The following is a 50,981-nucleotide window of genomic DNA, read 5'->3' as shown; positions in this document are numbered from 1 at the left end:
TATCTGTCATCGGGCTTGGTCAGAAATAACAGAAAAGATAGACTGGGCGGTCTGCTATATAACAATAAACGCAAAAAAGTCACAACAAAGAAAATCTAGAAAAGACATAACGTTAGATGGAATTTTTGCAGGCCTTAATGCTTAAGGTCCAGTGTATGTATAACGACACATACTTATTTCACTCCTAAAGCGGCATTCTACAACTTCAACACCCAAATCTAGGGGAGCCCCAGATAATCCTTTTAAATTTCAAAATAGTAGACACGCATGGTGCTATCTGATCTAATTAATTTCGCCACTTATTTCTATAAGATGGCTACTAAATATAACGCCATGTGTGCTCCTGTTAAACTTAAGTATATACTACACGATTTGCTTAAAAACTATGCCCCATAGTTCATCAAAAACGTCTTAATTCTCTGATGGTTGGCATTGAATCACCCAAAAAATATTTCCACCCAAAATTTGACTATTAACGAGTTTTGAACACAAACTGCGTACGAAGGTAATACCCAACTATAAGGCCAACGACTCCACCAACTACCATTACAATACTTGCAATATCAGAGCCCACACCTAAACCCAAAATATTTCCTAAGCCTAAAAACCTAACAACAAAAACACCTAAAATGGCAGAAATAACAATTACTAATTTGTCATTCTCTATCCTTTGAATAACAAATTCCATTAGTAAACTGTAAAGTAATGTTTGAATTCCATAAAATAATACAGAAAAAAACATGAAGCCAATGGAAACAGGTATGAGCCCAATAATAGTAGAAAATGCCTCACTGATACGCATCCATGAAAAGTTAAAATTAGATGTTATTAATTTATGCCCCATTCCAATGAAAGCGCATATGAATCCTGCTAAAATTGGTGGAATAAAAGTACCTATTAAAATTCGCTCAACTCTCCCTGAACTCATCACCAATCCTTGTTAACTAGTTAACGCCTCAAGCAGAGGCGCCGTTTGCGGTGTCCTGCTGACTTGATTTGTGTACACCCAGCATGGGCATGAACTAATGAGGTGAAAGTCCTCTTTAGGAAGATCACCGTTTAAATAACATATTGTTATTAAACGTTAACTACTAGCGAATGGCAAGGGCTTATCCGCGAGATTGGGTCCGGAGGAAGCCGCTAGTCTTCTTGTGATAAAGAATGCGAGCTGATGAACAAGAACATCATATGAGGCGTAGGCTAGAGGTGAGTTAGCAGGGGCTGCCCCGCGAAGCAAGGGTACAAGACGACGAAACCACGTGATCTAATGGCCACCGTAAATGATGCAGCAGTGCAAAGAAAGTTCATGTTCCTTCTCTATCAATAAAGAGTGGGGAGATCTGCTTAACACGCGACTGGTCATTAACCAGTAAGGCTCTGGTTTATAAGTGCCTTGGCTTTTCAGTGTCATCGACTGAAAAGAGCGAACCAGATGGCAGATATATTGCTCCTGCAATATCTGCATTTCCGCCATCCATGGCGGTCAAGACCGATAGCGCATGACGGGGTAACTCGGCATGTGATTAAGCAGAAGTCAGCAGACGGCATACGACTGCATGGATGCAGGAGGTAGAGCAACGCAGGAGCAGTTGCCGAGTAACCCAATGCCCATCGTAATGGCTGGGATAGCATACCCCGCGTTAGCGTTGTGGGTACATGGTGAAGGCCTGAACATTTAGAAGAAGGAGGAGTCTTGTCAAACTTGTCGATACCCACTACGTCGCCAGACGATTACTATCGGCAGCGTATTGATATGCAACCGGCCTTCAACAGCGATTTATTTCAACAACTGCTCGAACCTGAAAATCTACACCGAGCTTGGCGTCAAGTGAAAGCCAATAAAGGCGCGACTGGCATTGATGGCATGACCATCGAAGCCTTCCCGCTTTGGATGCAACAAGGCGGCTGGCAACAATGTAAATCTCAATTAGAGCAAGGTGAATACCAACCCTCAGCGGTCAGGCGCGTAGAGATCGATAAACCCGATGGCGGTAAACGCAAATTGGGGATCCCTAACGTCATTGACCGTTCGGCTGGGCGGTTTTTCATCAATCATTCTGTAGGTTGAGTTGAGGCACGAAGCCCAATAGATTGTTTTAGATATGAAAAAGTTGGGCTGTATATCGTTAGACCAACCTATCTAGCGAATACAAAACAGCCCCCAAAGGTGGGGTGTCTTTTAAAAATCTATAAATAAATGCTGAGTTAAAATTATAGAATTATCAATATCTGTCCAATACGTATGTTGTTTAGTTGCTTAAGCTGATTCAATTTTGCAAGCGTCTTCACACTAACTCCAGTTCTTGCAGAAATAAGTGACAAATTATCACCAGAACGAACAGTATAAAATTGCTGTTTAGTCTTAGCAGGCTGTTTTACCACTATCTTTGTAACGACAACCTTCTTGGTTGGGGTACTTTTAACAACAACTATCTTGTTAGTACTCTTAACGTTCTTAGTAACAACTACTGTTTTCGTATTATTCTTACTAATGTTTTCATTTACCTTCTTGGTATAAGTAATTTCATTTTGTTGTTTATGGTTATTAGATAGGCTGTTGTTATCCGCTGATGCCACGCCTGCAACAGTTAAAGCCAAAACCGAAAGAGCTGTTACTAAAGTTAATTTTACGTTTTTCATATTATTTACCCTTGATTAAATTTATTGGTTTAAATTCGTTTGTTGCTTTTTTTCAAACGTTGAAAGTATTTTACACCAGATAAATGCAAACTTGTGTAGAGAGGAAGTAAAGAATAATTGACAATTATCGTGGATGGCCATGCTTTAGGGATGTTTTAATAACCAATATAGTTAGATGTTTATATTTTCATCTTGCTTGCAATTTGTGTGATTCAACTCTGAACTTGAGGCCGTTGAAGAAAATGACGTGAGCTGGCCATGGATGGTACAGCGCGCCCTTGTGCGTTAGCGGCATCATCGAAATAAGTTTCAACCGTGGATAATTTTTCATATGTAATCCACGTCTTTACCTATGCTCTGTTTTAAGGCTTACAGCTGACATTAATGTTTGACTTCAACGTAATAAATGATTAATTTATGCGCTTTATTACGTATCATGGACGATAAAAATGCAGCATCAAAACCATTCAACTTATCCGCAACCCACACGACCTAGTAACCCGTCAACACTCGAATTAGCTATCTTTAATTTTGAACTAAAAGCTAAATCTTACTACGATAGCAAACAGAAAAATGACAATTCAAAAGAATTACTCAAACAACTAGAGCGTGATTACCAGCATCTTCAAACCCAGAAAAAACAAATTGAATCGGTGGCAATAGCACAAGCGTACTTGGCCGAATATAGAGAATCAAATGAGATCGCCGGAATAGATGTATTACTTGCTGAAGCTCACCACCCAACGGACAAACTTGGTAAATATTTATTTGTGACGGGTGAGCCGCAACCGACCATAAACCACGAAGCTCATCACATAATTCCCGGTAAGGGTCGCTTTTTACAACCCCAGGTACTGGCTGCTCGCATGAATATGCATATTATGGGTATTGGGATAAATGATCCCTTTAATGGTACTTGGCTTATTAACTTTATGCGTAACAAAAAAATTGATTGGGCAACGAAAAATGCTCCTCCTCATCGTAAATTACATCGAAAAAACTATGAATCATGGATTGGAAATACTTTGGGAAGTCGATCTAATACGACATCAAAAAGCCATTTTTTGAATAAACTTCGATCAATTAAGCAGCATATTAAGACGGGTACCATTCCTGAATATATTTTTGATTCTTCAGACACACTCTGGAAGGGCTTATGATTATATATCGTTTAGAATTACCAAGAAACAGCACTACTGCGCTGGACTTTGACTCTATGGTTATGGCGAATCAAATGAAGCCATCCTCACAGCTTAGTCAAAATGAACTACTCGTTAAAATTCATCGTCTTCCTTATGATAATGTATCAGTAGATTCTCTGTGGAATGGTGGACAATTATTTTTCAAATTCAATAGTGAGTGCCTAGATGACTTCGATATTAATGTAGTTGGTACTTTTTTATTTTTGAAATTTGAGGCTTATGAAATATTAAAACCATTAATGATTGAATTTGGTGAATTTTTAAAGGTAAAAACAGATCGAGAAGACTTGATGATGTTTAACCTCATGACCTTTGCTGCTGAAAACACTAAACAAACGCTTTACAAATATTGTGATGGCTTTGAAGATGGCCTGAAAAGCTTAGTTTTTAATGAAGTTGATGTTAAAAAAAAGAGCCTGTTTAAATCAAAATTAGAAGGCGGAAATCTTATTTATTGTAATGAAGATTTTTACTATCTAGTTAAAAAAAATGGGTTTACCGGCATTACTTTCTATACAGACTTAGTAGGCGAACATCCATTAAAATAAATGGTACGGCTAAATTATTAAACCCGCTTCAAAAACCATCAGTAATTTAGAAAAATTGATTACAATAGTGAACATATGAAGATAGTTAAAGCTAGAGATAGAATTAACAAAGCAATATTAGGTGCAGCTTTAACCTTAGCTATCATGCCGATAATTGGTTTACTTACTGGCACGGCTTTTTCAATGGGTTTGTATGGTATAAATTATGAGAAAGTATCCTTACAGAACAATCCAGAACAATATTGGTTTGTAATAAAACTTGAAACCTCTGTTGTTTTATTCATTGTTTTTAGAGCAAAATTCACATTCCCTCTATTTGATTCTATTTATCAAGCTTTGTTAATATTCAGAGACAAAAATAAGTTCATAGCATACTTAATGCTTTATTTGGCAATCCCTATTCTAGTTGTCGCACTCTGCTTTTTTCTAATGTCATTTTTTAATCTTTAAAATCACGTGTAAGTAACATTAGTCATTGCAAAAAATCAAGTTAATTTGAAGACTTAGACATTACAGTTTAAATCGAAAACTAGCATCATATTTCATTATCTGCATGTTAAGTCTTTCAAATACATCCTTTAGTGCACGACATTCCATGCGCCACGTAGAACACCTTTTTTAACTGGTGATTAGTACTTCAAATTCATTTTATAATAATGAATAAAAAGGAGGCTTTCGCCTCCTCTATTTATCCAACTAGCTAACACTACTTACCGTCCATCGCTCGACGTTTTTTAAAGTCTGATTCTTCTAGCCATTTTGGCCAGTCGTTGTTGTTGGCCAGCTTTTCAATAATGTCACTGATTAAGGCGAGGTCTTGCTCGACTCCGCCTAAATTCCAGCTGGCATCATAATCGTCGGCAGCTTGATGGTATTTATGAGCAATGTAGTCTGGGTCAGTATCACCTAGGCTCATAAACATTAACCCTGGCACACCTTGTTGGGCTAAGGCAAAGTGGTCTGAACGGAACATTAAGCCGTTTTGTGGACGAGGATCTGCTTTTACAGTGCGCCCTTGCGCTTTGGCGGCATCATCTAAATAAGTCTCTAACTCTGACACGCCCTGGCCGTAACGCAGTATGTAATTAACACCTTTGCCAACGTTCATGCCGTCTATGTTTAAAAACGATACAAGTTGTTTAGTCGGGACCGGAGGATTGGCGGCAAAGTATTGCGCGCCAATGAGGCCTGTTTCTTCTGCGGTAAAGGCAGTAAACAAAATAGAGCGTTTAGGTGCTTTGTTTTGCGCTTTAAAATGTCGCGCTAACTGTAACACGCCTGCTACACCCGAGGCATTGTCGACAGCACCGTTATAAATGCGGGTTTTACCATCTTGCACAGTTTTACCTAAATGATCCCAATGCGCATGCATGACGACCCATTCGTCGGCTTGGCTAGTACCAGGGATAAGCCCTGCTACGTTATAAGATGTAGCCAATTCGATTTGATTTTTTAGCGATAAGTTGGCTGTAAGTTTAAGCGGTATAGACTGAAAACCTGGCTTAGCGGCGGTGAGTTTCAGTGTGTCGTAATCAAGGCCCGCTTCGCTAAAGATTTTTTGCGCGGTTTGATGTTGAATCCAGCCCATAACACCGATGTGTGATTGGTTTTTATGGTTATCCACTAAAGTATATTTAGTATTGGTATTGCTGTTTTCAACCACATTCCAACCATAAGCAGCTGGGGCAGTTTCATGGACAATAAACACCGCTTTGGCGCCCTGCCTTGCAGCTTCTTCGTACTTGTAAGTCCAGCGACCATAGTAGGTCATGGCATTACCTTTAAAAATGTCAGGGTCTTGAGTCGCAAAACCTGGATCATTGACCAACATAATTAGCGTTTTACCTTTCACATCAATGTTGGCGTAGTCATTCCACTGGTATTCTGGTGCATTAATACCATAGCCAACAAACACCACATCACTGCCATCTAAGCTGACTTGAGGTTGAACTTGTTCAGTACGGGCGGTGAAATCAGTACCGTTGTTAAACACTAAATCGCCGACACTGAGTTGCATCGTTTGGTCGGCTGTTATTTTAGCCATAGGCACTGCTTGGCGATAACTGTCACCAAAACCCGGTTCAAGCCCCATGGCTTTATAGGCTTTTTCTAAATATTCAACGGTCAGCTTTTCGCCATGAGATAACGGCCCACGGCCTTCAAATTCATCGCTTGCTAAGGTTTGCACATCTTGGCGGTAGGTTTTTTCATCAAATTGAAATGGCGTAGCGTTAACGCTTGGCAGTATAAACACACCACACACCGCTAATAAACGAAAGGTATTCACAGACAACATCCTTTGTTAAATATTAAGAAAAATAATTGTAACCATGGCTAGATATTAGGGCGGACTTCGTCCTGTTAGAGCGCTTCACGGCTATAAAGACTAGACTCACCAATATAGTCTGATGCGATAATCAGTGCTAGCGCTTTTTCATCGCTATTCAACGGGTTGTCAAAAGCGGTAAGCTCAGCCCGGTTTGTCCTGGTGCTGCCAGGTAGCGTTTGTCTATCCATAATCCTATAGCAGCAACTAACACATCATCGTAAAAAATTAATGGAATTTGCTGACGGCGCCAGGGTGGAATTTGACATTCCTGCCAGAGCTTTTTGAGCTCTCGAGGTTTGGTGCGTTGCGATGTGGCAAACTGTGGCTGGCATTTAATTGAACCTGCTGCGCCATATTTTATCGTTACGTGTACGTGAGTTGCAGGCAATGCAAGCAGTGGCATTGTTGATGCTGACACGTCTTGCTGTACACATTCTGCTTTATACGACTGTATTTGCACACTAAATGATTGCTCCCCTACTTTGCCGCTGACTTGATTTAGCTTGCCTGCCAATACCGCCAGAATATCACGTTGCAACGCAGTGGCATCGTGAGGTTCAAGCGCTTGATGGGTTAACACATATGCGATATTGGCAAAGCGTTTAACCTGATAATCGCCCCATTGAATGGCCACATTGGCATCATCTTTTGCATCAAGCAGTTGTGACAATATTTGCTGCAATTGCGATTGCGATGGCAAACTCACACCACAATGCTGTAAATAACCGCGAAATAATAATGCCTGCCAGGCGGCACTCAATAGGCCAAATCCAGTGAGCTTAAACCCGCTTGATTCGGTGATTAAAGCATTTGTATCGTTTGGTATGATTAACCACTGGGGTAAGCGATGACTCACTTCATCTTCAATCACTTGTTGTTGCTCTGCACACAATGCTGCGCTTCTTGCTGCGGTGGTGGCAATACTTGGCCAGCGTTGTTTTAAGCGAGGAATAATCTCTAAACGTAAAAAGTTACGGTCGTAACTGTCGTCTTGATTACTTTCATCTTCAATATGACGAACACCATATTGTAATGCAAATTGCTCTATTTGATCGCGGCTGATATCCAATAACGGTCTAAGTAACCACCCTTGTTTGTAAGCTTGTATCGCACCCATTGCGGCTAGCCCTTTTGGGCCTTGCCCACGTTTTAACGCGAGTAATAAGGTTTCAAGTTGATCATCTTGGTGATGGGCGGTCAGTAAAATGTCACCCGGATTAAGATAACGGTCAAAGGCCTGATAGCGCGCATCACGCGCTTTGGCTTCTAAACTTTCTCTTGGACCTTTGTTAACGTTCACTCGCTCTATTTGTACGGGCAGTTGGTAATGATTAGCACGAGCGATGCAATGGTCAACCCACGTATTGGCATTAGGACTTAATCCATGATGTACGTGAATAAGTAAACAAGCGATATGCGGGTATTTTTGCGCAAAGGCACTTAAACCAAACGCTAAGACTTCTGAGTCAACGCCGCCACTGTAAGCCAGCACTAACTTAGGAGCTTGCTCACTGTGTAGCAAACCTTGCTCATACTGTGGCAATATGGCCTGCTCTAATAACGTTAGCAGCTGTTTTGCTGTGAGTGAGTCAGGCATTAACGCTGTTTTTGTCATGATGTTAGCCTAATTAAAGGTGATTTTGACGTTATTAGACCCAAGCATGCTTTCAAGCGATAACATAAGCTCATCACTCGGGTTTACCCGCCATTCATCGCCTAAGGTAATTCTGCCGCTGGCTTCTGGTTTAACATAATTAATCACCACTGGTACTGCGCCATTACGCCATGGCGTTAAGGTTTGCTCAAACGTTTCCAGCCATTCGGGGGTAACATCATTGCCTTGAACATTAATTTCAACTGCGCGAGCAAAGTGACTACGAGCTTCGCCAATTTCGATAACATTACGGGCGTTCATGCGATTACCGCCAGAGAAGTCATCAAAACTGACATCGCCTTCACAAATGAGAATGCGATCTTTTTCAAGCAAATGACCAAATTTTTCAAACGGCTCGGTAAATAACATAATTTCTAAACGCGCGCTTTTATCGTCTAACGTGACTAAGCCCATTTTTGAACCACGTTTGGTGATCATCACTCGGGTCGCCACCACTAACCCCGCCGCTTTAACGGTTTTACCGCGCTCAGTTGGGTGAATGTCTTTTAACCGGCCATTAGTGTATTGCTTAAGCTCTTTTAGATACTGGTTAATGGGGTGCCCAGTTAAATACAAGCCTAAGGTTTCACGCTCGCCTTCCAGCCAAATTTTGTCTGGCCATGGGGTACATTGAATAAAGTTTTGCTTACTGTCTTCGGGCTCACTATTGAGTAAACCAAACATATCATTTTGACCAATCGCTTCGGCTTTAGCATGTTGCGCTGCGGCGCTAATGGCTTGGGGCAAGGTCGCCATCATGGAGGCACGATGCGGGCCTAGGGTGTCTAGTGCCCCAGCTAAAATGAGTTTTTCAATGACGCGTTTGTTGAGCTTTTTTAAATCGACACGGGCACAGAAATCGAACAAGTCGGTAAACGGTCCATTTTTACGGGCTTCTAAAATAGAATCGACAGGGCCTTCGCCCACGCCTTTAATCGCGCCGATACCGTAAACAATATTAAGATCGTCATCGACCGTAAACTTGAATAAGCCTTTGTTTACGTCGGGCGGAATTAACGGCAAGCCCATGCGCTCACACTCATCAACTAAGGTGACGATTTTGTCGGTGTTGTCCATGTCGGCAGACATTACCGCTGCCATGAATTGCGACGGGAAATGGGTTTTAAGCCATAATGTTTGGTACGACACCAGTGCATAAGCTGCTGAATGCGATTTGTTAAAACCGTAACCGGCAAACTTTTCAACCAAGTCGAAAATTTTCATCGACAATTCGCCGTCGACGCCGTTATTGATCGCGCCCTCTTTAAAGGTACCGCGCTGCTTGGCCATTTCTTCTGGCTTTTTCTTACCCATTGCACGACGGAGCATATCCGCGCCGCCTAGGGTGTAACCCGACAACACCTGAGCAATCTGCATGACCTGCTCTTGATACAAGATAATGCCGTAGGTCGGTGACAATAATTCTCTTAGCGATTCATGCTGATATTCAGCATCGGGGTATGACACTTCCTCACGGCCGTGCTTACGTTCGATAAAGTTATCAACCATGCCTGACTGCAAAGGACCTGGGCGGAAAAGAGCCACAAGTGCAATCATGTCTTCAAAGCAGTCAGGCTGTAGACGTTTAATCAGGTCTTTCATACCGCGAGATTCAAGCTGGAATACCGCGGTGGTTTCGTAGCGTTGCAGTAATCTAAAACAAGCAGGATCGGCAAGTGGAATGGATTCTATGCGAACTGGCTCTTTGCCTTCTTTGACTTGGCGCGGATTGATCATCTGCAATGCCCAGTCAATAATGGTTAAGGTACGTAAGCCCAAGAAGTCGAACTTAACCAAACCTGCAGTTTCTACGTCATTTTTATCGAACTGAGTAACGGGGTTTAAGCCTTCTGCATCGCAATATAAAGGCGCAAAATCGGTAATTCGAGTCGGTGCGATAACCACACCACCGGCATGCTTACCCGCGTTACGGGTTACGCCTTCTAGGCGACGACACATGTCGATAAGTTCTTTTACATCTTCATCACCGGCATAGGCTTCAGGCAACGCAGGTTCAACTTCAAAGGCTTTTGCCAATGTCATCCCTGGCTCTGCGGGGATCATCTTGGTTAAGCGCTCAACAAAGCCGTACGGATGACCTAATACACGGCCAACATCGCGCACAACCGCTTTTGCCGCCATAGTACCAAAGGTAATTATCTGGGATACCGCTTCGCGGCCATACAGGTCGGCAACGTGATCAATTACCTCGTCACGTCGGTCCATACAAAAGTCGACGTCAAAGTCGGGCATCGATACACGTTCTGGGTTCAAGAATCGCTCGAACAGTAAATCGTATTCTAGTGGGTCTAAATCGGTAATTTTAAGTGCGTATGCCACTAATGAGCCAGCACCAGAACCACGACCTGGACCGACGGGAATGCCTTGGTCTTTACCCCATTGAATAAACTCCATCACAATAAGGAAGTAACCAGGGAACCCCATTTGGTTAATCACTTTAAGTTCAATTTCGAGGCGTTCGTCATATTCGCCGCGTTTTTCGGCACGAACTTGTGGGTCTGGGAATAAAAATTCGAGACGCTCTTCTAAGCCTTTTTGTGACACATTAACCAAGAAGTCTTCAATGGATAAGTCTCCGGTCGGGAAATTCGGTAAAAAGTATTCATTTAAGCGAATGGTGACATTACAGCGTTTCGCTATTTCAACACTGTTTTGAATGGCTGACGGAATGTCGGCAAACAGTGCTATCATTTCATCTTCTGTGCGCAGGTATTGTTGGTCACTGTAGGTTTTAGGACGACGAGGATCAACCAAAGTAAAACCATCGTGAATGGCTACGCGGATTTCATGTGCTTCAAAATCATCTTGCTTTAAAAACACCACTTGATTGGTGGCAACAACAGGCAAATCTTTTTCTGATGCGAGCTCAACCGCCATGTGTAAATAGCGTTCTTCATGAGCTCGACCGGTTCGAATAAGCTCAAGATAATAGCGGTCTGCAAAATGCTGTTGATAAAATTCAATCAGTGAGTCGACCTGGTTTTGGTTACCCTTTAATAAGGCTTTACCCACATCGCCATCTTTAGCACCAGAGATAATAATTAAGCCACGATTATACTTCACCAGCCAGTCTTGATCGATCACTACCCGACCATTAACTTGGCCACGTAAGTAGGCTTCACTGATGAGCTGGGTCAGGTTTTGATAACCTTCGTTGTCCATGGCAATAATCGTTAACGCACAAAACTCTTTTTCAAAACCCGGTGTTTGCACCCAAAAATCGGCACCAATAATGGGTTTAATCCCTGCACCGTTACAAGCACCATAAAATTTAACTAGACCACAAAAGTTGTTTTGATCGGTTAACGCTATTGCAGCCATGCCCTGACTTTCAGCCGCCGCGATGATAGGTTTAACTTTAGCAACGCCATCAGACATTGAATAATCACTGTGGACGCGTAAATGAACAAAACGAGGATCGGACATAGATTAATTATTCTTCGAAAAAGATGAATGAAACAACACGAAAAAGCGGGATTTAGACTATCAAAATTCCCTAGTTTCGCCAATGAAAACTAGGGAATGATTATTAGTCTTGAAGCAACATACGTTCAGCAACGGGTTTAAAACTTTTACGATGTTCAGCTAAGACGCCATGTAAGGCTAAGGCTTCAAAATGCGCCTTGGTGGGATAGCCTTTATGCTTAGCAAAACCATACTGAGGATATTGATTATCTAAGGTTTCCATTTCAGCATCGCGGGTCACTTTAGCAATAATAGAAGCTGCGCTTATTGCAGCAACTAAACCATCACCTTTAATCACGGCATGGCTGGCAATACCAAAATCAGGCACACGGTTACCATCAACCAGCACACGTTGTGGTTTGATGCTCAACCCTGCGACAGCTCGCTGCATGGCTAACATCGTGGCATGCAAAATATTCAACTCATCGATTTCAGCAGGGCTGGCTCTGCCAACGCTAACACTGAGTGCGTTTGCCATAATCTCTTGATATAAGGCATTGCGACGCTTTTCGCTGAGTTTTTTAGAATCGTTTAATCCGCTAATGGGCTTGGTCGGATCTAAAATCACCGCCGCGGTTACCACATCGCCCACTAACGGTCCGCGGCCGACTTCATCAACACCGGCAACTCTTCCTTGCGATATCAAATCAACTTGTTCTGGGGTGATATTTTTAATCACTACCGGTACAGTATCAAGCGTTATCATTAGGGTTATCCTGTTGTCAGTAGTGCGTCGACAGCGTCGGCTGCTCGCTCGCTGGCATTGCATTTAAGTAGCTGATGCAATTGCTCGAATCGGGCATTAAGCGGCGTAAAATCTTGGTTAAGCTGGTTAATCACAGCATCTGCAATTAATTGCGGCTGGCAATTCGCTTGCATCAACTCTGGCACAATAGTTTCATTTGCCAATAAATTAGGTAATGAGTAATTCTTTATTTGCATCATACGGATCGCAATCGCATACGTGATTGGACTGACGCGATAGGCCACTACCATAGGACGCTTAACTAGCATGGCCTCTAATGTAGCTGTGCCTGATGCTAATAAAATACAGTCGGCTGCTGCCATGACTTCACGCGAGTGACCATCAACAATATGAATTTCTAAATCAGGTGCATACTGTTGTAACGCGTCATTGAATTGTTGCTTACGCGCCTCATTCACCATTGGCGTCACAAACTTAATGTCAGGATAGGCTTGTTTAACGAGCAAGGCCGCTTTAACAAAAGGTTCAGCCAGTTGTGCTAATTCGCCACCACGAGAACCGGGCAATACTGCGAGGTACTCTGCTGCAGCATCTAAACCTAACTCTGCACGTGCGGCTAATTTGTCACTTTGCATCGGAATATCGTCAGCCAAGGTATGGCCAACAAACGTACATGGGACTTGATGCTTATCGTAAAAGGCTTTTTCGAATGGCAATAGCGATAACACCATATTAGTGGCCTTCGCTATTTTAAAGATACGCTTTGGACGCCACGCCCACACGGATGGACTGACATAATGAACCGTTTTAATGCCTTTGGCTTTTAACTTAAGCTCAAGGCCAATATTAAAATCAGGTGCATCAATACCGATAAAGCAATCTGGTGCAAGTTCGGTTATTTGCTTTATCAAGCTTGAACGGATATGAAGCAGTCTTGGTAAACGCGATAACACCTCTACAAGCCCCATGACTGAAAGTTCTTCCATGGAAAAAAGACTTTCAAACCCGAGGGCTTGCATACGAGGACCACCAATACCAATAAAACGGGCATCTGGATGGCGTTGCTTAAGCGACTTTACTAAGCCGGCACCTAAAATATCGCCGGAGATTTCTCCGGCGACAATGGCAAATACTTTTTGAGAACGTTGAGTCATCATTTCTTCTATCGAATAATGCCGCGACCAGGTTGGTTAATGAATTCCATAAATGCTTTTACATTGTCATCTTTGTCAGCCAATTCACTGACTTCTGCGTTCGCTTCTTCAATGGTTAAGCTCTTACGGAATACCGCTTTGTAAGCATTTAAAATCGCTCGCTGGCTTTCTTTGGTAAAGCCACGGCGCTTTAAGCCTTCAAGGTTTAAGCCGCGTGGTGCAGCGGGAGAACCTGCAGCCATTACAAATGGAGGAACATCTTGTAAAATCAGTGACGCACCAGCAGTAAATGCATGATTACCAATGCGAACAAATTGATGTACACCAGTCATGCCGCCAAGGATAACCCAATCGCCTACATGCACATGGCCAGCGATTGACGCATTGTTAGCCATAATCACATTGTTTCCCACAACACAGTCGTGAGCAATATGAACATAGGCCATAAATAAACAGTTAGACCCAATGCGGGTTTCGTGATTGTCTTGCGTCGTACCACGATGAATGGTGACAGACTCACGAATAATATTATTGTCGCCGATAATTAACCGAGTTTGTTCGCCAGCATATTTTTTATCTTGGCATTCTTCACCGACTGAAGCGAACTGGAAAATCCGGTTACCTTTGCCGATAACAGTTGGACCTTTAACCACAACATGTGAACTAATCCATGTGTCGTCGCCAATCTCAACATTTTCGCCAATATACGTCCAAGGGCCAATCGTGACATTTTGACCAATTTTGGCACTGGGATGAACAAACGCTAATTTATCTATCACTTTTTAATCTCTCTACGTGCGCACATGATTTCGGCAGAACAAACCAGTTCACCATCAACACGAGCTTCACCAACAAACACACCAATACCACGGCGTTCTTTAATCATTTTAACGTGGAAATGTATTTGGTCACCCGGCTCAACAACACGTTTAAAACGCGCTTTATCGATACCTGCAAAATAATACAATACGTCAGGTGAAGGCTCTGTACTCATGGTTTTAAATGCAAGTAAACCGGTAGCTTGAGCCATAGCTTCTAAAATCAATACGCCAGGCATAACCGGTTGTATTGGGAAATGACCTTGGAAGAAAGGCTCATTAATCGTGACGTTTTTAATCGCATGCAATTGCTCGCCTACGGTAAAATCCAATACACGATCGATCAACAAAAATGGATATCTATGAGGTAGATATTTAAGGATCTCTTTAATATCCATGGTGTTTAATTGGTTTGACACACTACATTCCTTAATCAAGGCTGAATGGGTTTATTCTTCGCCTTTGGTGCTTTTCTCGAGATGTTTTACTCGATTAAATAATTCATCTAATTGACGGAAACGAACAGTGTTTCGACGCCATAGCTTGTTTTCCATTGCAACCGTCGCAGAAGAATACACGCCTTTCTCACGGATAATACTGGTTACGTTAGTGCCACCTGAAACATGGACACCATCAGCAATACTTAAATGGCCTGCAATGGCAGTATTACCGCCGATAATACAGTATTTACCAATCTCGGTACTACCCGCAATTGTCGTGCTACCTGCAATAGCAGTATTTTGACCAACAATCACGTTATGAGCAATTTGAATTTGGTTATCTATAATCACACCATCATGAATTTCAGTATGAGATAACGCGCCGCGATCGATACTGGTACAGGCACCAATTTCGACCCGATTGCCAATACGAACTCCGCCAGTTTGAGGGATCTTAATCCAGGTTCCGCGCTCATTAGCGTAACCAAAACCATCAGAACCAATCACTGTACCTGATTGCACAAGACAATGTTGTCCGATGTGCACATCGTGATACACAGTAACGTTAGCCCAGAGACGAGAATCGGAACCAATAATGCTGTCTTCACCGATAACACAGCCAGGTCCAATTTGGACGTTCTCACCTAGAATTGCCCGCGCACCAATAACCACATTAGCCCCAATTGCAGCACCAGTACCAATAATGGCTGACGGGTCAATTTGCGCTGATGGATGAATGCCTAACACTTGCTTTGGCGTAGTATCAAGTAACTGTGCTACACGTGCAAATGCCACATAAGGGTCGCTAATAATTAACGCATTACCTTGATAAAACTCAGCGTCTTTTTCGCTTAGCAATACCGCGCTAGCTTGAGTTGCCTCAAGCTGAGCACGGTACTTACTATTGGCTAAAAAAGAGAGTTGGCCTTGGACCGCATCTTCAAGAGTCGCAACACTGGTGATTTCCACTGTTGCATCGCCTTTAACCGTTGCGCCCAATTGCTGGCCAAGCTCTTTTAAAGTCACTTTTTGCATATTACTTATTTGCCTTTACTTAAGGCTTCAACCACTTTACCGCTGATATCAGCTTCTGGCTTAACAAAAATTACCGCACCACGTTGTAACACTAGGTCGTAATTTTCTTTACCAGCAATGGTATTAATGGCTTTTTGAACTTGAACTAATAGTTTATTTTGCTCTTCACCTTGACGACGACGCATGTCTTCATCAAGTGCTTTGCCTTTTAATTGGAATTCAGATTTTAAAGAATCCATTTTACGTACTAGTTCAGTTTTTTGTGTGTCGCTCATTAATGCGCCGTCACGTTGTTGCTTTTCTACCAAAGAACGCATTTCTTCCTGCATTTTTTGAACTTCAGCAACACGATCACCAAACTCAGCTTTTAATGATTTAGAAATTTGTTCGCGCTGTGGCAACTGCTCAAACACTTCACCCATGTCAACCACTGCAATTTTTTCTGCGTGAGCGAGCATAGGCGTAGCGATTAATGCCAATGTTACTAGTGCGCGATTTACCATCTTTTTCAAAGTAGACTCCTGTTAAATTTGTTGTTATCAGCAAAACCTGCCGAGTGTATTTGTTTTAGAACGTTTTGCCAATATTGAACGAGAAAATCTCTGTTTCATCGTCTTCATATTCTTTTATCGGCCAAGCTAAACTAAACACCATCGGACCCATTGGTGATAGCCACTGTACGCTCATACCCCATGACGCACGAATACGTTCAGGGTCACTATAATCACTTAACTGCGAGAATTGATCGGCTGGCAAATAACGATAGCCATCGTAATCAAACTCAGTATCCCATACGTTACCGGCGTCTAAGAAGAAGCTGGTACGTACCGAGTTTGTGTAAGCTTCATCTAAGAATGGTGTAGGCACAATCACTTCTATACTCGCCGTTGCAATAGCATTACCGCCGATAGAGTTTCCATCACTCACATAAAGTGTATCTAGGTTGCCAGGCAAGTTACAACCCTCTCCAGATGGATCTGGTGAACAGGCTTCACTACCACGATATAAGTAAAATGAACGAGGTCCTACGGAGTTAGACTTAAAGCCACGTAATGAGCTTGAACCACCTGAGTAGTAATTTTCCCAAAACGGTAGAATTTGATCATTATCTTTAAAACTGCCATAACCGTTCGCGTAACCTAAATGGGCGCGAGCTAACAACACAAATCCATGCTGACGAGTTAACGGTAAATAGTAGTTAGTGTCAAAATCGGTTTTGAAATATTGTAAATCCGACCCTGGCACTGTCATTTTACCACTTAAGCGCTGAGATGAACCGTCTGTTGGGAACGTGCCACGGTTGAGCGTGCTGCGGTACCAACCCGCAGTTAATTCAAAGTTATCAAAACTTAAATCAGCATCAACTTCATCGTTTTCACGGTAAATATTGTAAAAACGCACAGCTTGTTCATAAGACGAAATTTCTGAAATCGTGTTATGACGATAACCAATACCGCCATTTAAACGGTTAGATTCGTTAATCGGGAAACCAGAGTTAAGCGCTACGCCATAAGATTTATTCTTATAACGTTCAAGGTTAGCCTGGTTCGCGTCAAACTCATTCCAGTAAACACTGCCACCTAAACTCACGCCATCTTTAGTAAAGTATGGGTCGGTATAAGACAAGTTCGCACTTTTTGAATACTTGTTAGTATTGACACTGAAACCAGCTTGGTTACCTGTACCAAGGAAGTTATTTTGTTCAACCCCAAACTGCAAGCTTACGCCTGATTCAGTACCATATCCCACACCTGCGTTGAACGAGCCAGATGGCTGCTCTTTAACTGTAACGGCTACATCGACAAGATCGTCACTGCCAGGCACTTGAATCGTCTCAGTTTCTACCGTTTCGAAGTAACCTAGGCGGTTAAGACGAGTTTTAGATTGCTCAATTTGTGATGAGTTTAACCAAGCCCCTTCCATTTGACGTAACTCACGGCGCATGACTTCATCTTTAGTCACAGTGTTACCTGTGAAATTGATGGAGCGAACATACACACGCTTACCTGGTTTAATATTGATGTTTAATACAACTTCTTTGTTTTCATCATCAATTTCAGGATAAGTTTTCACTTCTGGGTAAGCATAACCAAAGCGGCCTAAATATTTGCTGTACATTTCTTCGGTGAATGTCACATCCGCACCGTTGTACATATTGCCCGCTTTAATTGGCAAAATTGAAGTCATTAACTCTTCGCGGCCCATTAAGTCGCCGACTAAGTTAACTTCTTTAACTTTGTATTTCTCGCCTTCTTTAACGTTGATTGTGATGTACAAACCTTTACGGTCTGGCGTCATCGCAACTTGCGTTGAAGTCACTTCAAAGCGGATATAGCCTTGGTTGTGATAATAGGTCTTAATGGTTTCTAAATCGGCCTGTAACTTCTGCTTTTGATAGCGACGCTCACCGAATAAATCCCACCATGCAACATAGTCTTTAAGCTCGAGCATGCTGATAAGCTCTGAGTCAGTAAATACCGTGTTACCTACCACGTTTATTTGACGAATTTCTGCCGCTAAACCTTCGGTAAACTTAAACTTAAGCTCAACACGGTTACGCGGTAAGTTAATAATTTGCGCTTCAACTTTGGCGCCGTACTTACCCACGCCGTAATAGAAATCTTGCAAGCCTTTTTCAATGCCTGACAACATGGTTTTATCTAACGACTCGCCAGATTTCACACCAGAACCATCAAGACTTTCTTGTAACTGCTCGTCTTTAATGTCTTTGTTACCTTCAAACGAGATAACGCTGATGGTTGGACGTTCTTTTACGGCCACATACAATATGCCATTTTCATGACTGATACTGATGTTTTCAAAATTAGTTGAACCATATAGGCTCTTAATTGCTTGCTGTAATTTAACTTCATCTATTGTGTCACCTATTTTCACAGGTAAGTTTAATAGCGCCGCACCGAGAGCAACTCGTTGCAGACCTTCTACTTGAATGTCGGTCACTTCAAAAGGTTGGAAAGACTCTGCCCAACCATTCCCTGAAAAAGACGCGCCGACGAATAACATCGAGGCAAAAATTTTATTCAATCTCATAGAGCACTTCTAATTATTAGTCTGTCCTTGCTCAGAGTCGGGCAAAATCGTTGAATAGGGCGACACCCATCAACATTAGCAGCAATGCTGCGCCAAACCTGAAACCTATTTCCTGAACCTTTTCGGGTACAGGCTTACCAGTAATCACTTCAACAAAGTAATACAGCAAGTGTCCACCATCAAGCACTGGCAAAGGCATTAAATTAATGATGCCTAAGTTAACGCTGATGAGCGCGATAAACCCAAGAAAGTACACTAAACCGTAACTTGCACTGGCGCCTGCGCCTTGTGCAATCGAGATAGGACCACTTAAGTTTTTCACCGACACATCGCCGGTAAATAATTTTCCAATCATCTTGAAACTAACAACAACGAGTTGCCATGTTTTGTCAGTTGCAGCGATAAAAGAATCTACTATGCCATACTCAAGATCAAAGCGCATATTGTCAGGCCAAGGTGCTTGAGTAGGGCTAATGCCAACAATACCAATGGTTTTCCCATCTGGGTTTTGCTGAGCTTTAGGTGTTACATCAACATTGATCACTTGGCCGTCTCGCACCAATGTCATGCTTATTGATTTGTCTGCCGATGTTTGTACCACATCGACAAAGTCTTTCCAATCACTGTAAGGATTGCCATTAATTGATGATAATTTATCACCGACTTTTATCCCTGCTTGTTCTGCAGCACTCTCAGCCGACACTAAAGCAATGGTAGGGTCAATCCCTGGGCGAAATATACCTAATCCTAACGAAGTAATAGGCGACGTTTTTTCTGGGTCAAAAACCCAGGCGCGAGTATCTAATGTCACCGTTTTCGTTGGCATATCCATGCCCGATAATGTGGCAAGGGGCGTTAAGGTTAATTCGATGCTTGCATCACCAATATGCCCCACTAACGCTAAATTCACTTCTTCCCAGGTGCGAACTTTTTGCCCTGATACCGCGAGAATCTGTTGCGGCTCAACCACATTAATAATCCCTGCAGGGCTGTCTAATTTAGTGCTATCGATAACAGGCTTAAGCGATGGTGTGCCTATCAAGTACATAATATACAAGGCAACTATGGCAAAAATAAAATTGGCAATTGGGCCTGCTGACACAATCGCGATACGTTGCCATACTGATTTGCGGTTAAATGCTTGATCAACCAATTCTGCTGGTACGTCTTCTACACGCTCATCGAGCATTTTGACATAACCGCCCAATGGGATCATCGCGACCACATACTCGGTACCGTCTTGGCCCACTTTGCGCCAAATCGCTTTGCCAAAGCCGATAGAGAAACGCTCTACTTTGACACCGCAACGACGGGCAACCCAAAAATGACCGTATTCATGGGCGGTAATTAAAATGCCCAATGCCACGATAAATGAACCAAGGCTCCAAAAAAAATCTATCATCATTTCCCTGAATTAATTAAGTGCGTTAATAACCGATTTAGCCGTTTTGCGCGCTTGCTCATCAAGCTGCAAAATATCTTCAATACTGGCTAAGCGTGTTTGTTGCACTGAGTCTAAACAATGATGATTAACATCAGCAATATCGGTAAAACGGATCTGACCTTTTAAAAATGAATCGACGGCAATTTCGTTAGCCGCATTTAATACTGTCGTTGACTCTTGACCTTGTTCGCAAGCTTGCATCGCCAGACGTAAGCAAGGAAAACGACTAAAGTCAGGTTCACAAAAGCTTAATTGTCCGACTTTGAAAAAGTCTAAAGGTTCAACACCAGCATGAATTCTTTGCGGATAGCTCATACAATGAGCAATTGGAGTGCGCATATCGGGATTTCCCATCTGTGCAATCACTGAACCATCTCTATATTGCACCATGGAGTGAATCACACTCTGAGGATGAATAACCACTTTCAGCTGATCTTTTTGAGTATTAAACAACCAGCGAGCCTCGATAAACTCTAAGCCTTTATTCATCATGGTAGCGGAATCGACCGAAATTTTAGGTCCCATAGACCAATTAGGGTGATTACATGCCTGAGCCGGTGTCATGGTGCTCAAGGTGGTTAAATCGGTATTTAGAAAAGGCCCACCCGATCCTGTTAGCAAAATATGCGAAATACCATTGCCATTAAGATCGCAGTAACCGAGTTGGTCTTGTACTTGCTGAGGTAAACATTGAAATATGGCGTTATGCTCGCTGTCGACAGGCAGCACTGTTGCACCTGAAGCCTTAGCGGTGTTCATAAATAATTCGCCAGACATCACCAACGCTTCTTTGTTGGCCAACAATACACGCTTACCCGCTTTAACAGCATCAAAGGTCGGCACTAATCCGGCCGCACCAACAATGGCAGCCATCACGGTATCTGTTTTACTGTCAGTCACTAACGCATGCAGCGCCTCAGCACCGGTTGTCACTTGGGTAATACTATGCGAAGGCAACTGAGCTTTAAGCTGCATAGCAGCGGCCTCATTAACCATATGAGCATATTGCGGTTGATACTTAACACACAGGGCTAGCATTTTATCAACACTGGCATTGGCAACTAAGCCATAGACATGGAACTCGGCAGGATTATTTGCTATCACGCTCAGAGTGCTTGCCCCGATGGAGCCTGTCGCTCCTAGTATCACCATATTTTGCATCGACATTACATCCACATCGCAATATAGATAAAGGTAAACACAGGTAATGCGGCCGTTAAGCTATCGATACGATCTAAAATGCCACCATGGCCTGGTAAAATAGTGCCCGAGTCTTTGATGTTGGCAGCACGCTTAAACATGCTTTCAGATAAATCACCAAATGCTGAAGCTAACGCAGTGACTAACGTCACGACAACCAACAAGCCAAGTTCTTGTTCTGGTGCGACATACATTACGCCTGCAACGACTATCATTGTGGTTAACAAACCACCTGCTAAGCCTTCTAAGGTTTTGGCAGGGCTAACGCTAGGCATCAACTTATGTTTACCTAGTTTACGACCCGCAAAGTAAGCTCCGGTATCGGTGGCCCAAACGACCAGCATCACCAAAAACACTAATGCGCCGCCATAATAAGGGTCAACATTATTGCTTAATGACTTAAGCGCAATCAATGAAGCAAAACACGGCACTAATGTTAGTTGTCCAAACATAGACTTTAACATTGGGCTGGTTTTCCAAAACTTAGCACTTTTAGGAAAGCTAAAGACTAATATACTGCTAACAATCCACCAAAACACACCGATGCTAATGATTGCCAGGTACATTGGGTGTAGTTGGCCTTTAAACCACAACACATCCACTGGTACGGTTAAATTAAGGGCTATCAGCAAAAAACCTAACGTTGCGGTAAAAGACCATTGAGTTGCATTGCACTGAGGGTCAATGAAACTGCCCCACTCTTTGGCTGCAATCAAAAAAACTGGCACCAATACCCAAGCAAATAAGTTTGCTGGTAGTAAAAAAATTGCCCCGAGTACAATTGGGATTAACCACAATGCTGTTATTATTCGTTGTTTTAGCAAAAACTAATCCTCTTAATATTTTTTATATTGCGCGTATCTGTTCGATTTGACTCCCAGTCAAACCAAAACGACGCTGCCGACTGGCAAAAATGGCAAGCGCATCTCGAAATGCTTGCTCATCAAAGTCAGGCCACAAGGTGTCAGTAAACACCAATTCGGCATATGCAGCCTGCCATAACACAAAATTACTAATGCGGTAATCACCGCCAGTACGGATCATTAAATCAACTTCGCTCTGATTTTGCATGCACAAATGTTCATTTAGGGCATCTTCGGTCATCTGACTGCTGTTGATTTCGCCAGTTGCGACCTTTTCGGCTAATTTTTGTGCAGCTTGCAAGATATCCCAACGGCCACCGTAGTTAGCAGCTACATTCAATATTAACCCGGTATTGGCCATCGTTTTTTCTTGAGCTGCTGCAATTTGCTTTTGCAAACGCGCTGAAAAGCGACTGGTATCGCCAATAATATTGAGTCTTACTTGATTTTTGTCGAGCAATTTTAGCTCGCGCTGCAACACAGTAAAAAACAGTTCCATTAACAAACTGACTTCTTTATCAGGTCTGCGCCAATTTTCACTCGAAAACGCGAACAGCGTTAACGATTCAATCCCTAACTGACTTGCGGTGCTAACGGCACGACGAACGGCTTTAACACCGGCTTTATGGCCAAACACACGGGCTTTACCCTGCAATTGTGCCCAGCGACCATTACCATCCATAATAATTGCAACATGCTTTGGCAGAGATTGTTTAACTACATCAGATAATTGTCCCGGCAGTAATGGCGAGGTCATAGCCTCCGGATCTGCATTAGGGTCTGATTCAAACTCAACTGTAGATGACATCTACGGCAATCCTTTATAAAAACAAACGCCGTGTAGTATACCCTTACACGGCGTGTTAACTCTAGCGTCTAAGTTGAGAGATTATACTTCCATCAACTCTTTTTCTTTAGCCGCTAAAATGGTATCGATATTTTTGATGTATGAATCTGTTTGCTTTTGCACCTCGTCTTCACTGCGGCGCACATCATCTTCAGTACATTCTTTAGCTTTCTCAAGCTTCTTAACTTCACTGATCGCATCACGGCGAACGTTACGAATGGCAATACGGCCATTTTCCGCTTCGTTTTTTACCACTTTAATGAAATCTTTACGACGCTCTTCGGTTAATGATGGTAATGGAATACGCAACGTTGCACCGGCTGTCATAGGGTTTAAACCTAGATCAGAGCTCATAATCGCTTTCTCAACGGCTTGTACCATAGTACGGTCAAAAACGGTTACCGTTAATGTACGAGAATCTTCAACACCGACGTTAGCGACTTGCTTAAGTGGTGCCATAGAACCGTAATAAGAAACCTGAATAGAATCTAATAAACTTGGGTGTGCACGGCCGGTACGAACCTTAGCCATTTGATTTTTAGTTGCATCTACGCACTTACCCATGCGCTCTTGCGCATCTAACATAATTGTATCAATCACAATAATTTCCTTTTTGTCACAAATTCATGTGTGCCTGAGCTTTAGTCTAAGAATGACACAAGCAATAAAACAGCTCAAACAGTTAATTTATTTGGTGTCACTATTTTTTACATCTGTGATTAAGCAGGTAGTTTACTGCTAATAACAGTCCCTTCTTGTTCACCCATAATCACGCGACGAAGCGCGCCAGGCTTGTTCATATTGAACACTAAAATAGGCATATTATGATCACGTGCCATTGTAAATGCTGCAAGGTCCATTACTTTTAATTCTGATTCAAGGACTTCAGCGTAGGTTAACGTATCATATTTAACCGCTTCAGGATCTTTCATTGGGTCAGCAGAGTAAACGCCATCTACTTTTGTCCCTTTGAGTACCACTTCAGCTTCAATTTCGATACCGCGCAAACAAGCCGCAGAATCTGTTGTGCAAAATGGGTTGCCTGTACCAGCAGCAAAAATCACTACGCGGCCAGATTTTAATAAGCTAATGGCTTCTGTCCAGGTGTAATCGTCACACACGCCTTTAAGCGGAATGGCAGACATAAGACGAGCATTAACATATGCACGGTGCAACGCATCACGCATGGCTAAACCATTCATTACGGTTGCTAACATACCCATGTGATCGCCCACCACGCGGTTCATGCCAGCTTTTGCTAAGCCTTCTCCACGGAACAGATTACCACCACCAATAACCACCCCAACTTGAATGCCGAGTTCAACAAGCTCTTTTACTTCTTGTGCCATACGATCAAGTACTTTTGGGTCAATGCCGAAGCCTTCTTCACCCATTAAAGCTTCACCGCTTAATTTAAGCAGAATACGTCTAAACGCTGGTTTTGGATTGGTGCTCATAATTTTCGTCCTAATTATAACAAGACCGCAGCGGTTGCTGCGGTCTTAGGGTACTTAGAGAAAAGCGATTACGCTTTTTTAGTTGCAGCGATTTGCGCTGCTACTTCAGCAGCAAAATCTTCTGCCTTCTTCTCGATACCTTCGCCAACTTCTAAACGAATGAAGTTAGTCACTGTTGCTTTTTTCTCTTTAAGAACTTCGCCAACAGTTTTCTTAGGTTCCATGATATAAGCTTGACCAGTAAGAGAGATCTCACCAGTAAACTTCTTCATACGACCAACAACCATCTTCTCAGCGATTTCAGCAGGCTTGCCTTCATTCATCGCGATTTCGATTTGAAGCGCTTGCTCTCTTTCTACAAGTTCAGCAGGCACATCTTCAGGGTTTACGAATTCTGGCTTAGAAGCAGCAACGTGCATTGCGATGTGCTTTAAGGTTTCTTCGTCAGCTTCGCCCGCAACAACAACACCGATACGGTCGCCGTGACGGTAAGATGCTAAGTTAGCACCGTCGATGTACTCAACGCGACGAACGTTGATGTTTTCACCGATTTTAGTCACTAGCGCAACACGAGTTTCTTCAAACTGTGCTTTAAGATCTTCAATAGTGACTTTCGATGCTGCAGCTACGTCTAACACTGCATTAGCGAAACCTAGGAAGTTTGAATCTTTAGCAACGAAGTCAGTTTGACAGTTAACTTCTAAAAGTGCAGCGAAACCGTCGCCGTTCTTGATTAGAATTGTACCGTCAGCAGCGATGTTACCTGCTTTTTTAGCAGCCTTCGCAGCGCCGCTTTTGCGCATGTTATCAATCGCTAGTTCGATGTCACCGTCAGTTTCAGTCAGTGCATTCTTACAGTCCATCATGCCAGCGCCAGTGCGGTCACGAAGTTCTTTAACTTGGGCAGCAGTAATTGCCATTGTTAAATCCTCTAATTTAATTCGTCTAATATTGCATTTATAAAACAGGGGCCAAAAGGCCCCTGTTCACCAATTATCTTATTGGCAAATAAGGGAGATGGTAACCATCACGCCTTATTAAACAGCTTCTACGAAACCGTCTTGCTCAGCTTGAACAGCTAAATCTTGACCACGGCCAGAGTTGGCAGCAGCAGCAACAGATGAAGTGTACAAACGAATAGCACGCATCGCGTCGTCGTTACCAGGAACGATGTAGTTAACACCGTCTGGTGCAGAGTTAGTATCAACAACTGCAACAACTGGGATACCTAGGTTGTTTGCTTCTTTAATAGCGATATGCTCATGGTCAGCACCGATAACGAATAATACGTCAGGTAAGCCGCCCATGTTCTTGATTCCGCCTAAAGACTTTTCTAACTTGTCTAATTCGCGTGAACGCATTAGCGCTTCTTTCTTAGTAAGCTTGTCGAAAGTACCGTCTACAGACTGGCTTTCTAGCTCTTTAAGACGCTTGATTGACTGACGAACAGTTTTCCAGTTTGTTAACATACCGCCTAACCAGCGGTGATCAACATAGTACTGGTCACAAGAAATTGCAGATTCTTTGATAGCTTCGCCAGCAGCGCGCTTAGTACCAACAAATAATACTTTACCTTTCTTAGAAGCGATGTTGCTAATGAAAGCTAAAGCTTCGTTGAACATTGGTACAGTGTGCTCAAGGTTGATGATGTGTACACCGTTACGAGCGCCGAAGATGAAAGGCTTCATCTTTGGGTTCCAGTAACGTGTTTGGTGACCGAAGTGAACACCAGCTTGTAGCATGTCGCGCATTGAAACAGTAGTCATTGTATATACCTTAATGTAAGGGGTTAGACCTCCACGCATCCCATGTTTTCGACCCTCTTAATTCAATATGAATTAGAAAGCACCCCGAAAAATGTGTCGATACGTGTGTGATTTAGTATTTAAGTTAATTGCCATGTATAATAGCCGCCATATTTTACGGTTTGCCGAGCTCTTTGTGATGATTTGTTTAAAATGCCTATAAATAAGCGTTTAATAACATTAACCGACATCGAGTTAACTCGAACCGTACAACAACGATCTTATACACAACGGCGCGCTTTATACCATAATCGGCAACTAAATACAAATTTTTGCCATAAAATGATTGGATAAAACCAGCCAATTTTGACCGTCAAATGATAGAGAGTTTTCATGAGTATTGTGATTAAAAATGCAGACGAAATAGCAAAAATGCGTGCAGCAGGTAAGTTAGCAGCTCAGGTATTAGAAATGGTTGCTCCTTTTGTAAAGGCTGGTGTCACCACCGATGAGCTAAACGACATTTGTGCAAAATACACCGAAGAGCAAGGCGCAATTTCTGCCCCGCTTAATTATCATGGTTTTCCAAAGTCTATTTGCACTTCGGTAAATGCAGTGGTTTGCCACGGTATCCCTTCAGGCTATGTGTTAAAAGAAGGCGATATGATTAACCTTGATATTACTGTCATTCTAGACGGTTATCATGGCGACACCTCTAAAATGTTTTTAATCGGTGAAGTGTCAGCAAAAGATAAACGCTTAAGCCGAATCGCCCAAGAAAGCTTATATTTGGCCATTCGTAAGGTTCGCCCTGGTTTAAAATTAGGCGAAATTGGCACAACCATTGAAAAATTCATCAAAACCAGCAAAACAGGGCTTGATAAGTATTCTATCGTGCAAGATTATTGTGGACATGGAATTGGTTCTGGCTTTCATGAAGAGCCACAGGTAGTTCATTACAAAAATAATGATAAAACCACTCTAAAGCCTGGTATGTGTTTTACTATCGAGCCAATGATCAACGCCGGTCGTCACACGACAGTACTGGATAAAAATGATAATTGGACCGTAACCACTTCTGATGGTAAAAATTCTGCTCAGTGGGAACACACCTTATTGGTGACAGAAACCGGCGTAGAAGTGTTAACTTTACGCGAAGAGGAAGATTTCCCTCGTATCATTAACCACTAAAAATAAATAAGGTTATCAATGAATACTGCGCTGGCCGCCAAAAATGCATTAATAGACTTAAACCAGCGCTTAGTTGAGCAATACACAGCAAAAGATCCGATTGCTGATATTGTTAAACATCGCAGTCAATTTGTTGATTCTTTATTAACCCAGGCATGGCAAGACTTTGCGTTAAACTCTGACGCACTTGCCTTGGTTGCGGTAGGTGGCTATGGCCGCGGTGAACTGCATCCCCATTCAGATATCGATTTATTGTTTTTAGTTAACAATGAGCCACTTTCAGCTGAATTAGAAAGCCAACTCAGCCAGTTCATTACCTACCTTTGGGATACAGGGCTTGAAATTGGTCACAGTGTTCGCACCATCGCGCAAACCATTGAACAAGGTAAAGCGGACATTACCATTGCCACTAATCTCATAGAGGCAAGACTGCTAACCGGTAATGAATATTTATTTGATCTGCTTTATGACCATATCCGCCAGGATGATTTTTGGCCATCTTATGATTTTTATAACGCAAAAAAAGATGAACAGACTAACCGGCACAGCAGAGCCAGCGCCTTCGATTTAGAACCCAATATTAAAACCTGCCCAGGTGGACTGCGCGATATTCAAACCATCGCATGGGTTGCTATGCGCCACTTTGATGCAGCAACATTAGAAGAACTCGTTGAGCATGACTTTCTTGCGCCAACAGAACTTGAAGAGTTGTTAGAGTGTCAAAACTTTTTGTGGGAAATTCGCTTCGCCCTGCACATCACAGCTAATCGCAATGAAAACAGACTACTGTTTGATTTACAACGTCAAATTGCTAGCTTACTCGGCTATGAGGACGCGACTCAACTGGCCGTTGAACAAATGATGAAACGCTACTATCGCACGGTTCGCCGAGTGATGGAGCTCAATCAAATGCTGTTACAGCTATTTAAACGCGCCACACTTGGGCATACGCAAGCTTTAGAGATTCAGCCGATAAATAGCATGTTTCAACGTCGCGGACGGTACATCGAAGTATTAGACGATGACTTATTTACTCGCGCTAATGAAGAAATTTTGCGCTTATTTTTAATGATAGCCAAAAACTCTAATATTCAGGATATTTACGCACCGACACTACGCTTATTGCGCAATGCTCGTCGAGGACTCACCGCGCCGTTACAAGATAATCCCGCTTGTCGCAAAGTGCTCATGGAAATCCTTAAGCACCCTCGGGGTATTGAAGCATTATCGTTTATGCACAAGCACGGTATTTTATCTTCATATTTACCCGCCTGGCGCAAAATTGAAGGTCAAATGCAGTTTGACTTATTCCATGCTTATACCGTTGATGAACACACTCACCGATTATTACTCAATATAGAGCGTTTCTCACAATCCGAGCAAAAAGATGAATTTCCTTTAGGCGCGATTTTAATTAATCAATTACCGAAAAAAGGCTTATTGGTGCTAGGGGCAATATTTCATGATATTGCCAAAGGTCGGGGCGGCGATCACAGTAAATTAGGTTCAAAAGATGCCATCGACTTTTGCAAGTTACATGGCATGAACGATCATGATGGTCGATTAGTCGCGTGGTTAGTTGAAAACCATTTAGTCATGTCGGTGACCGCGCAACGCCGTGATATTTCCGATCCTGAAGTGGTTGCCGAATTTGCAGAAAAAGTGCGCGATGCGATTCATCTCAGTTATTTATATTGCCTTACCGTCGCAGACATTTGTGCCACAAATGAAAAAACCTGGAATAACTGGAAAGGTTCATTACTGCGCGATCTGTACTTCTCGACTCAACGCGTATTAGCGCGCGGCAAAGAAAAGCCTGTTGATGTCAAAGCGCGTGTAAAAGAAATACAAGCTAAAGCAAAGAAAGAATTAATAAGACGTGGCATAAAAGAAAAAGACATGGACACCTTGTGGTCACGTTTTAAGTCTGACTATTTTATTCGCCACCAGCCCAATCAAGTGGCCTGGCATGCAGAAGCTATCTTAAAGCACAATCGTGATGAACCATTGGTATTAATGTCTAAACACACCACGCGAGGCGGCACAGAACTGTTTATTTACAGTAAAGACAAGCCTAAATTGTTCGCGACGGTAATGACCGTATTAGACAATAAAAATATCAACGTTCATGACGCCAACATTATGACGTCAAAAGACAACTATGCGCTCGACACCTTTGTTATTTTAGAACAAGATGGCGAGCCCATTTTGCAGTTATCGCGCATTCAAAGTATTCGTAAAGCACTTGAAAAAGCCTTAGCCAGTGAAAATCCGAAGCTACCAAAGTTCAGAAAACTGGCGCGGATCATGAAACCTTTTAATGTTGCCACTCATGTGAGTTTCTTACCCAGTGCTCGCCATGGTACAAGTATGATGGAATTAATCACCTTGGACACGCCAGGCCTGTTAGCCAAAGTCGGCGACACTTTTTATCGCTGTGACGTCACCTTATTAGCGGCCAAAATTACCACGATTGGCGAACGCGCAGAGGATTTCTTTATTTTGCAGACCCAAAGCGGCGCGGCATTAGACGAGCAGCAACAACGACAATTATCAGATGCACTAATATTGGCACTGAAATCCACTAACTAATTTTTTAAAACTCAATGTTTATGCTAATTTTGAGCTAATCATTACCTACTGGGAGAAAACAATGGAGGCTTTACGCCAACGCATTGAAGCAGCATTCGAAACACGCCAAGACATTTCACCTTCGAGTGTCGACGCAAGTGTACGTGCTGATGTTGAAACTGTAATCAACATGCTAGACAAAGGCGAAGCACGTGTTGCTGAGAAAATTGACGGTGAATGGCATGTTCATCAATGGCTTAAAAAAGCAGTTTTGCTGTCTTTCCGTATTTTTGATAATGGCGTGATTGACGGTGGCGACACAAAATACTTTGATAAAGTACCGCAAAAATTTGCTGATTACGACGAAGCTCGTTTCAAAGCAGAAGGCATTCGTGTCGTGCCACCTGCAACTGTACGTAAAGGCTCATTTATCGGTAAAAACACCGTATTAATGCCATCTTACGTTAACCTAGGTGCATATGTTGATGAAGGCACCATGGTTGATACGTGGGCTACAGTAGGCTCATGCGCACAGATTGGTAAAAACGTACATCTCTCTGGTGGTGTAGGTATTGGCGGTGTATTAGAGCCATTACAAGCCGGCCCAACCATTATTGAAGACAACTGCTTTATTGGCGCACGCAGCGAAATCGTTGAAGGTGTTGTTGTTGAAGAAGGCAGCGTTATCTCAATGGGCGTTTACATTGGCCAAAGCACACGTATTTTTGACCGTGAAACCGGTGAAGTGCATTACGGTCGTGTTCCAGCGGGTTCTGTTGTGGTCTCTGGCAACTTGCCATCTGCTTGCGGTAAATACAGTTTATATGCTGCCATTATCGTTAAAAAAGTGGACGCCAAAACTCGCGGTAAAGTAGGTATTAACGAGCTACTGCGTATCGTTGACTAATCACCTTTCTCGGTGAATAGATTAATAATAAAAAAGGCGCTAAGCGCCTTTTTTATTATTCCCTTGTGCGTTAATAAGTGATGGCTCACTTATAAACGAGGAATGGTATTACTGAGTTTTTTTAAGGATCGCATTGGCTAAAATCTGCCATGTTAGCATTCCAATCACCTGTTCTTTATCATTTTGCACCAAAAGATACGCCGCGTTAGATTTTTCTAGGGTTAATTTAGCATCATTTAAAATAGTATGATCGCTAATCATATTCATCTTATGCTGCATAATTTGGTGAGCACGCTTATTAAGTAAACTTCTATCCGCCGCACGTTCTGCAGCGGTATCAATGAATGGACTGTGCCAAAATGCTAAAATTTGATTATCGACGACACCAATCGGCTTACGTTCTTTTTCTGAGAGCACGACTGCCACACCCATCTTAGCCTTTTTCATCATGGCTTCAGCGTGCTCTAAGGTATGATATTCCTCTAAAAATACGACAGGTGCCAATGTTAAACTCGACACATACTCTTCTTCTTTAAAGTCTTCTACCGCTAAAATTTCTAAGCAAGCGTCAACAACACCTGCGTCATATTGTATACCGCGACCTCGCATTAACTCTTGTGTTAACACATCCATGCCTAAAGAAGGACGATATGGTCTATGGCTTAAGATTGAATCGGCAATATCAGCTACCGCAATAATTTTAGCTTCTAGTATGATGTCTTTGCCTTTGAGACCTTTGGGGTAACCTGAGCCGTCTAAGCGCTCATGGTGTTGTAAAATCATTTGTTTAATGGGCCACGGAAACTCCACCTCATCAATGATCAATGCACCTTGCTCAGGATGCTCTTTAACCATGGCAAACTCAGCTTCAGTTAACCGTGATGGTTTTGATAAAATTTGACTGGGTAATGCCAGTTTGCCGATATCGTGGATCAACGCCCCCAATTTAAGTCCCTCAAGGCACTCAGGCGACAAGCCCATTTTTTCGCCCATTAAATAGCTTAACTGCGCCACTGACTTTTGATGGCCTGCGGTATAAGCATCTTTGAGCTCCAGCGCTTCCGATATTGCTCCAATCAATTGGACCAATATTAAGGTCATTTTCTCTTTTTGCGCTTTAATAATGCTCGATTGGTGGGACACTGCTTTCATCGTACGAGGCAGCTCTACGCTATGCCATAAAATGGTAGCAAAAATAGTTAATGATTTTGCATCAACTTGGGTATAAGGATTATCTCGATTACCTACGCCAATAATTCCGACCAGCCTTTTACGGTAATGAATAGGAATACAAAGGTGGTTTTTAAAGGCAAAAAAGCCGTCTTTTTGACTTTTATTGGCAATTAGATCGGTTAAATCGTTATGAATAACAGGTTTGCGGGTTTTAATCGTTTCGGCCCAAACACCAGAATCAGCTTTATATGTTTGTTGCTTAGGGATAGCAAAGTAGTCACTGACTTCATCATTCCAAGCCGTTTTAACTATTTGATTCGATTTTTCATTAAAAAGATGAACATAACCGACTTTGGATTTAGTTAATGATAAACCTTGTTTTATTGCCGTAACAAAGACTAAATCGCCACTCGCATTAATCACTTCTTCGATTTGCTCAAGCCAGTCATCACTAGACTGAATAGCTTGATGATAATCAGGATGAAGCTCATTTAGCCAGGCTTTATCCAATTCAATCTCAATAATTGAAATACACCAATGCTCGCCGCTTTCTTCTATGGCGGTGAGCCTTGCTTGAAGCGCATGGCCTTTTTCATCGACAAAATTAATCACATGGCTGTTTTGACGTTCACTGAAATCAATACCGTCGAGTGGTAACGTCGGAAAAGCATTTAATATTGGTTGCTTTAATATGGCTGAAATCGGTTTTTTCGCTAATTTATAGAGCGGCTCACTCAACTTAATGAGCTCAAGACGATCGTTCAAAATCCCCCAGCACAATTTCGCACTTTTAGGGACTTCAGACGGCTTTAAGAAAAAATCAGCTTTTTGTAACATCGATCACCCTATTAAAGAATAGTAAATTACAGGACTATTTTAAGATTGGATAGACACTAATCTACGAATAGACTTGAACAATTGATCTTATTTCAATCAATAGATTAACCATAGCACATGAAGTCTATCGGCTGTAATACGGCATAACTAAAGCCGAATGTAGTGCTAAAACTGCGCTTAATACCAATCTGCATTAATAAGTGATGCCGACTCAAATACTAAAAAACGACGGTTTTGTTGCCGTACACCACAACTTGTTCATTTAGCACTAATTGCAATGCTTTACTGAGTACGCTTTTTTCTACATCGCGGCCATTATGTGCAAGCTCTTCAGCGCTATAACTGTGATCAACTGAAATAACATCCTGCTTAATAATCGGCCCTTCGTCCAGATGATTATTAACGAAATGCGCAGTCGCACCAATAATTTTAACCCCACGATCCCACGCTTGTTTATACGGCGATGCACCAATAAATGCGGGTAAAAATGAATGATGAATATTAATGATTTTATCCGCAAACGCAGTGACAAACTCAGGGGTCAATACACGCATGTATTTAGCCAGGACAACAAAATCAGGATCGTAAGGTTTAATGACCTTGAGCATCGCTTGCTCATGTTCTTGACGGTTTAATCCTTCATGACTGACATAGTGAAATGGAATATCGAATTTTTCAGTCAATGGTTGTAATACATCATAATTGCCAACCACTGCGGCTATCTCAACATCTAAGCCGCCATAATAAGACTTCATTAAAATATCGCCTAAGCAATGCGCTTCTTTTGTCACCATAATCACAATGCGTTTGGTACACATTTCCACCAGCTTCATGTGGTTTTGCGCTGGTAACACCGCGCGTAATTCAGATAACAAACGCTCATCATCGAAATGGCCTTCAAGCTCTGCACGCATAAAAAAACGCCCTTGAGCATGATCGACAAACTCAGTGTTTTTAATGATATTGAGCTGATTGGCAAAACACACATGAGTAATTTTTGCGATTAACCCTTTCGCATCGGCACAGTCAGTAATTAAGACTTTACGCTGTAATTCGGTTGGACTGGTTTTATTTAATTGATGACTCACGCTTACTGCTCCCGTATTGCGATTAAGATTAACCTTGTCAGTTTGCCACTGAATATGCATCTTTGGGGAGGTTTTTTAATGATAAATTCTCATAAAGACTCAAAAAAGCGCATTTTGACACCATTTGCTACGCAATCATGAAAGAACAGTCAAAGAGTGGTTAATTAACATCACATTATTTTCGAGAATCGAGATATTTTTGCAGCAATTTACGTAACGATTCAGCTTTAGTGCCATAGACGACCTGCACACCTTTTCCCATTACCACTACGCCTTTTGCGCCTAAGCGCATTAAACGGGCTTTATCAATTAAATCTGCTTGATTCACACTAATGCGTAAACGGGTTAAACAGGCATTAATTTCAACAATATTGTCGCGGCCACCTAATGCTGAAATCATCGCTCGCAAGCTTTCTTTGGGTTCTGATACCCCATCGGTTTGCTCTATACGCCCTGGGGTTTTTAAGTTAAAAGCTAAAATACTGGCCCGAAAAAGAGCATAGTAAATAATGGCTGTAATGGGGCCGAGGACCCAAATCCAATAGGTATTGGCTGAACGAGAAAAGAGCAAACTGAAATCCACCAAACCATGAGAAAACACAATACTGTGGTGGACTTCTAATAATATACACACGCTATAGGCAATACCCGTGAGTAAAGCATGGACGAAAAACAATAACGGCGCGATAAACATAAATGCAAATTCAATGGGTTCAGTGACCCCTGTCAACCAACTCGCTGTGGCTGCAGAGAGCATAATACCGGCAACACGATTACGCTCTGACTTATCTGCACAGCGCCAAATCGCCAATGCCGCTGCAGGCAATCCCCACATTTTAATTAAATAACCGCCGGCCAAATTACCCGCTAATGGATCGCCAGCCAGGTAACGAGCAACCTCGCCTCTTACAACTGTGCCCTCGTTAATGTATTGACCCACTTCGAGATAAAAAGGCGCATTCCAAATATGATGCAAGCCTAAGGGAATGAGCAAGCGCTCTACGGTGCCATACACGCCAAAGGCAATAGCGGGATCTTGATAAACAGCCCAGTCGGATAAATGCTCAATCACGAGAGATAAAGGCGGCCATACATGACTTAACACATAAGCCAACATCATGGATAATGGAATAACGATAATAGGTGCGCTTCGACGGCCCTCAAAAAATGAAAATATGGCAGGTAACTTCACATGCTGGCTAAAACTAACCGCAAGGCAAGTGATGCCACCCACGAGCATACCACCAGCTATCCCGGTATCGATGGTTTGCATTCCCCATAATGGACGCGATACTAAGCCATAAATATCGGTTAGCGCCCCCATTGTCGATAAAAACACGCCAAAACCAAATACGGCTGAAAATGCAGCTATCCCCTGATCACGGCAAAAACCGATAGCGATGGCAACGCTAAACAGCAGTGGCATCATGGTAAACACCAAATTGCCTACCGCAGACAGGACAATATTGAGTTCAGAGGGAATAAACGGTAACGGGTTTACCGTAAGACCAAGCATAACGCCTGCTGCGGGTAAAATAGCAATAGGGATCAACAGCGCTTGGCTTAAGCGCTGTGCAAATTTAAACCATTGTTGTGTAAAAAATCTTAGGCTGCGTTTGCCGATGTGACCGCGTTGTGCCAACTGGCTATCCATGTTTTTGCTTCAATTTCAGGTTCCATTGTTTCGCATGCATCAATTTCTAATTTATCGAGTAGCGGCTTAGCGCCTAGCTCAATAAACAATTCATCAAACTGTTTGATTGCACCGCAAAATGTTTCATAACTTGAGTCACCTAAACCAATTAAACTGTATTTAAGTGACGGTAAATAAGGTGCATTATTTTTTAGCTCATTAAACCAAGGCGCAATATCTTCAGGGATATCACCTTGCCCGGTGGTAGAGCACACAACCAGTAACAACTCATCTTGTGGTGGCACAAAACCAAGTAATTCATTAGGTTGCCAAAGTGTAGTGGTAAACCCTAATTTTGCAATGGCACCCGTAACAGTTTCGGCAGTATATTGAGCACTACCATAAACAGTACCAAAAACAACATTGACCTTTTTCATGGTACACTATCCCCTTAAATCAAATCCGATATAAAATGTGATATAAAATGCGTTGAGAGTGAACAACTTACTTTATTCGCTAAGGTTCTCGCAAGTGCCTTTTATAACGCATGTAAAATATAGATAGAGCAATAATTGATGCGCTCTAAGTAAACAAAGACATTACGGAAACAGTACTATGCGACAAGTCAGTAGAAAACGAAAACTCAAACTACAGCATAAATTCGCCCACATCCGCCGTAATTATTATTTCCATATTGAACAGAAAAATCACGAACTGTTGCCTCCTATTGCAGAATTCGAAAAGCTGAAGAAGGCAATTGCAGACCATATGGAGTAATTTCAGCACTACGCAACCCTGCTTAATTACTGATCCCATCATGATATTGATTAGCTCAGTAACATACTCGGCATTGACGATAATTGATCATCATCCCAGCCAAACGCCTCAAAAATACTTAACCACTCAGCCTCTAATTCAGCTTCGATATGCATCGCTTGTTGAGTCACCGGATGGACAAACTGCAAACTTTTAGCAATGAGCCATAATCGGTTAATGGCAAAGTGGTCTCTAAAAAACTTATTCTGCTTACCATCACCATGAGTTGTATCGCCCACGATAGGATGGCGTAAATGCGCCATATGCCGACGTAATTGATGTTTACGGCCAGTATGAGGACTTAAACGGATTAACGCATAGCGACTACTAGGGTAACGACCTGAGCTAAACGGTATTTCGGTATTCAACAGCGGCTGAAAATCGGTTACCGCCTCTTGCGCGGCTTTATTAGGGTCGACGTGTTTGTCCCCTAAATCGTCAAACTCTTGTTTTAAGGCGTAATCTAAAGTGCCAGACTCGTGCATATTACCGCGCACAATCGCCAAGTATTGTTTTTTAATGCTGTGATCGGCAAACTGTTCGCACAACTGACGTGCAACATCACTGGATTTTGCAAACAACAAAACCCCAGATGTTGGTCTGTCTAAACGGTGTACAGGAAAGACATGACACCCGACCAAGTCACGGGTCATTTGCATGGCAAAAAAACGCTCTCTTCGCGCTAAATAACTGCGATGGACCAATAATCCTGCCGGTTTATGAATCGCCACAATATGATCATCTTCAAATAATATTTCAATCTTTGGCGGTTGCTCGTCTGAATCGACATCGCTATCAATCAACGTTTCTGTGTCTTCTACAAATTGCGGGTCATATAACTCATCGTTATCTATCGCAATTTTGGCATTCGTTTCTTTGGCATTCATCTGAGAATCACTTAGGTCTAAAAATAATAATTAATTGCGACTTATTGCTGGCTCAGCAACACATCAAATGCTTGCAGGTGAACAATAATCACGTTGCGCTGCGGCATACCTTGCCACAATTGTTCTGCCATAGGGGCGATTGCCATTGTGGTGGGTAATGGATGCTTTAGAGCAATCAGCTCAGTCATTTTAGGAATAAAAATAAACTGCACCCATTGTTCAAATGCCATGGTATCGCAAGCAAATGGCGCATGACTTGCCATAGCGGCTGCACTAGGAGGTGTATCAGACCAAAGCTGACACTGTTTAAGCAGTTGTTCTAATTTAATTAAATGGTTTTTACTGGCTAAATAAAGCATAAACATGAACGACAATATCGAGGCAATGTCTGTTTATGATATCATCTAGCTTCTTGAATACCCATCCAACTTGTTTGATTTAGTGAAGATACCATGACCGAAATAACCACCCTTAGCCAATTTCTGACCACCGCCAATACCCAGTTCCAAATTTATGATTTAGGCCGCCGTGTTCAGCACATTGATATGTTGGCATTTCACCAAATCGATTCTTTATTAGCGCCGTATCCATACCCTATTCAAGGGCACGCGCAATTTGCGATTGTATTTTGGCAACAACAGCAACAGCCTTATATTTGGTTTGTAAAGTTACCGTTAGACGAGCAAGGCTTATTATCACCTGCTCCGCGTACTCAATTTATCAAAATGATTTTAGAAGCACTCGGACGCGATCCAACCCAAGCATTAAGCGATGAACAGCAAGAACAATTAGCGAATCATCCTTTTAGTTTTAAACCCAATCAAAATAAACTGGCACTGTTTAATGCCTTAGTGAGATTGCAACTTGGCCAAAGTGCATCGTGCCAATATGAATTTGCCGCCCAATATTTATCAGGTCAAGCACCCGCTGACACATGGCAACAATTAGGCCTACAAGGTTTAGCGGATATTTGTGTTCGCGCACATCAATTTGATCATCTTGATGACATCATTAATGCATTCGACCAAGCTCCCGTTGAGGTGCAAGCCGCATTGTGTCAGTGCTTAGAACATATCACGATTGATAAACGGCTAGCTGAGCGATTATTACAGCGATTATCACAAGCTGAAGCTGACTTAAAAGTGATGTACCTTGCAGCATTAGCCTCAGATACGCAATTGAGCATGGCGGCCATTAAGCAGCTAAATGAACAACAATTGTTAAACGATAATCACTTAATTACCATTGCGGCACGTAACTGGTTGGCATTGAAAGATGACACGACTCGCAAAGACTATTTAGAAGCTTTGGCAAAACAACCACAACACTTCTTTAACCAGGTATTTGCTGATATCGTAGCAATACCTAGCTTACGTCAAGGATTACTCACTGATTTACGTCATCCAGACCGCAGCATTCAATTAGCTACCGCTATCGGCGGATTATTTAAGGCAACCAGCCTATGATGAGTGATTTTTTATTATTTGTTGCTTTAGTCGTTGTTGGCGCATTTTTTTGGCAATTAAGACAAATGGCCGAACTGAGCAGAACCATTGCTGAGCAATCATGTAAAAAACAAAATGTGCAACTATTAGCGATTGCTATGGAGTCTGCACGTCCAAGCATTGGAGGCAGTACCGGTATTTGTTGGAAAGCCACCTTTATGTTTGAATTCAGCACCGACGGTATTAACCAATACCGAGGTCATATTATGATGCACGGTAATCGAGCTAAAAAAATTGAATGGCCAATTTTTCCTGAACCAGAATGGATGGAGTCTCCTACCGCAAGCGGTAAATTTGGTGGATGCGGCAGCAGTAAAAGTTGCGACTCAGGTAAATGTCATTAAAAGCCGTTCTACTTTTTGAACAACTGAACTAAAAATGAATATAAAAAAACGCTATTTTGCAAAAAATAGCGTTTTTTATTGAGTGGTATCACCATTAAGTTTGTGGTTTATTAAGCACTTTGTAATCGCTGTACGTCACAGTTTGAATACTGTCGAGCGACTTAAAAATTGCCGCTGTCCCGCTAATGGTCGTTGACGTGTGGGCTGGCATCACAAGTCCCTCAAACACATCAAAACGTAATTCAAGTTCAAATGTAGTCAGGGTAACTGAAAATGCAGGGTTTAACTCGTCGGTATTACTGATGAGAATTTTACGTAAATGCTTGGATGTTTTATCTAAATAAAGCACGCCCGCTAATGCGTTATTGTCTAGCTCATCAATACTGGGTGTAAATGTGAATGACAGATTTATGTCATCCTCGCCGACAAAAACCAATGTCGACAAATCAATTAAATCAGAAAACGCCAATTCATAGCTAGTCTCATCTTTATCTTTCTCCAGCTCTTGTAGACGTTCTCGGTATTCAGTTAAGCGCGCTTTACTCGGAGCATCGCCATTTCAGACACCAAACGCCAACGTTCTGCCTCAGGTAAGGATGCATTGAATTGTTCAATACGTGTCATGTCTGGCATCACTGTTTGCTGTGAATACTGCCAAAGCACCTTGGTATGGTCATTATTACTATTGAGATCGTTTAACGCTTGCTCAACCCATTGTTGTTGCTCTTCGCTCACCTGTGCATTGGCGTGATAGCAAACCAATGAAAACCCTATCAGTAGTGCAATTTGAAACCCTTTCATGCTATCTCCTTGTACAATGATGAATTAGCTATTGTGTAATCAAATGAGGTGCTTAAACCATAGATTTAAATCACCCACATCGGCACTTTACAATTGGACAACATATCACTACAAAGTTCCATCACCCTGAAAAAAGCCAAAAGAAAGGCCGCGACAGTAAATGTCGCGGCCTTTATATCTCTTGTTAAGCTTTCCCGCTATTTAAGTGCTCCCTGCACCATCCATGCGTCTAACTTGCATCCTGCTCAATCCTTGGTCATTCCATGATGATCCGTGTACTTACGTACTTTCCTTCTTACTCGATTATCCATTGACCGAGCCTGCTCAATCCTAAGCGTGTCCTTATATCATCCATGAAATTTTTACCTATCCTGTAGCAAATCATTTGCTGAGTATTTTGCATCCTGCAACATTATCATCCTAATAATGTTTAAAACCCGTTGTTCACTTAAAGCTTATAACGTGTTTTGCGTTTCATCCTGAAACTGTAATTCGTCCATAACATCCGTTTACATTGGGTCATCATGACCAGCTAACTTCCTTGAAATGTCCCCGTCCTAGGAACGAGACAAATAATAATTCATTTACCTCTACGTAAACAGATACCTCTTAATGAATAAAACACCACCGAGATTGCATAATAAATTAAATCATTAATAATGAGTGAGTTAGGATTTTCGTGGTTTATTTTCTCAATAATAAAGTGATTAGTCTCACACTCCTTGTGCGATATCTCTTACAAGAGAGCGAGCAAAACAGGTAATATCTAGTTAACATTTAAGCTACATTCTAGACATTGAAAGGGTAATAACAGTGATATTGCACACCAAGTGCCTTTTTTGTGATGGTAGATGAAGTTGTTTGTCTGCGAGAATGATATAAAAGCTAAGTTGTCATTATCACGCTTATATTTATTGGCATGCCCTGGCACCATCGCAATTAAAATCATTAAAGGGTAAAGCGGCTACCATAGATAACTCCGCTCATGTCAATCTACGAATAGAGATAAATAAGTAACCGTGTTAACATGTAACAAAATGTTAACAACGTATTGCGTACTAGTAAGGAGGGGGAATAGGCTTGAATAATTCCGAAATAGATGATGTCAGCAATGTCATTATAATCCCTATCGATCAACTAACCATTGGCATGTTCATTACCGCGATTGATCGCGACCAAAGCAAGATCGAGATCCGAAACCCTGGCCAATTAAAATACCAAGATGCAATATTAACACTCAAAAATAGCAATGTATTACGTGTCTGGGTAGATATTAAGCGTTCATCAAATCATTGTGGCTTAAAGCCGCGAGACAAATCAAATTCCTTATCAAATCCACTAGCTCGAAAACCCACCACAACAAGAGCAAGCCAGCAGATCCAAGCTAAAAAACTGCTAGCTGAAGCAAAAAGTTTAATTCAGAAGTTTTTATCTGATACCTATGAAGGTAAAGATATTAACGTTAATCAGTTCGATCATATTATCAACAATATGATTGAATCTGTTTTGACCAATGAAGACGCTTTTCAATGTGTATTAGCGCTGCGGACTAAAGATGCTTATTTACTGGAGCATGCTATAAACGTCGCATTTTTGCTTGTTACTTTTGGGCATCATCTCAAATTGGATATCGACATTCTTAGGCAACTGGCTATTGGAGGCATCCTGCATGATATCGGCAAAATAAGAATCGATGATCATATTCTTCATAAACCAGGAAAGTTAACACCTGAAGAACTCGAACATATGAAATTGCACCAGGTTTTCGCAATTGAAATAATGGAAGACACTAAGGGTTTGTCACAAATAAGCAAAGATGTGTGTTTGATGCACCACGAAAAAATCGATGGACGTGGCTACCCAAAAGGATTGAAGGGAGATGAAATCCCAGTACATGGAAGAATGAGTTGTATTATTGACATCTATGATGCATTAACTGCAACACGAACCTATAAAGAGGCGATGAGCCCTGCAGCCTCATTTAAAATCCTTATGAGCTTAACGCCATTTCACTTGGATCAAGAGCTAGTTTATGAGTTTATACGCTGTATTGGAGTCTATCCGGTTGGCTCATTAGTTGTGCTGTCCGATGAACGTGTCGGTATTGTATGGGAAGCAAAAGGCCGAAATGTACTTCAACCCATTGTAAAGTGTTTCTATTCACTCAAACATAAACGTTACATTGATATTAAGATGGTTGATTTATTAAAGTGTGACCTCAATATTGAACGAGGAATATCGCCAAGTAGCCTAGATATAGATCCATCTTCATTTTATTGAGTAGCAAAAACATTCGCATAGAGTATGTATTGAGCCAACTTAATAAAATTCAATCTCAACAATACTAGCAACGTAAAAAGCAAAAAGGCACAACCTTAAGTTATAAGGTTGTGCCCGTAACACTTTTGTCAGCATCCTACTGAAATGTGCTCCCTGCGCCGTCCATGTAAACATGCATCCTAGCAGTCCGTTTCCTTTTTGCTCATTTCCATGACCCTTGTTTATACGAATATAATCAAAGCATCTTATGAGTGTCATTCCATTGAACAGCCTATCCATTGACTGAGCATTCAATCCGTTGAGTCATCCATGCTGCATCCTGCAGTCCTATCCTTTCATCCTTGTGTCGCTTTCGCTTCACCCTTCCATGATTCGGCTATCCATTTGCCGAGCTTATGCCCTATGTCCTTGGGCGTGTCCTACTATCATCCTTGAAAATCTTTACTAACAATCTATTTCGAGAATCTGCTTCGAGAAACTACTTGAACAATCGACTTTGAAAGTCGACTTAACAATTGATTTCAAATCTCAGCTATTTAACCTTTGTTTCTCATCCTAAGAAAACCCAGTTAATTATTCGCTTTCGATGGGTACATTCTAGCTAAAAAGCATTGCATGAAAAGTCACTAAAACCGACTGAAACAAAACTTTCACATAACAAAAAACAACCAAAATATAACAAGCAACTGTTTATAAACGCATTTTAATTTTTACACCCGATTAACACTCACAACTTCAGATAAGAATGCCTACATCAATGTAGGATAATGCTTACAAGCGTGTGAGCTAGGCTCTATTTTGCCCCAATAACGTTACGCCACTGGCGTTTTAACATTTGCCCAAACATCACCCAATCTGCCCATAAACTGTACAGCGGATAGGTAAATGTCGCAGGACGATTTTTTTCAAACATAAAATGGCCTAACCAAGCAAACCCATACCCCACGACAGGTAAAAGCAGTAATTGCCACCAATGTTGATTTATCAGTGTATTTATAATAATCACAACAATAATACTGCTGCCGATGTAATGTAACCTGCGGCATACAGGGTCTTGATGTTGCGACAGGTAAAATGGATAAAACTCTGCAAAAGAACTGTAACGTTTGGCCTGCATGACCTGCTCCATAATGTGTTAATGTTGGCACGGCAAAAAACATAAGATTTGATGAACGCTTAACTTAATGAAGTTACGCACTCATGTCATCCTAAGGTTAAGTCGATCCGTCTAGTTTGTTATAAAATAAAATCTCGCCATCAACCTTGCCAATATTGACCTCAGCAATACTGCTAAACCCTTGCTGGACAAACACAGCATGATGTTTAGGATGAGTAACAAATACACCAATACCATCAAGCTTAGGCTGTTCATCACACCAACTTAATACCGCTTGAATTAACCTTGCACCATAGCCTTTATTTTGCTCATTGGGCGCTAGGGCAATAAATTGTAAGATGCCACATTTGTCAGAAGGCAAATGTTCCAAAATACAGTTCTCTTTTTCCATTAGGCCCTGGGTTGATTTCCAACCGGTTCCTAACACCATCTTTAAACGCCAATGCCAATATCGCGCTTCACCTAATGGCACTTGTTGGGTAATGACGCAGGCAACACCAATGAGCCGTTCATCATCAAATAAGCCAATTAAGGGTTGTTCTTGTTGCCACAGCTCATTGAGTTCTTCGCGAATAGCTGCACGCAGTTTTTGTTCATATTGCGCTTGATCTTGCTGCCCCAAAACATCAATAAAATAGGGGTCGTCATGGTATGCGTTATACAAAATTGACGCCGCCACACGTAAGTCTTCAGCTGTTAAATACACTGCACGTAGGGTTTCCAAGGTAGGGTTATCCATTATTGTTATTCCTTGTTTGATGACTCATTTGCTTAACTTGTTCAGTTAACAAGTGAATAACTTAGCAAGTTAACAAGATTGAAACAATCAACAAATACGGTTTACTTTTATATCCAAACAACCTGAAGGTGTTCGATTTCAGCAAGAATTGACACGCGTTTAGGCAAGGCATTGATTGTGGGTAATGGTCATTCCCTTTCCAAAATCAATAACGCAGCATAAACGCGTGTCAAACTTGCCCTTTGGGAGCTTCACCGTGTCCCCCTGATTATTGAATAAAGAGCGTTGTTGCGCTAATTTATAAGGTGTCTAGTATTGAAAACACAGTGAAGCTCTGAAACACGTATCTTCAAGTTGATTGGGTATATAATCAATAAATAGCTTTATTGATTAGTTCTTTGCAATTTGGGTATCGAAGATTAATACTGGAAATTCTAACGGGTCATATAAAGGAGTTGTCTCAATGGATACGACAGAAAATGATTTAAGCCACTTATTCCAGCAGCTCGGATTAGCGCACTCACAGCAAGATATTAATGAGTTTGTTAGCCGAAACAAATTAGCCGCACACACCCTGTTGATTGACGCCCAATGTTGGAATCAAAGTCAACGGGCATTTATAAAAGAAGCCTTAATGGAAGACGCCCAATGGTCTGAAGTTATCGACCAATTGGACGTAATGATGAGAGGTTAACCGAACTCTTACAATAACAGACCGATTCAAACCAGCTTAAATTTGCCCTAAAGCAGTGTCACCCCAGCCAACTAAGGTATTGTCTCTAAAGACTATTGGGGTGCACTCATCTTTAGTGGTTTTACCGTCACCTTTAGCCCATTGAGTGCGATAAAATAAGACTTTTATTGCCTGGTCTGTATTGGCTGAATTGTTTTTTGAATATGCTTCACTAAAATCGGCAGTGCCCATTAATGTCACCACTTGCTCGCTGGTCATGCCGAGTGCAAGGTTAGCCAATAAAGCACGATTTTTATCTTGTTGTTTTTCCCAATACTCGTGGCTTTTACCTGATTCATGATCGCCTACGCTAATCACACAGCCGCTTAATCCTACTGACATTAGCGCTACGACACTTGCCGCAATAAGTTTTGATTTCATGTTGCATCCTTTTTGTTAAAATATAATCCGCATTGTTATTACAGATCCTTGTAGCTAAAATCATGCCAAAACCTAATACACTGATTTAAAATGATTTCTAATGTAATAAAAAATTAATTAGTGAATATTGCTACATATAATGAAGGAATTTAACCAACAATGAGTCCAATTGAACAAGTGCTTGCTGCTGCAAAAGTGATAGCAAACAATGGCCATACTCCAAGTTTAGCGTTAATCAAAAGTCGTTTAGGCAATCGCTTTGCAATGCCGATATTGATCCAAGGCTTGCAGCAATTTAAAGCATTGCCGAAATCAGAATGGCAAAACTTACCTGAATTAGCCGATATCCCGGCACAAGATCAATCCTCTACCGTACCAGCAGACCCTATCGCTAAGCTGCAATTACAAATAGACGCCATGCAACAGCATATCGATTTACTCACTAACAGAGTCTGCGAATTAGAACAACAAGTCGTAACCATCACTGAAAATAAGGCACCGTAATCCATGTTTGTTACAGAACTTCGCTTTGAATGCTTTGCCGACACCACTATTGATGCAGCAGAAAAAGCCATTAATGGATTATTAGAAGCCCTACGCGCCAATGGTCAAATTTTAGGACGCGAGTTTGCAGTGGCTTTTAACGATGGTGAATTTAGAGTTCGCTTGTTGTTACCTGAAAAAACCAGCTTATCGAATCGTTATAATAGCCCTTGGGTAAAAGTGACGTTAGCGGGGTTAACTGCAGCTAAATTATTGGCACCAAGAGAAAAATTGATAGGCCAAGACATTAACTCAGAAGTCAGCAACACTGACGCACCTTCATGGCAACTGTTGTATACCAGTTATGTTCACATGTGCTCGCCACTGCGCAATGGTGACAACTTATTACCTATCCCGCTTTATCAACTGCCTGCAACGTTTAATGGTGATCATAAGCGCATCATAAAATGGCAAACAGAATGGCAAGCCTGCGATGAACTGCAAATGGCTGCAGCCACCAAAGCAGAATTCGCGGCATTAGATGAAATCACTCGGGCAGACAGTGACCTGTTTAGACGGGGTTGGGATTTACGTGGGCGGATAGAATACCTAACTAAGATACCCACTTATTATTATTTATATCGCGTGGGCGGCGAATCATTACAAGCAGAATTAACCCGCCCTTGCCCGCGCTGCGGCTCACATGAATGGAAGCTCGAACAACCGTTATTAGACATGTTTCACTTTAGGTGCGAGCCTTGCCGTATTGTGTCTAACTTATCTTGGGATCATCAATAAATGGAATTGTGCCATTGAGTTATCAGCAGATTATTTCCTACTACAAAGATTGTTATAAAGAAGATAGCGCCTCTATCAATCTTTGGAATGTGAACAAGTTTAAACAAGAAGATCGTTTCATTCTTGAAGGGCAAGATGAATTAGGCACAGGTTTTTTACCTCGCTTACCCATCCCGCAAGAATTTGCCGAGCCCATGCTTAAACGAGTTGCAATGTATCAAAGGGAAAGAATACTGCTGTATGCACGATTCTTATTTGTCGGTAAAGTGACGATTAAAGGTGAGCTCAAAACAGTTGTATCACCACTGCTGTTTAACGAAGCCACCATTGAGCAAGAAAACAATAACTTCTATTTTTCGGCCCAAACTGAAGACACTGAAATCAATGAAGCCCTGCTGCAACAATTGCTGCCAGAAGACAATGCGCTTTCAGAAGATCTCATCAATGAAGACATACATTCACCGTCTTTTTGGACCTCATACTTTAGCCGTAATCACATTGATATCCATTCACTTGAATTACTGAATTATCCAACACTTGCCAAACACCAAGACATTAAAAAAGCGTTAACCCAAAAAGTACCCCGCCTACTGCCTATTTCGATGCTACTTTTTGTGGAGCGGTCATCGAGCAGTCGCGGCGTACTTCACGAATTAGAAAGTATCATTAGCGCTAATGAACAATCAGCCCCCATTTGTAAGCTGTTTAACCATACGTTTGCAAATCAGGCTGTAAAGCTCAGAGAACCCACGCTAAAATATGATTTTTTACCCGGATTATTATCTACGCCACAAAAGAAAGTGATTCATATCGCTGCCAATGCCGATTTAGGCTGCGTATCGGGGCCGCCAGGAACGGGTAAAAGCTACACCATAGCGGCAGTTGCTGCCGAACATATGGCACGCGGAGAGTCGGTGCTTATTGTGGCCAATAATGATGTCGCCCTTGATGTGGTTGCTGATAAATTGGCTCGTAATTTTAACTTGGGCGAAGTGTCAATTCGTGCAGGACAAAAAGCATTTTTAAAACAATTAAAAGACTATACCGCAGACTTACTCGCGGGATATTTTACCGATGACTTAAGTCAAAGCCCGCAAGCATGTGAAGACGAACTGAATAAGTTGCAACGGTTACTGGTAAAACTGGAAAAACGTTTTATGGCGTTCAGTCGCAAGTCTATTCGCCGAGGGTTGCGCCTCCATCAACTACAAGCTCGACAATCCACATGGTTAAAACGGGTTTATTTGTTTTTTACTCAAGGCTCAATAAACCAGTGGCATCATCAATGGGATGCGTTAAACACCATCAATCAACACACCGTTACCCGTGAAACACTGGCAGCTGAATATCTTAATGCACTAAAAAAGAATAACGTAAACACATTAGTTAATCAGCACCGCAAATCGCTACAGGCCTTTAATCAAGCGATTCGCAGTAGAACGTCCAGCAAACAACTCGCGTTATTTGAAAAAATTGAATACGCCACCCTATTTGCCGCCTTTCCCATCTGGCTCGCCAGCTTAAACAGCCTACACAGAGTATTGCCACTGAATCGCGAAATGTTTGATTTAGTGATTATTGACGAGGCAACACAGTGTAACATTAGCAGTTGTTTACCTGCGCTGTATCGCGCAAAACGTGTATTGATTGTCGGTGACACCAAACAATTAACGCACTATTCCTTTTTAGCCAGAAGCAAGCAAACTCAATTGCTTGCCAAAAATAATGTACCTGATAACAGCTCAGGTGCCATCAGTTATCGAGATAACTCCATTTTAGATTTAGCACTAAAAACATTAGCTAGCGCACAAGAGTTGGCATTTTTAGATGAACACTTTAGAAGTAAGCCAGAGCTTATTCATTTTAGTAACCAGTCTTTTTATCAATCTAAATTAAAAATCATGCAACATCGGCCGTGCACCCGTTCAGGAAATTTACACCTCCACCGTGTGGCGGGTACGCGTGACGCAGCAGGCGTTAACACATTAGAAGCACAAAGTTTATTAGCAGAAATCCAACATCAAATAACACAAGATGCCCAAACAGGCATTACTCACAGTATTGGGGTTATCTCGCCTTTTAGCGCACAGGCTGAATATATCGCCACATTGATTGAGCAACAGATCCCTCAAACAGATGTCATTAAACACAACATACGCGCAGCCACGCCGTTTGGGTTTCAAGGCGAAGAGCGGGATATCATGCTGATTTCATTTGCGATTGATAACGACAGTAAACGTGCGGCCGCGTATTTAAATAAAGCGGATGTGTTTAACGTCACCATTACCAGGGCACGTCAAAAGCAGTTGATCTATTTGTCTATTGACGACACGTTACTGCCTGAACACTACCTATTGCGCCAATATGTTGTTTCTATTACGGCCTTTAATGCCAAACACTGCGTGACTTCAAAAATAGACTCATTTCAACAAGAACTGAGTGAGGCATTAACACAGTACAATATTGATACTTGGCCTGGATATGCCATTGCAGGCACAGAGATAGACCTCTTGTGTCGTTTCGCAGACAAATACCTTGCGATTGATCTTATTGGTTTTCCTGGGCCTTGGGCTCACTTTTTTGAGTTAACAACATACAAGCTGTTTAAGCGGGCCGGTGTTGACGTGTTACCAATAAGCTATGGATTGTGGGTTATTAATAAACAAGCATGTATAGATAAAATCACCCAAACACTAGAATGTAGAGTCAATAACCTAAGCGAAGCATAAAAGCGGATGTTACGAGGAAGATAAGTATTTGAATCCTCGAGCTTGAATGCTCGTGTTTGAACGCTATGAACGCATTAAAGCACCATAAATTGGCACTTCAATGCTGGATGAGATTACCTTTTACGTAACAAATAATCCCACATGGTTTTAATGCGATGCCAAATGCCAGGATGATCGACCGTATGAGATAATTCCTCAACGGGTTTTAATGGCGGTTTAATCATCGGTGATATTTGCTCTAAAAACGCAGTTAATGATTCGGCTAATTTAGTGCGCTGCTTTTCACCTGGGATTTCAATCCACACGCTGCCATCGTCGTTGTTAACGGTGAGCATTTCGTCGCCATCACCTAGCACACCGATAAACCAGGTTGCCGGTTGTTTCAGCTTTTGCTTCATCATTAAATGACCAATTACATTTTGTTGCAAAATTTCAAAGTCATCTTGATTCCACACTTGCAATAATTCACCATCACCAAAAGACGCAGTAAACTGCAATGGCGCAGAAAAATACTCGCCATAAAATGCATGAATATCTTGGTGTAATTGAATATTTAATGCATGCTCTACGTTACTAAAATCAGCGGCAACATCACGTTTTACCGGTTGCCAAAACACAGTATCATCAGTGTCCGCATTCAATGTCCCTTGAATACATATTGAATCTTCGCCCAAAGGATAATAGCGCGGAAATTCAGATAGCGTATCTTGATAAGATTTAAGATAATTTTTTATAAAGCAATCTAATGCAGATGAACAAGACACTTAAGCCACTCGTAGTTTATAATAAAACGATATTTTGACACGGAAACCGATTAGATGACACACAATCACGACCCTTATAGTGATGCAGAGGCTCTTAAAGGCCTAACACTAGGCCATGCGACTGTTTATCAGGCTGAGTATGACGCGTCACTGCTGCAAGGGGTTCCACGCAAACTTAATCGAGATGCAATTGCATTAAGTGGTGATCTCCCATTCCATGGCACTGACATTTGGACAGGCTATGAATTGTCTTGGCTGAATGCCAAGGGCAAGCCTGTTGTGGCCTTGTTAGAAGTTCAACTTGATATCAACAGCAAAAATTTAATTGAGTCTAAATCGTTCAAGCTGTACCTAAACAGTTTTAACCAAACTAAATTTGATAGTGTTGAAAACGTACAAGACACATTAAGTCGCGACTTAGCTGCTTGCGCTGAAGGTGAAGTGACAGCAAAGGTTATCGAACCTAAGCACTTTAATCTTGAACGTATTGTCGATTTACCCGGCACGTGCATTGACGATTTAGACATAGAAGTGACTGAGTACGAGTTTAATCCCGATCATTTAGTGGACAGCACAGACCCTGAC

47 protein-coding genes and 1 pseudogene (1 of these 48 cut by a window edge) are annotated in these 50,981 nt (G+C 41.9%); 16 read left to right on the top strand and 32 right to left on the bottom strand.

All coding sequences use genetic code 11. The features are described from left to right. Positions 1-145, top strand: a pseudogene (locus AC19MV_RS14170) (IS4 family transposase); the annotation flags it as partial. A gap of 327 nt (positions 146-472) precedes the next feature. Here the strand turns inward: AC19MV_RS14170 and AC19MV_RS14165 are convergent. Further along, positions 473-928 carry a hypothetical protein gene (locus AC19MV_RS14165; protein ID WP_498308329.1) on the bottom strand — a complete coding sequence of 152 codons (456 nt, stop codon included), beginning with the start codon at positions 926-928 and terminating at the stop codon, positions 473-475. Between the two features lie 765 nt (positions 929-1,693). On the opposite strand from AC19MV_RS14165, the gene AC19MV_RS14160 reads away from it, so the two are divergent. Continuing rightward, positions 1,694-2,068, top strand: a complete 375-nt coding sequence (locus tag AC19MV_RS14160) for a hypothetical protein (protein WP_498308327.1) — start codon at positions 1,694-1,696, stop codon at positions 2,066-2,068. Positions 2,069-2,211: 143 nt separating this feature from the next. On the opposite strand, the gene AC19MV_RS14155 is transcribed toward AC19MV_RS14160, so the two are convergent. Next, entirely contained in the window at positions 2,212-2,640 is a 429-nt protein-coding gene (locus AC19MV_RS14155) for a LysM peptidoglycan-binding domain-containing protein (RefSeq protein WP_498308325.1), read from the bottom strand. Positions 2,641-3,089: 449 nt separating this feature from the next. On the opposite strand from AC19MV_RS14155, the gene AC19MV_RS14150 reads away from it, so the two are divergent. The 3 genes from AC19MV_RS14150 (at position 3,090) to AC19MV_RS14140 (ending at position 4,840) form a co-directional block, all read left to right on the top strand. Continuing rightward, positions 3,090-3,800 (top strand): AHH domain-containing protein, encoded by a 711-nt coding sequence (locus AC19MV_RS14150; RefSeq protein ID WP_498308323.1) that lies wholly within the window; start codon positions 3,090-3,092, stop codon positions 3,798-3,800. Next, positions 3,797-4,390 carry a hypothetical protein gene (locus AC19MV_RS14145; protein WP_498308321.1) on the top strand — a complete coding sequence of 198 codons (594 nt, stop codon included), beginning with the start codon at positions 3,797-3,799 and terminating at the stop codon, positions 4,388-4,390. The genes AC19MV_RS14150 and AC19MV_RS14145 overlap by 4 nt, the downstream gene beginning before the upstream one ends. 75 nt (positions 4,391-4,465) lie before the next feature. Then, the gene (locus tag AC19MV_RS14140; protein ID WP_498308319.1) at positions 4,466-4,840 is read left to right on the top strand and encodes a hypothetical protein; all 375 of its coding nucleotides are present in this window, start codon (positions 4,466-4,468) and stop codon (positions 4,838-4,840) included. Between the two features lie 256 nt (positions 4,841-5,096). Here AC19MV_RS14140 and AC19MV_RS14135 read toward each other — a convergent pair whose 3' ends face one another. From AC19MV_RS14135 to rpsB, 18 genes are all read right to left on the bottom strand, one after another. Further along, on the bottom strand, positions 5,097-6,686 hold the full coding sequence (locus tag AC19MV_RS14135) for a M28 family metallopeptidase (protein WP_498308317.1): 1,590 nt from the start codon (positions 6,684-6,686) through the stop codon (positions 5,097-5,099). Positions 6,687-6,834: 148 nt separating this feature from the next. Then, a complete protein-coding gene (gene tilS / locus AC19MV_RS14130; RefSeq protein WP_498308316.1) occupies positions 6,835-8,334 on the bottom strand; it encodes a tRNA lysidine(34) synthetase TilS in 1,500 nt (499 codons plus the stop codon). A gap of 9 nt (positions 8,335-8,343) precedes the next feature. Continuing rightward, positions 8,344-11,820 carry a DNA polymerase III subunit alpha gene (gene dnaE, locus AC19MV_RS14125; protein WP_498308314.1) on the bottom strand — a complete coding sequence of 1,159 codons (3,477 nt, stop codon included), beginning with the start codon at positions 11,818-11,820 and terminating at the stop codon, positions 8,344-8,346. A 103-nt stretch (positions 11,821-11,923) separates the two neighbouring features. Further along, positions 11,924-12,565, bottom strand: coding sequence for a ribonuclease HII (gene rnhB, locus AC19MV_RS14120; protein ID WP_498308312.1), 642 nt, complete (start codon positions 12,563-12,565; stop codon positions 11,924-11,926). A 5-nt stretch (positions 12,566-12,570) separates the two neighbouring features. After that, positions 12,571-13,719, bottom strand: coding sequence for a lipid-A-disaccharide synthase (gene lpxB, locus AC19MV_RS14115; protein WP_432401466.1), 1,149 nt, complete (start codon positions 13,717-13,719; stop codon positions 12,571-12,573). Positions 13,720-13,727: 8 nt separating this feature from the next. Then, positions 13,728-14,498, bottom strand: a complete 771-nt coding sequence (gene lpxA / locus AC19MV_RS14110; protein ID WP_432401468.1) for an acyl-ACP--UDP-N-acetylglucosamine O-acyltransferase — start codon at positions 14,496-14,498, stop codon at positions 13,728-13,730. After that, positions 14,495-14,956, bottom strand: a complete 462-nt coding sequence (gene fabZ / locus AC19MV_RS14105; protein ID WP_432401470.1) for a 3-hydroxyacyl-ACP dehydratase FabZ — start codon at positions 14,954-14,956, stop codon at positions 14,495-14,497. Before fabZ ends, lpxA begins: the two co-directional genes overlap by 4 nt. 30 nt (positions 14,957-14,986) lie before the next feature. Beyond that, positions 14,987-16,012: a UDP-3-O-(3-hydroxymyristoyl)glucosamine N-acyltransferase gene (lpxD, locus tag AC19MV_RS14100; RefSeq protein ID WP_498308310.1), complete on the bottom strand. Its 1,026-nt coding sequence runs from the start codon at positions 16,010-16,012 to the stop codon at positions 14,987-14,989. 5 nt (positions 16,013-16,017) lie between these two features. Continuing rightward, on the bottom strand, positions 16,018-16,515 hold the full coding sequence (locus AC19MV_RS14095) for an OmpH/Skp family outer membrane protein (RefSeq protein ID WP_160053907.1): 498 nt from the start codon (positions 16,513-16,515) through the stop codon (positions 16,018-16,020). 64 nt (positions 16,516-16,579) lie between these two features. Beyond that, complete coding sequence (gene bamA / locus AC19MV_RS14090; protein ID WP_498308308.1) at positions 16,580-19,063, bottom strand: outer membrane protein assembly factor BamA; 2,484 nt, start codon at positions 19,061-19,063, stop codon at positions 16,580-16,582. Between the two features lie 31 nt (positions 19,064-19,094). Then, positions 19,095-20,465 (bottom strand): sigma E protease regulator RseP, encoded by a 1,371-nt coding sequence (gene rseP, locus AC19MV_RS14085; protein ID WP_498308341.1) that lies wholly within the window; start codon positions 20,463-20,465, stop codon positions 19,095-19,097. A gap of 12 nt (positions 20,466-20,477) precedes the next feature. After that, positions 20,478-21,668, bottom strand: a complete 1,191-nt coding sequence (gene ispC / locus AC19MV_RS14080) for a 1-deoxy-D-xylulose-5-phosphate reductoisomerase (RefSeq protein WP_432401558.1) — start codon at positions 21,666-21,668, stop codon at positions 20,478-20,480. A gap of 5 nt (positions 21,669-21,673) precedes the next feature. After that, complete coding sequence (locus AC19MV_RS14075) at positions 21,674-22,531, bottom strand: phosphatidate cytidylyltransferase (RefSeq protein ID WP_498308307.1); 858 nt, start codon at positions 22,529-22,531, stop codon at positions 21,674-21,676. 22 nt (positions 22,532-22,553) lie between these two features. After that, on the bottom strand, positions 22,554-23,378 hold the full coding sequence (uppS, locus tag AC19MV_RS14070) for a polyprenyl diphosphate synthase (protein WP_432401479.1): 825 nt from the start codon (positions 23,376-23,378) through the stop codon (positions 22,554-22,556). Between the two features lie 81 nt (positions 23,379-23,459). After that, positions 23,460-24,002 carry a ribosome recycling factor gene (gene frr, locus AC19MV_RS14065; protein ID WP_432401560.1) on the bottom strand — a complete coding sequence of 181 codons (543 nt, stop codon included), beginning with the start codon at positions 24,000-24,002 and terminating at the stop codon, positions 23,460-23,462. A gap of 134 nt (positions 24,003-24,136) precedes the next feature. Further along, positions 24,137-24,874 carry a UMP kinase gene (gene pyrH, locus AC19MV_RS14060; RefSeq protein WP_432401481.1) on the bottom strand — a complete coding sequence of 246 codons (738 nt, stop codon included), beginning with the start codon at positions 24,872-24,874 and terminating at the stop codon, positions 24,137-24,139. Between the two features lie 68 nt (positions 24,875-24,942). Continuing rightward, positions 24,943-25,794, bottom strand: coding sequence for a translation elongation factor Ts (gene tsf, locus AC19MV_RS14055; protein WP_498308305.1), 852 nt, complete (start codon positions 25,792-25,794; stop codon positions 24,943-24,945). A gap of 117 nt (positions 25,795-25,911) precedes the next feature. Next, positions 25,912-26,640 carry a 30S ribosomal protein S2 gene (rpsB, locus tag AC19MV_RS14050; RefSeq protein ID WP_432401485.1) on the bottom strand — a complete coding sequence of 243 codons (729 nt, stop codon included), beginning with the start codon at positions 26,638-26,640 and terminating at the stop codon, positions 25,912-25,914. 372 nt (positions 26,641-27,012) lie between these two features. Here rpsB and map point away from each other — a divergent pair, with 372 nt between their 5' ends. The 3 genes from map to dapD all read left to right on the top strand — a co-directional run bounded on the left by map (position 27,013) and on the right by dapD (position 31,288). After that, the gene (gene map, locus AC19MV_RS14045) at positions 27,013-27,810 is read left to right on the top strand and encodes a type I methionyl aminopeptidase (RefSeq protein ID WP_432401487.1); all 798 of its coding nucleotides are present in this window, start codon (positions 27,013-27,015) and stop codon (positions 27,808-27,810) included. Between the two features lie 18 nt (positions 27,811-27,828). Beyond that, complete coding sequence (gene glnD, locus AC19MV_RS14040; protein WP_498308303.1) at positions 27,829-30,402, top strand: bifunctional uridylyltransferase/uridylyl-removing protein GlnD; 2,574 nt, start codon at positions 27,829-27,831, stop codon at positions 30,400-30,402. Between the two features lie 61 nt (positions 30,403-30,463). Continuing rightward, on the top strand, positions 30,464-31,288 hold the full coding sequence (gene dapD / locus AC19MV_RS14035; protein ID WP_160053895.1) for a 2,3,4,5-tetrahydropyridine-2,6-dicarboxylate N-succinyltransferase: 825 nt from the start codon (positions 30,464-30,466) through the stop codon (positions 31,286-31,288). Positions 31,289-31,396: 108 nt separating this feature from the next. Here dapD and AC19MV_RS14030 read toward each other — a convergent pair whose 3' ends face one another. The 6 genes from AC19MV_RS14030 to AC19MV_RS14005 all read right to left on the bottom strand — a co-directional run bounded on the left by AC19MV_RS14030 (position 31,397) and on the right by AC19MV_RS14005 (position 38,087). Continuing rightward, the gene (locus tag AC19MV_RS14030) at positions 31,397-33,298 is read right to left on the bottom strand and encodes an HD domain-containing phosphohydrolase (protein WP_498308302.1); all 1,902 of its coding nucleotides are present in this window, start codon (positions 33,296-33,298) and stop codon (positions 31,397-31,399) included. 218 nt (positions 33,299-33,516) lie between these two features. Then, a complete protein-coding gene (purU, locus tag AC19MV_RS14025; protein ID WP_432401493.1) occupies positions 33,517-34,386 on the bottom strand; it encodes a formyltetrahydrofolate deformylase in 870 nt (289 codons plus the stop codon). A gap of 175 nt (positions 34,387-34,561) precedes the next feature. Then, positions 34,562-36,040: a PTS transporter subunit EIIC gene (locus AC19MV_RS14020; protein ID WP_498308300.1), complete on the bottom strand. Its 1,479-nt coding sequence runs from the start codon at positions 36,038-36,040 to the stop codon at positions 34,562-34,564. After that, on the bottom strand, positions 35,992-36,456 hold the full coding sequence (locus AC19MV_RS14015) for a flavodoxin (protein ID WP_498308298.1): 465 nt from the start codon (positions 36,454-36,456) through the stop codon (positions 35,992-35,994). The genes AC19MV_RS14020 and AC19MV_RS14015 overlap by 49 nt, the downstream gene beginning before the upstream one ends. Before the next feature lie 390 nt (positions 36,457-36,846). Beyond that, positions 36,847-37,722, bottom strand: a complete 876-nt coding sequence (gene truC / locus AC19MV_RS14010; RefSeq protein ID WP_498308296.1) for a tRNA pseudouridine(65) synthase TruC — start codon at positions 37,720-37,722, stop codon at positions 36,847-36,849. A 41-nt stretch (positions 37,723-37,763) separates the two neighbouring features. After that, positions 37,764-38,087 carry a YqcC family protein gene (locus tag AC19MV_RS14005; protein WP_498308294.1) on the bottom strand — a complete coding sequence of 108 codons (324 nt, stop codon included), beginning with the start codon at positions 38,085-38,087 and terminating at the stop codon, positions 37,764-37,766. Positions 38,088-38,174: 87 nt separating this feature from the next. Between AC19MV_RS14005 and AC19MV_RS14000 the strand changes: the two genes are divergently transcribed. After that, on the top strand, positions 38,175-39,188 hold the full coding sequence (locus AC19MV_RS14000; RefSeq protein ID WP_498308292.1) for a DUF3549 family protein: 1,014 nt from the start codon (positions 38,175-38,177) through the stop codon (positions 39,186-39,188). Beyond that, positions 39,185-39,571, top strand: coding sequence for a DUF3301 domain-containing protein (locus AC19MV_RS13995; RefSeq protein ID WP_188959185.1), 387 nt, complete (start codon positions 39,185-39,187; stop codon positions 39,569-39,571). The genes AC19MV_RS14000 and AC19MV_RS13995 overlap by 4 nt, the downstream gene beginning before the upstream one ends. A gap of 94 nt (positions 39,572-39,665) precedes the next feature. Here the strand turns inward: AC19MV_RS13995 and AC19MV_RS13990 are convergent, their stop codons facing one another. Both AC19MV_RS13990 and AC19MV_RS13985 read right to left on the bottom strand, forming a co-directional pair. Beyond that, the gene (locus tag AC19MV_RS13990; protein WP_498308290.1) at positions 39,666-40,040 is read right to left on the bottom strand and encodes a hypothetical protein; all 375 of its coding nucleotides are present in this window, start codon (positions 40,038-40,040) and stop codon (positions 39,666-39,668) included. A gap of 59 nt (positions 40,041-40,099) precedes the next feature. Further along, entirely contained in the window at positions 40,100-40,372 is a 273-nt protein-coding gene (locus AC19MV_RS13985) for a hypothetical protein (protein WP_498308289.1), read from the bottom strand. Positions 40,373-41,452: 1,080 nt separating this feature from the next. Between AC19MV_RS13985 and AC19MV_RS13980 the strand changes: the two genes are divergently transcribed. Next, entirely contained in the window at positions 41,453-42,652 is a 1,200-nt protein-coding gene (locus tag AC19MV_RS13980) for an HD-GYP domain-containing protein (protein ID WP_498308287.1), read from the top strand. A gap of 793 nt (positions 42,653-43,445) precedes the next feature. On the opposite strand, the gene AC19MV_RS13975 is transcribed toward AC19MV_RS13980, so the two are convergent. Together AC19MV_RS13975 and AC19MV_RS13970 are read right to left on the bottom strand one after the other, a co-directional pair. Continuing rightward, the gene (locus AC19MV_RS13975; protein WP_498308285.1) at positions 43,446-43,769 is read right to left on the bottom strand and encodes an Mpo1-like protein; all 324 of its coding nucleotides are present in this window, start codon (positions 43,767-43,769) and stop codon (positions 43,446-43,448) included. 97 nt (positions 43,770-43,866) lie between these two features. Further along, entirely contained in the window at positions 43,867-44,508 is a 642-nt protein-coding gene (locus tag AC19MV_RS13970) for a GNAT family N-acetyltransferase (RefSeq protein WP_498308284.1), read from the bottom strand. A 463-nt stretch (positions 44,509-44,971) separates the two neighbouring features. On the opposite strand from AC19MV_RS13970, the gene AC19MV_RS13965 reads away from it, so the two are divergent. Further along, on the top strand, positions 44,972-45,202 hold the full coding sequence (locus AC19MV_RS13965) for a DUF2789 domain-containing protein (RefSeq protein WP_432401513.1): 231 nt from the start codon (positions 44,972-44,974) through the stop codon (positions 45,200-45,202). 36 nt (positions 45,203-45,238) lie between these two features. Here AC19MV_RS13965 and AC19MV_RS13960 read toward each other — a convergent pair whose 3' ends face one another. Continuing rightward, positions 45,239-45,622: a DUF3192 domain-containing protein gene (locus AC19MV_RS13960; protein WP_432401515.1), complete on the bottom strand. Its 384-nt coding sequence runs from the start codon at positions 45,620-45,622 to the stop codon at positions 45,239-45,241. A 159-nt stretch (positions 45,623-45,781) separates the two neighbouring features. On the opposite strand from AC19MV_RS13960, the gene AC19MV_RS13955 reads away from it, so the two are divergent. From AC19MV_RS13955 to AC19MV_RS13945, 3 genes are read left to right on the top strand one after another with little or no spacing between them, the layout of a single operon-like run. Further along, on the top strand, positions 45,782-46,126 hold the full coding sequence (locus tag AC19MV_RS13955; protein ID WP_498308282.1) for a hypothetical protein: 345 nt from the start codon (positions 45,782-45,784) through the stop codon (positions 46,124-46,126). A 3-nt stretch (positions 46,127-46,129) separates the two neighbouring features. Further along, positions 46,130-46,903: a Zn-ribbon-containing protein gene (locus AC19MV_RS13950; protein WP_498308280.1), complete on the top strand. Its 774-nt coding sequence runs from the start codon at positions 46,130-46,132 to the stop codon at positions 46,901-46,903. Positions 46,904-46,911: 8 nt separating this feature from the next. Beyond that, positions 46,912-49,632 carry a DEAD/DEAH box helicase gene (locus tag AC19MV_RS13945; protein ID WP_498308278.1) on the top strand — a complete coding sequence of 907 codons (2,721 nt, stop codon included), beginning with the start codon at positions 46,912-46,914 and terminating at the stop codon, positions 49,630-49,632. A 113-nt stretch (positions 49,633-49,745) separates the two neighbouring features. On the opposite strand, the gene syd is transcribed toward AC19MV_RS13945, so the two are convergent. Further along, positions 49,746-50,396, bottom strand: a complete 651-nt coding sequence (gene syd, locus AC19MV_RS13940; protein WP_498308276.1) for a SecY-interacting protein — start codon at positions 50,394-50,396, stop codon at positions 49,746-49,748. Between the two features lie 54 nt (positions 50,397-50,450). Between syd and queF the strand changes: the two genes are divergently transcribed. Next, a protein-coding gene (gene queF, locus AC19MV_RS13935) for an NADPH-dependent 7-cyano-7-deazaguanine reductase QueF (protein WP_432401524.1) crosses the window boundary here: on the top strand, positions 50,451-50,981 show its 5' portion. 327 nt of this gene lie beyond the right edge of the window; only the first 531 of its 858 coding nucleotides appear in the window; the start codon lies at positions 50,451-50,453; its stop codon lies off the right edge, out of view.

It is taken from the genome of Shewanella sp. MF05913 (assembly GCF_059758095.1).
Note: the sequence above shows the minus strand (reverse complement) of the source record. Positions and strands in the feature narration are given on the sequence as shown.

Bases quoted from the DNA above. Each gene is read 5' to 3' on its own strand.
- AC19MV_RS14165 (WP_498308329.1), bottom strand. From the start codon at position 928: ATGAGTTCAGGGAGAGTTGAGCGAATTTTAATAGGTACTTTTATTCCA.
- AC19MV_RS14155 (WP_498308325.1), bottom strand. From the start codon at position 2,640: ATGAAAAACGTAAAATTAACTTTAGTAACAGCTCTTTCGGTTTTGGCT.
- AC19MV_RS14150 (WP_498308323.1), top strand. From the start codon at position 3,090: ATGCAGCATCAAAACCATTCAACTTATCCGCAACCCACACGACCTAGT.
- AC19MV_RS14145 (WP_498308321.1), top strand. From the start codon at position 3,797: ATGATTATATATCGTTTAGAATTACCAAGAAACAGCACTACTGCGCTG.
- AC19MV_RS14140 (WP_498308319.1), top strand. From the start codon at position 4,466: ATGAAGATAGTTAAAGCTAGAGATAGAATTAACAAAGCAATATTAGGT.
- AC19MV_RS14135 (WP_498308317.1), bottom strand. From the start codon at position 6,686: ATGTTGTCTGTGAATACCTTTCGTTTATTAGCGGTGTGTGGTGTGTTT.
- tilS (WP_498308316.1), bottom strand. From the start codon at position 8,334: ATGACAAAAACAGCGTTAATGCCTGACTCACTCACAGCAAAACAGCTG.
- dnaE (WP_498308314.1), bottom strand. From the start codon at position 11,820: ATGTCCGATCCTCGTTTTGTTCATTTACGCGTCCACAGTGATTATTCA.
- rnhB (WP_498308312.1), bottom strand. From the start codon at position 12,565: ATGATAACGCTTGATACTGTACCGGTAGTGATTAAAAATATCACCCCA.
- lpxB (WP_432401466.1), bottom strand. From the start codon at position 13,719: ATGACTCAACGTTCTCAAAAAGTATTTGCCATTGTCGCCGGAGAAATC.
- lpxD (WP_498308310.1), bottom strand. From the start codon at position 16,012: ATGCAAAAAGTGACTTTAAAAGAGCTTGGCCAGCAATTGGGCGCAACG.
- AC19MV_RS14095 (WP_160053907.1), bottom strand. From the start codon at position 16,515: ATGGTAAATCGCGCACTAGTAACATTGGCATTAATCGCTACGCCTATG.
- bamA (WP_498308308.1), bottom strand. From the start codon at position 19,063: ATGAGATTGAATAAAATTTTTGCCTCGATGTTATTCGTCGGCGCGTCT.
- rseP (WP_498308341.1), bottom strand. From the start codon at position 20,465: ATGATAGATTTTTTTTGGAGCCTTGGTTCATTTATCGTGGCATTGGGC.
- ispC (WP_432401558.1), bottom strand. From the start codon at position 21,668: ATGCAAAATATGGTGATACTAGGAGCGACAGGCTCCATCGGGGCAAGC.
- uppS (WP_432401479.1), bottom strand. From the start codon at position 23,378: ATGTCATCTACAGTTGAGTTTGAATCAGACCCTAATGCAGATCCGGAG.
- frr (WP_432401560.1), bottom strand. From the start codon at position 24,002: ATGTTAGATGCGCAAGAGCGCATGGGTAAGTGCGTAGATGCAACTAAA.
- pyrH (WP_432401481.1), bottom strand. From the start codon at position 24,874: ATGAGCACCAATCCAAAACCAGCGTTTAGACGTATTCTGCTTAAATTA.
- tsf (WP_498308305.1), bottom strand. From the start codon at position 25,794: ATGGCAATTACTGCTGCCCAAGTTAAAGAACTTCGTGACCGCACTGGC.
- rpsB (WP_432401485.1), bottom strand. From the start codon at position 26,640: ATGACTACTGTTTCAATGCGCGACATGCTACAAGCTGGTGTTCACTTC.
- map (WP_432401487.1), top strand. From the start codon at position 27,013: ATGAGTATTGTGATTAAAAATGCAGACGAAATAGCAAAAATGCGTGCA.
- glnD (WP_498308303.1), top strand. From the start codon at position 27,829: ATGAATACTGCGCTGGCCGCCAAAAATGCATTAATAGACTTAAACCAG.
- dapD (WP_160053895.1), top strand. From the start codon at position 30,464: ATGGAGGCTTTACGCCAACGCATTGAAGCAGCATTCGAAACACGCCAA.
- AC19MV_RS14030 (WP_498308302.1), bottom strand. From the start codon at position 33,298: ATGTTACAAAAAGCTGATTTTTTCTTAAAGCCGTCTGAAGTCCCTAAA.
- AC19MV_RS14020 (WP_498308300.1), bottom strand. From the start codon at position 36,040: ATGGATAGCCAGTTGGCACAACGCGGTCACATCGGCAAACGCAGCCTA.
- AC19MV_RS14015 (WP_498308298.1), bottom strand. From the start codon at position 36,456: ATGAAAAAGGTCAATGTTGTTTTTGGTACTGTTTATGGTAGTGCTCAA.
- truC (WP_498308296.1), bottom strand. From the start codon at position 37,722: ATGAATGCCAAAGAAACGAATGCCAAAATTGCGATAGATAACGATGAG.
- AC19MV_RS14005 (WP_498308294.1), bottom strand. From the start codon at position 38,087: ATGTTTATGCTTTATTTAGCCAGTAAAAACCATTTAATTAAATTAGAA.
- AC19MV_RS14000 (WP_498308292.1), top strand. From the start codon at position 38,175: ATGACCGAAATAACCACCCTTAGCCAATTTCTGACCACCGCCAATACC.
- AC19MV_RS13995 (WP_188959185.1), top strand. From the start codon at position 39,185: ATGATGAGTGATTTTTTATTATTTGTTGCTTTAGTCGTTGTTGGCGCA.
- AC19MV_RS13985 (WP_498308289.1), bottom strand. From the start codon at position 40,372: ATGAAAGGGTTTCAAATTGCACTACTGATAGGGTTTTCATTGGTTTGC.
- AC19MV_RS13975 (WP_498308285.1), bottom strand. From the start codon at position 43,769: ATGCAGGCCAAACGTTACAGTTCTTTTGCAGAGTTTTATCCATTTTAC.
- AC19MV_RS13970 (WP_498308284.1), bottom strand. From the start codon at position 44,508: ATGGATAACCCTACCTTGGAAACCCTACGTGCAGTGTATTTAACAGCT.
- AC19MV_RS13965 (WP_432401513.1), top strand. From the start codon at position 44,972: ATGGATACGACAGAAAATGATTTAAGCCACTTATTCCAGCAGCTCGGA.
- AC19MV_RS13960 (WP_432401515.1), bottom strand. From the start codon at position 45,622: ATGAAATCAAAACTTATTGCGGCAAGTGTCGTAGCGCTAATGTCAGTA.
- AC19MV_RS13955 (WP_498308282.1), top strand. From the start codon at position 45,782: ATGAGTCCAATTGAACAAGTGCTTGCTGCTGCAAAAGTGATAGCAAAC.
- AC19MV_RS13950 (WP_498308280.1), top strand. From the start codon at position 46,130: ATGTTTGTTACAGAACTTCGCTTTGAATGCTTTGCCGACACCACTATT.